This is a genomic window from Actinoplanes sp. NPDC026670 (genome assembly GCF_040638175.1).
In the GTDB taxonomy this organism is placed as follows: domain Bacteria; phylum Actinomycetota; class Actinomycetes; order Mycobacteriales; family Micromonosporaceae; genus Actinoplanes.
On sequence record NZ_JBEZXU010000051.1, the window covers coordinates 1 to 57,671 of the forward strand.

Here is a 57,671-nt window from a genome sequence, read left to right on the forward strand (position 1 = left end):
ATAACCACCCGCTCCACCCAAGACCCATCCCACGCCGCTACGCGACGCGGGATGCTACCGCGCGTCCGGTCACTGTTCGATTTTCGAGTTAGGGTCTCCCGCGCACCGCCGGGGCCACCCACGCGGCCTCTGAGGGTTCCTCCCGCACCGCCGGGGCCACCCACGCGGCCTCTGAGGGTTCCTCCCGCACCCGCCGAGGCTGCCTCCGCGGTGATTGGGGTTGCTCACGCACCGTTGGGGTGACGGACATCTGGGTTCGCTACTGCGACGCTGGTGGGTTTGCGCCTTCCGGAAGGGCTGTCCGGTGCCCGGCGGCCGGTGGGAGCCAACCGGGTGAGCGGAGCCCGATGGCGGCGCAGCGCAGGGCAGGACGAAGCAGCGCAGGGCAGGGCGAAGCAGCGCAGGGCAGGACGGCGCGGCGCAGGGCAGGACGACGCTGGGTGGGGCCGATCAGCGGCGGAGGTGGGCATCGGGCCGGCGCACGCCCGCTGGAGTGATTGGTCGCTAAGTGGTGGCTAGGGTGACCGCCGCCGAGTCGAGCACAGGGACGGCGGTGGCGACGGAGGCGTTCACGATGAAGGCGAACACCAGCTTTCGGCCGTCCGCTCCGGTCACGTAGCCGGACAGCGCGTTCACCCCGGACAGGGTGCCCGTCTTGGCGCGGACGTTTCCGGCGGCCGCCGTGCCCCGCATCCGGTTTCGGAGGGTACCGCCGACCATCGGATCCGCCGCGCCCGCGAGCGGCAGCGCCGCCCGGAACGCCGGAAACCACGTGCGGCGCTGTGCCCTCTCCAGCAGGGTCGCCACCTGGCGGGCGGTCACCCAGTTACGGCGGCTCAGGCCGGAGCCGTCGCCCATGGTCAGCAGCCGGGTGTCCACGCCGAGCCGCCCGAGCGCCCCGGTCGCGGCGGCCAGGCCGGTCGGCCAATTGCCCGGTCGCGCCGGATCGGCTGCCCGGGACATCGCCTTGACCAGCAGCTCGGCGATCCCGTTGTTGGACAGTTTCAGAAAGGGCGGCAGGATCTCGGCGAGCGGCCGGGACACCAGCGCGGCCACGGCCCGGGTGCCGCCGGGCAGCTTCCCCCGAGAGGTGCGCCCGGTCACCGTCACCCCGTGCCGTCGCAGCGCCGCCCGGAACAGCCCGGCGGTGGTGGCGGCCGGATCAGGCACCGACACGAGCGCGACCCCGGAGCGGCCGGCCGACACCGAACCGCTCACCGTGACGACCGCGCCGCCGTGCGCCCGCACCGCCCCGACACTGTCCCCGCTGCGGGTGACGGCCCGGTTGACCACCCGGACCCGGCCGGTCGGCGGCCACACCCGCACCGTGGGCCGCCGCCCCGCCACACCCCGATACCGGATCTCCACCGCCGCGTTGTCGAACCGCCCGTTGGCCGCGAACGACAGCGCCGACACCGGGGCCGTGAACCCGTAGGTCTCGTCCTGCCAGGACCAGTCGAGCCCCAACGGCACCCGGTCGAACCACGTGTCGTCGACGATCAGCCGCGTGAACCGCTTCGTGCCACGCTGGGCGACCGCTGCGGCGAGCCGGTCGATCCGCTGATACGTCAGCGTGGGGTCGCCCTGCCCCCGCAGGTAGAGATCACGCCCGAGCCGGCGGACGGTGGTCCGGAACCGGTAGCCCGCCCCCAGCACCTCCAGCGCCGCGGCCGCGGTCAGCAGTTTCTGATTGGAGGCCGGAAGCACCCGCACCCCTGGAGCACGCTGGTAGACGATCCGCCCGCCGGCCGCCTCGCGGACCTCGGCCGCCACCGTCGCCCCGGCCAGCCGTTGATCGGTGAAGATCTGATCCAGCTGCGCCACGAGCGGATCCGCCGGCCCGGGGGCTGCGACAGCCGGGACCGGCAGGACCAGCAGGACACCAGAGAGGATCACCGCTACAGCACGCATCAACCCGATGGTCACACGCCGGCGGCGGCCCGATCGGCGACCCACCGCCGCCGTCCCCCATAGGATGACCAGGACTTTCATGCCCACCATCGTGCCCGCCGGGATGGTGCGGGCACGATGGCGCCAGGGTGAGTCCTGAAGGTAGCGCCAGCGTTACCCCCCGAACGACGACGCACAACGCGCCGCGTTACCCCGAACCACGACGCACTGTCTTGGGCTCCCAGTGGTCACCGACCTTCTCGAAGGAGTGCTTGACCGCCGAGAACACGGTCTGGTGCGCACGTTTCCCCTCGCCGTACTGGTCGACGGCCGAGTCGTGGGTCTTGATGAACGTGTCCTGCGCCTTCTTCGGCGACCGTTTGAGGGTGTCGGGGAGTTCGTCACGTCCAGGCATGCCGACGGGGTTCCCGGGCCGGACCGGGCGAAACTCAGAGCGCCCCGAACCGGGCGAACCGCACGCCGGGCGCGGTCGGGCCGGTCCGCCGGGCCACGCCCAGCCCGCTCACCCCCTCGACGGTGACCTCGACAATGTCGGCGTCGGCGAACAGGGTGGTCTCCCCGCCGACGGGCATCGTGAGGATCAGGTCGCCGTGGTCGCGTACCTCTCCTCCGGCCGCGGTCAGACCGGTCGCGCCGCTGATCAGATAGGGATCGAGGTTGGGATGCGGGGTGGCGATCAGCCGGTCGTCGCGGACCGAGAGCACCCAGGGCAGGCTCAGCGTGCCCGGCGCGCCGAGGCGGGCGAGGGCGCAGCGCCGCCCGGAGGCGTCGACGAACGTGACCATCGGGCCGACGTCACCGCGGCCGAAGGTGCCCCAGGCGCGCGCGGTGAAGTGCATGCCGTCGTAGTTGCCGATGCCGTAGGTGAGCACATCGCCGGTGGTGAGCAGCAGCACCCACGAGCCGTCCAGCGGGAACAGCCGTGGGCAGCCCCAGGTGGTGCGGTCGCGGAAGACGATGACCCCGTCGTACGCCCAGTTCAGCAGGTCGGCCGAGTGGTACTGGAGAACCCCGGCGGTTCCGCCGCGGAGGGTGCCGGCCAGGAGCATCCGCCAGTTGGCGCCGGCCCACCACACGTACGGATCACTCATCTCGGTGACCCCGGACGGCGGCCCGCCGAGCAACGGACCGGAGGGATCGCTGTGCCATCCGGCAAGGCCGGGGGTCGCGGTCGCGCGGGCGACGCGGCCGCCGGCGAGGGTGTGGAAGAGGACCGGGCCGTCCGGGCCGGTGACGACGGCGCCGCAGCGGGCCGCCCCGCCCTCGGCCGGCGGGCTGGCCGCCTGCTCGGTCCAGATGATCAGGTCGTCCGAGGTGGCCCGGCCCCAGGCGGGTTCGCCGCCGGAGAGCTGCTCGTAGAAGACCTGGTAGCTGCCGCCGGACGTGAGCACGCCGAACAGGTCGCCGACGCGGCCGTCGCGCGGGGTGAAGTGCAGCCGGGGCCTCGGCACTCGTTCCATGCCTCAGCGTGGCATCGACGCCTGTCCCGCGCCAGTGGGGGAACGCGGTTAGTCTGACCGGGTGCCTTACACACCGGGGGAGACTGCGGAGCGGCTCGGCGTCAGCATCGACACCATTCGCTACTACGAGAAGATCGGGCTGTTGCACGGCATCCGGCGTACGTCGGCCGGGCGGCGGATCTTCTCCGAGGACGACCTGTCGCGGCTGGGGCTGCTGCGCTGCCTGCGTGATTCGGGCATGCCGATCGCGCGGCTGCGGCGCTTCGCCGAGCTGCTGCAACTCGGCGACGAGGGCGCCGAGCAGCGCACGGCGCTCCTCGAGGAACACGACCGGGAGATCGACGAGAAGGTGGAACGGCTGCGGTTGGAGCAGAAGCGGGTACGGGAGAAGATCGCCTGGTACCGGTCGGTGTCGGCATGACCGTCTCGTGGGTGAAGAGCCTGACCTTCGACTGCGCCGACGCCCTGGTCGTGGCCCGGTTCTGGGCCGCTGCCCTGGGTGGTGAGCTGGACGAGGACGCGACCAGCGACAAGGCGTATGTGGAGGCTCCCGGCTGGGGCGGCCCGAACCTGTGGTTCCAGCGGGTGCCCGAGCCGAGGACCGCGAAGAACCGGCTGCACTTCGACCTGCGCGCACCGAACGAGGACGTGCCCGCCGAGGTCGAGCGACTGATCAAGCTCGGCGCCACCGTGGTGACGCCGGGTGAGCTGACCGTCATGGCGGACCCGGAGGGCAACGTCTTCTGCGTCGAGCTGTGAGTTCCTGCGGGCCCCTCAGCCGCAGTGAACGCTCTCGATGATCTGGCCCGAGCCGCCACCGGACGCCTCGAAGGAGCCGTACAGGTCGATGCAGGTGTTCGGGGCGGACACGTAGACCGGCCCGGCGTACCTGGTGAAGTTCTGACCGGCCTTGTCGCCGTCCATCACCCAGGTGCCGCCGCTGCGCCGGATGCCTACCTGAAGTTCCCAGACGCTGCTCAGGACGTTGTCGTTGCCCCGCGCGATCGCGCAGTTGTAGCCGTTCGAGCTGTTGTAGTACACGTCGATGTAGCCACCGCTCTGGTTGCGCCAGAGGATCGGCCACGACTTCAGAAACGCGTACGCGCTGCCGCAGTAGTTGGTCCGCGGGATGGCGCTGGCCGGCGCGGCGGTGATCGTGGACAGCGCTGCCGTGGAGAGCACGGCGGCGCCGAGGGCCGCGAGAACACGGCGCAGATTCGACATGGGTGGTCCTTCCCTGTTCATGGTGGTGGGGCCGGTGGCGCCCCGGGGGCACCACCGGCCGGGCGGATCAACGTGGTCAGCAGACCGTGCTGGTGGAGCCGCCGGTCGAGTTGAGGTAACCGGTGACGTGCGTGCAGTGCGCTGCGGTGTCGGCCGGGGCGCCCCACAGCTCGGCACGGGTGGTGTTGTTCAGCGTGCCCATGCCGTAGTCACTGCCGCTGTCGTCGTGGTTGACGACGTGCACGTGCAGGTCCCAGTTCGAGTGGGTGTCGCGGTACTGCTCCCACACGTAGATGTAGGCGTAGTTGTAGCCACAGCCGTAGTACTGCTTGACCGAGGCGGCCTGCATGCCGCCGACGGTCAGCACCCGCGTGGTGCCGATCTGGCGAACGCTGCCGCAGCTCGCCGGGGTGCTGGCCAGGGCCGGTGTGGCGTTGATCAGAGTGCCACCCGCCGCTGCGGCGGCGAGCGCTGCCGCGCTGACGAGGATTCTGCGAGTAATGGACATGACTGACATGGGAACAGCAGGTCACGTGTGTCCGACAGGTACCGAAAAGGACACCGTTCTCTCCCCGCGTAGTATCGACGCTCGCCATCGCCCGGAGTCCGGAGGGAAAGCGTTGCGTCAACACCTGGCCGGTGTCCCGGGTTGCGAGGACATGACCGAGATCGGCCGCGGCGGGTTCGGGGTGGTCTATCGGGCGTGGCAGCCGGAATTCCTGCGTACGGTCGCGGTGAAAGTCCTGGCCGCCGACCGGGTGGACGAGGAGCGGTTCGAGCGCGAGGTGCAGGCGCTGGGCCGGCTGTCCGGACATCCGCACATCGTCACCGTGCATCAGGCGGGACGGACCGTGACCGGCGAGCCGTACATCCTGATGGCCTACGAGGAGGGCGGCTCGCTGGCCGGGCGGACCGGCACGACGGGCTGGGCGGAGGTGCTGGCCGGCGGGATCGCGGTGGCGGGCGCCCTGGAGGCGGCACACCGCGCGGGCCTGCTGCACCGCGACGTCAAGCCGGAGAACATCCTGGTCTCCCGGTATGGCGACCTCAAACTCGCCGACTTCGGGCTGGCCCGCCCGGTGCGCCGGGATCAGCCACGGGACCGGCGATCGGTGACCGCGAGCCTGCTTTACGCCGCTCCCGAGGTGCTGCGGGGCGAGCCCGCGTCGATCGTCTCCGACGTGTACTCGCTCGCTGCCACGCTGTACCGATGGTTGTGCGGGCGTGCTCCGTTCGTACCGCTGCGGGGTGAAGGCGTCGATGATCTGATCGCGCGCATCGGCGCGGAGCCACCCCCGGACCTGCGTCCCGGGGTCCCCGATCCGGTGTTCGCGGCGTTGGCGCGGGCGCTCGGGAAGGATCCGGCGGCCCGGCCGGCGTCGGCCGCGGCCTTCGCGGAGGAACTGCGCCAGGCCGAGCGGGCATGCGGTGTGGAGCCGACGCCGCTGGTCATGGCCGCCGGCGAGACGACACCGCCGGAGCCGCCGGCCGTTTCACTGTCGGCGCGGATGCGTGCGATGCAAGACCTGTCGGTCACGGTCGCGGCCGAACCGGCACGCCGCGGGCGGGCGTGGTGGAACGTGCTGCCGGCTCTGGCCGGGACGGTGCTGACGCTGGCCGCGGGTGGTTCGCAAGCGGCGGTGGCGGCACGCCTGGAGCTGCCGGCGGAGATCGATTTCGGGCAGCAGAAGATCACCGTCGAGCCCGAGCCGCGGCCCGTGACGGTGCGCAACGCCGGGCCGCACGCGACGCTGCAACTGCGGGTGACCCTCGACAGCGGTGACTTCCGGCTGGTCACCGACGAGTGCAGCGGGCGGGTGCTGGCCAAGGGCGCGACGTGCCGGCTGGAGGTGGCCTTCGTGCCGCGGGCGGCGGGCGAGCGGCGGGGCGTGCTTCGGGTGCTCGATCGCACGATCGCGGTGAGGGGCGAGGGATCGATCGCCTATGCCCGGGACGACGATCCGCCACCCGGGCGTTGTTACGCCGACGCCTACCAGGTAGCGCGATCGGCGTACGGGTATGTGGCCGGTTTCAAGGCGGTGTCGGTGAAACTCTACTGGTCGCCGGGCTGCCGGACGGTGATGGCCTACACCTGGGTGTGGAAGCAGTACCGCGACACGGCCGGCGCCGACGGCTGGTGGCGGGTGCGGGTAGCCGCCGAGCCGGGCGGCCGGGCCGCGGTCACCACCGGCCAGCCGCTCGAGCAGTGGACCGAGCCGATGCCGTTGACCGGCTGTGGCCGGGCCACCATGACCATGACCGGGACCGGCCTGACCGAGCCGCTGACCGTCTCCACCGAGGAACACTGCGCATGACCGGGCACCTGGAGGTGCACGAGGGTGGCGGCGTCCGGCTCGTGACCCTGGGCGGTGACCTGCTCTCCATCGGGCGGGCCCCGGCGAACGAGGTGACCATCGACAGTCGCCGGGTGTCCCGGCTGCACGCGGTCCTCGAGCGGTTCCCGTCCGGCTGGTCGATCCGGGACCTGGGCAGCACCAACGGCACCTCGATCAACGGTGTGCCCCTGCGCCAGAGCCGGCCGTTGCACGACGGCGACCGGATCGACATCGGCCCGGCCCGGCTGCTGTTCCGCTCGCCGGTGGAGCAGGTGGTCACCGAGACGGTCTCGGTGCAACCGCCGCCGGCGCCGCCGCTGACCCGTCGTGAACGTGATGTCCTGACCGCGCTCTGCCGGCCGTTGACCGAGGGCGGCCAGGCGTTCCCGGAGACGCCTTCGGTGCGGGCGCTGGCCGGCGAGCTGGGGCTGTCGGAGAGCGCCGTGAAGAAGCACCTGACCAATCTGTACGACAAGTTCGATCTGGTCAGCAACGACGATCGGCGGCGGCCGCGGCTGGCCGGTGAGGCGATGCGCCGGGGCGTCCAGGTCACCCCGTCCGGATGACGGGCTCAGTACCGGCAGCGCAGCAGCACGAGCGTGTGGCGGGACACGGTGAACTGCGTTCCGGCGCGTGCGGTTCGGCGTTTGGCGGCCAGCAGCGGGTCGGCGGTGTTGGCGGCCACCTCCCAGGTACGCCCGTAGTCGCGCCCCGGCAGGGTGAACGCGACGTCCTCGTCCAGTGGGTTGAACAGCACCAGGAACGAGTCGTCCTTGATCTCCTCGCCGAGCGCGTCGCGTTCCGGGATGCCGTGGCCGTTGAGGAAGACGGTCATGGTCATGCCGCTGCGGGTGTTCCAGTCGGCTTCGGTCATCACCTGGCCGTCGCGGCGTAGCCAGGCGATGTCCGGCAGCGCCGAGTCGCCGGCCGGCTGGCCGCTGAAGAACCGCCGCCGCCGGAAGATCGGGTGGTTCGCCCGGAGCGCGAGCAGCCGCCTGACGAACCCGGTGAGCACGTCCTCGTTGCGGGCCTCCGCCCAGTCCACCCAGGAGATCTCGCTGTCCTGGCAGTAGACGTTGTTGTTGCCGCGCTGGGTGCGGCCCAGCTCGTCGCCGTGCGCGATCATCGGCACGCCCTGGCTGAGCAGCAGAGTGGCCAGGAAGTTCCGTTTCTGCCGTTCACGCAGCACGATGACGTCGGCGTCGTCGGTCTCGCCCTCGACGCCGCAGTTCCACGACCGGTTGTGGCTCTCCCCGTCGCGGTTGCCCTCACCGTTGGCGTCGTTGTGTTTCTCGTTGTAGGAGACCAGGTCGTGCAGGGTGAAGCCGTCGTGGGCGGTGACGAAGTTGATCGACGCGATCGGGCGGCGGCCGTCGTCCTGGTAGAGGTCGGAGCTACCGGTGAAACGTGAGGCGAACTCGCCGAGGGAGGCCGGCTCGCCACGCCAGAAGTCGCGGACCGAGTCCCGGTACTTGCCGTTCCACTCGGTCCAGTTGGGCGGGAACCCGCCGACCTGGTAGCCGCCGTCACCGACGTCCCACGGCTCGGCGATCAACTTGACCTGCGACACCACCGGGTCCTGGTTGACCAGGTCGAAGAACGCGGCCAGCCGGTCCACCTCGTGGAACTCCCGGGCCAGGGCGGCGGCCAGGTCGAACCGGAACCCGTCGACGTGCATCTCGGTCACCCAGTAGCGCAGGCTGTCCATGATCAGCCGCAGTGATTCGTGGTGCCTGACGTTCAGGCTGTTACCGGTGCCCGTCGTGTCGTAGTAGTACTGCTTGTCCTCGTCGACGAGCCGGTAGTAGGCCGGGTTGTCGATGCCCCGGAACGACAGGGTCGGGCCCAGGTGGTTGCCCTCGGCGGTGTGGTTGTAGACGACGTCGAGGATCACCTCGATGCCGGCCTGGTGCAGGGCCTTGACCATGGCCTTGAACTCCTGCACCTGCCCGCCGCCCTCGGGGAACGACGAATAGCCGTTGTGCGGGGCGAAGAAACCGATCGTGTTGTAGCCCCAGTAATTGGTGAGGCCGCGCTCGATCAGCCCGCTGTCGTGCACGAACTGGTGCACCGGCATCAACTCGACGGCGGTCACCCCGAGCCCTTTCAGATACCTGATCATCGCCGGGTGGGCCAGGCCGGAATACGTCCCGCGAACGTCCTCCGGAATGTCCGGATGCCGGATCGTCATGCCCTTGACGTGCGCCTCGTAGATCACGGTCTGCCACATCGGGATCTTCAGCGGCCGGTCGTTGCCCCAGTCGAAATACGGGTTGATCACCACCGAACGCGGCGAGAAAGAGGCAGAATCAAAATCATTCAAAGACCCGAAATCGCCGAAATTGTACGAGAAAAGCGCCTGATCCCAGTCGTAGTTGCCGTCGATGGCCTTCGCATAGGGGTCGAGCAGCAGTTTCGACGGGTTGCAGCGCAGCCCCCGCGACAAGTCGTAGGGGCCGTGCACCCGGTAGCCGTACCGCTGCCCCGGCACGACCCGGGGCAGGTAGCCGTGCCAGACCAGCGCCTCCCGCTCCGGCAGGTCGATCCGGGTCTCCTTGCCGTCGTCGTCGAACAGGCACAACTCGACGCGGGTGGCCGCCTCGGAGAAGAGCGCGAAGTTGGTGCCCCCACCGTCATAGGTGGCGCCCAGCGGGTACGGATTGCCCGGCCAGATATGCATGGCCCCCACCTTGCCCAATAAGCGCTGCGAGGAAAACTGTGATCAGGTCAACGCCGCCATCAGCAGCCGCCCGGCGATCGCCGGTGTGTCACCGCCCATCTTCAGCGTGTTCACCGAGTAGACCATCCGCCGGCTCAGGTCACGGGTCGCGCCCATCCCGTTGTTGTAGCCCGGCCGGTCCCCCGACTTGCCCCAGATCTCCACGCCGCCGAGGACCAGCCTGCTGAGCCCGCAGCCGTACGCCGCGTCCTTGAACGGCACGGTCAGCATCGCCTGCAACTCACGCGGTGGCAGCAGCCGGCCACCCAGCAGCGCGGTCAGGAACCGGTCCAGGTCGGCGGTGGTCGAGATCATCTCGGCGGCGGCCCACTGCAACGACGGGTTGGCCCTGGTCACGTCGACATACTCGCCGTCGATCAGCTCGTAGCCGTGCGCGTGCGGCCCCGGGATCGCGGGATGCGTGCCGGGAAGGAACGTGTTGCGCAGGCCGAGCGGCCGCAGGATGCCCCGGCGGATGGCGTCCGCGTAGGGTCGCCCGGTCACCCTCTCGATCACCAGCCCGGCCACGATGTAGCTGACGTTGCCGTACACCTGCTGGTCGCCCGGCGTGAAGAGCGGCTCCTCGGTCCACAGCACCTGCGAACCCGGCACGAACGTGTCGAACCGGTGCTCCAGGAACCACTCGCGCTCCTTGTGCGGGATCTCCCGCGCCCGCAGCCCACTGGTGTAGTCGAGCAGCTGCCGCACCGTGCCCGGATAGCCCTCCGGCAGCCGGTCCGGCAGGTAGCGGCGCACCGGCGCGTCCAGCTCGACCAGCCCGGCGGCCACCAGCTGCAGCATCGCGGTCGCGGTGAACGCCTTGGTCATGCTGCCGATCCGGAACCGGGCATCCCATGGCACCAGGCTGCCGCTGCGCACGTCACCCACGCCGGCCCGGCCGCGCCAGCGCCCCGCCGACCCTTCGACGCGGACCAGGGCGCCACTCACCGCCGGATCGAGCGGGTCCAGCGCCGCGGCGAGCGCGGTCTCATTCAAGCCTTGGGCGTACGCGGGGACGCGCCCCGTGAGCGCCAGGGCGGTTCCGGCGAAAGCGGCTCCGAGCAGGGTACGACGCTGCATGTCTGACAACCTCCGAAGTGGACTGGGGTCCACTCTTCCGGGCCGGGTCGCCGAGGTCATCCGGGCTCTTCCCGGAGCCGTACCCCTAGGAGATTTCAGCAACACCCCCGGGTTCCCCGGAAAGATCACGGGTAGAACCATGAGGGTGCACCCGCGTCGGTATCTCGTCCTGGCCATCTGCTGCATGAGCCTGCTGATCATCAGCCTCGACGTCACCATCGTGAACGTCGCGCTCCCGGCCATGGCCGACGACCTGGACGCGCCGGTGTCCGGCCTTCAGTGGATCATCGACGCGTACCTCCTGGTCCTGGCCAGTCTCCTGGTGCTGGCCGGCTCCACCGCCGACCGCATCGGCCGGCGCCGGGTCTTCCAGTCCGGGCTGGCGCTGTTCACGATCGGCTCGCTGCTGTGCAGCCTGGCCCCGAGCCTGGAGTGGCTGATCGCGTTCCGGACGATCCAGGCGGTGGGCGGTTCGATGCTCAACCCGGTCGCCATGTCGATCATCACGAACACGTTCACCGAACCCCGCGAACGGGCCCGCGCGATCGGCGTGTGGGGCGCGGTGACCGGTTTCAGCATGGCTCTCGGCCCGCTGGCCGGCGGTTTCCTGGTGCACTCGTTCGGGTGGCCGTCCATCTTCTGGATCAACGTGCCGGTCGGCGTCGTCGGGTTCCTGCTGGCCTGGCGGTTCATCCCGGAGTCGCGGGCCGAGCACCCGCGCCGCCTCGACCCGGCCGGCCAGATCCTGGTGCTGACCCTGCTGGCGGCGCTGACGTTCGGCATCATCGAGGGCCCGTCCGAGGGCTGGTCGTCCCCGCTGATCATCGGCTGCTTCGCCCTGGCCGCGGCCGCACTGGCCGCCCTGCTGTGGTGGGAGCCGCGCCGCGAGGAGCCACTGATCGAGCTGCGTTTCTTCCGCAGCGCCCCGTTCGCCGGCGCCACCCTGGTCGCGGTCTGCGCGTTCGCCTCGCTCGGCGGTTTCCTGTTCCTCAACACCCTTTACCTTCAGGATGTACGCGGTCTGTCCGCCCTCGAAGCCGGCCTCTACACCCTGCCGATGGCGGTGATGACGATCGTCTCGTCACCCCTGTCCGGCCGGCTGGTCGGCACCCGCGGCACCCGCCTGCCCCTGTGGATCTCCGGCGTGTCGATGGCCCTGGGCGTCGTCCCGTTGATCTGGGCCGGCCCGTCCACCCCCGCCTGGCAGCTGTTCGCCGGTTACCTGCTCTTCGGTTTCGGCTTCGGCATGGTCAACACCCCGATCACCAACACCGCGGTCTCCGGCATGCCCCGCGCCCGGGCCGGCGTGGCCGCGGCCATCGCATCGACGAGCCGCCAGGTGGGAAGCGCCCTGGGCGTAGCCGTGATCGGCGCCGTCGTGGCGTCCGGCAGCACCCCCGCCGACCAGGCGGGCTGGTGGATCCTGTGCGCCCTGGGCCTGGCGGTCCTGCTGATCGGCCACATCACGTCGGGTGCCTGGGCCCGCTCCACGACGACCCGAGCCATCCCCACCCAGGTCCCCGCCTGACCGACCGCCCTCACCTGACCGACCGCCCTCACCTGACCGACCGCCTCACCTGACCGACCGCCCCCGCCTGAGCGGCGGTCCCGGCCTGACCGACATCCGCAACGCGGTGAACTGATCTACACCGACGGGAACGCCCGGATCCCCCGGAGCAGCCGATCTTGCGTGGGATGGGCGCGCTGCGCGCGGACCTCTCCGGTCATCTCCGCCGGTTCGGGGCGCCGCGCTCCCACCAGTCGTGCGGTGGCCGTTCCCGGATGAGCGCCGCGGTGGTCTCCGGCCGATGGAGATTGCAGAACTTCCACAGTTCCTTCGCAGCCCGCGAATACTGGAACAGGACCTCATCGGCTTCGAAGGCGTCGAGCCCACCGGCACGAAACCCGTCCAGAGCCTCGCCGACCCGGGCCACAAGGCTGCCCAGCTCAGCCTCGTGATATTCCGCGACCACCGAAAGAGCGTCTCGCCGCTCAGCCTTACCGGACACGAGGCAGAGACTACTAAACCCAGCCACCCCAGCCGAATCCCAGAAGTTGATCTACCTTGCCTACGTCACGGGGCCGGCTGCGCGAGAGACCCCAGCCACCCGGTCACGGCCAGTCCAGCCGGATCACCGCCGGGGCCGGGGGCAGGTCTGGGCCGACCGGGTCACCGCCGGACCCGGGGGCGAGGTCCGGGCCGGCCGAGCGGTGACAGGCGCACACATTGGCGTTGTGCGTGCTCCTGTCATCGCCCTGGCATGGACGAACGCCCACAATCGACCGAACGTGAGCGCCCGTATCTGTTCCAACGACGACGAAAGCCCACAGTCGGCGATCGCGTGCGCTGATCCACGTTCGCCGATGCCAGCGGCTCCGGGCGGTGATCAGAGAGCATCCGACGTCAGGTCCCGCAGGCCGAACCACAACCCAGACCGCCAGCCGTCGCTCAGCACTGGAATGCGCTCGGCTTTACCGTGCTGGACGACGGCCGAGCAGGGTGACCCCGATCCCCCGGCACGGCACCCTCGCCGATCTTGGACCGGCTGTCTCCCACCACCGTCTCGGAACACGCAAGCCAACGGTCACAACCAGCCGGACGAGGCTCACCGCTGCTGGGCGGACAGGCCCGCCGAGACCGCCAGCCGTCGCTCAGCACTGGAATGCGCACGGCTTTACCGTGCTGGACGACGGCTGGAGGCGCGACCGCCAGCGGATGCCGAGGGTGGGGACGGCGAACGCGGGGACATGGGCGGCGGGACGTGGATGGCGGGGGCAGGGGCGTAGGCGCTGCGGGCGGGGGCAGGGGCGTAGGCGCTGCGGGCGGGGACTTGGCTGACGAGGCGCTACGGGCGGCGGCTTGGGGGCGAGGCGCTACGGGCGGCGACCTGGGTGACGAGGCGCTGGGCGGCGACTTGGGAGCGGAGCGCTGTAGGCGGGACTTGGGAGCGGGGGGACTTGGGTAACGGGTGAGGGGGCTGTGGCGGGTGGGTTGCGGTACTTGTTGGCCGTTTTGGTTGGGTGGGTGACGGCAAAGGTGATGTTGGGCGACGGGAAATGGTGCTAGTCCTTAGCGACTACGTGCTTACTCGGGTGAGAGGTGACCGGCATGCTGCCCGGCGGAATGATGCCCATAACTCAGCTTGCTGCGATGATTCGCCGGACTCCTCCGCAATCGGCCATCAGCATGTTGAGTGGGCTTCCGGCGGATCGGTTTGTCGCGGTCTCGGATGCTCTCACTGGGGCTGAGCTGGCCAAACTCATGCTTTCCGGTAAGCCTGGCGGGCGGGACCGGGTGCTTGGAATGTTCGGGGACAAGGAACTGGTCCGGGCCTGTTCGGCGGTCGGGACCGGGCAGGCCGTGGGGCTGGTCGGGGAGCTTCCTCCGGAGCGGGTCCGGCGGGTGTTCCGGGAGTTGCCCGAAGCGGTTCAGGCGGCCCTGCTCGACACGTTCTCCGGGGAGCGGCGGGACGAACTGCTCGGGCAACTCGACGCGGGGCAGGCCGGTGAGGCCCGGAGCCAGATCTATGTGCGGGCGGTCACCGACGCGCTCCGGCGGTTCAATGCCGACGTCACGGTTCCGGAGCGGGCGCCGGCCGGAATCATGTACGTCTCGGCGTACCACAAAGTCGTCGCCGTCTCCGCTCTTCTCGTCGACGACGGGCGGGCCGGGGTGACCGCGGTCGAGGATGCCGCCTACTGGCTGCGGGCGCATGCGGCTCTGTCGGTCAGCGGGCTGCCGATCGATCAGGCGGTCCGGCGGTACTGTGCGGACGCTCGTGAGCAGGGGCGGCCGATCGGAGCGGTGACGTGGGTCGACGAGCGCGACGACGGGCCGCTCAAGCGGGCCCTGGCCGCCCTGTTCTCGTAACCGTCACGCAGACGACTGTTAGGGTCGGTCGATGCCAACTTCCGGACGCGAAGGGCGTGACGGACGCGACGGGCCCGAAGGACGTGACGGACGCGAAGGGCGTGCCGGGCGCGAAAGGCGTGACGGGCCCGAAGGACGCGACGGGCCCGAAGGACGTGACGGGCGCGAGCCGGGATCGAAGGCTGGGCGCTCGATTGTCACGATGCGTGACATCGCGGCGGTTTCCGGGGTTTCGCAGAGCACCGTCTCCCGGGTGCTCAACAACGCGCCGACCAGGGTGCCGATCGCGGCGGAGACGCGGGAGCGGGTCATCGAAGCGGCCCGGCATCTCGGGTACCGGCCGAATCCTCTCGCCCGGGGGCTCCGGGGCGCTTCGACGAATCTGATCGGGGCGGTCGTCCGCGATTTCAGTGACGTCTTCTACGCCGGGGTCATCGAGGCTCTCGTCGTCGAGTCGATGGCGCACGGATACAACGTGGTGCTGGGGCACGTCAACGAGGGGACGCCGCTCACCACGGTGCTGGAGACCCGGCACACCGACGCGATCGTGCTGCTCGGTGACATGCGCGCCTATCCGGAGCTGCTCGCCGACCTGCGGGGGTCGTCGGTGCCGGTGGTCGGGTTGTGGCAGGGGCCGGGGCCGATCGAGTTCCCGACGGTCAACCCGGACGACCGGGCCGGTGTGCAGACGGGGCTGGCGCATCTGGCCGGGCTCGGGCACCGGCGGATCGGGTTCCTCAGCGCGGACCTGCCCAACGAGTACCGGATCCGCGAGGACGCGTATGTCGATTTCATGCGCGAGCGGTTCGGCGGGGTGCCGGCCGGTTACCTGCGGCGCTGCCCGGGCAGCCTGGACGGGGGCGCGGCCGCGCTGACCGAGCTGATGAGCCTGCCCGAGCCGCCGACCGCGGTGGCCGCGTCGACCGACCTGGTCGGGGTGGGCGCGCTGCATGCCGCGCACCGGCTCGGCATCCCGGTGCCGGGCCGGCTGTCGGTGGTCGGGCTCGACGACATCCTGATCGCGGGGCACACGGTGCCGGCGCTGACCACGTTGCGGATGCCGATCGCGGAGATCGTCGGGTTCGGGGTCGCCCAGGCGGTGTCGCTGGCCCGCGACCAGGGCGGCGACCGCGAGCCGGAGGTGACGGTGTTCAAGATGCCGCTGATCGTCCGGGACTCCACAGCCGCTACGTGAGCCGGGGGATCCAGACCCGCATGGCCTCGGTGGACCGGTTGGCCCAGGCGAAGTAGGGAATGGCGCCGGCGGTCCGGCCGCCGGCCATCGGCACGTCGACGCCGATCATCGATGCGCCCAGGTCCGGCCGCGGCACCGGGGTCAACGGCCGCCCCGGGTCCCAGGTCAGTTCTTCGATCTCGGTGCGTTCCGGGGCGTCGGCCGACTCGAGGCAGTAGACGAGCGGGCCCCGTTCCACGGCCACGCATCCGCGCACCGCGTCGATCCGCGGGTCGGGTTCGGTGATCCGGGCGGGCAGGTCGAGGTTGAGCTCGACGACGTCGCCGGACTGCCAGCGGCGGTGCCGTTTGACGGTTCCGGCGCTGACCGCGTGGGTGCCGTCCGGGCCGGTCAGGGTGGCCGAGCGACACCAGCGGGGCACGCGCAGGGAGAGGGTCCACGGCTCCGGCGAGGTACGGGTGACGTGCGCGACGATCCGGCCGTCCCACGGGTATCCGGTGCTGATCCGCAGGCCGGCCCGTGGGGTGTCGATCTCCGCCGAGGTGTACTGGTGCAGCTGGACACCGCTGTCGTCGTACGTCGCCAGGTACTGCTTCCAGGAGCTCAGCAGGCGCATCAGGTTCGGCGGGCAGCACGCGCACGGATACCAGGGCCGGCGTGGGCCGGCGCCGCCCGAGGCCCGGTGGGTACGCCGTTGCAGCGGGTTGGTGTAGAAGAAGCGGGTTCCGTCGAGGGCGATCCCCGGCAGCACCCCGTTGTACACGGTCCGTTCGATCGTGTCGGCGTAGCAGGTGTCGCCGGTGGCCAGCAGCAGCCGCCAGGCGAGCATCACCCCGGCGATGGACGCGCAGGTCTCGGCGTAGGCACGGTCGGGTGGCAGCTCGAACGGGTCGCCGAACGCCTCGTCCCGGTGCCGGCTGCCCACTCCCCCGGTCAGGTACATCCGGGTCCGGATCATGTCGTCCCAGCGCCCGCGCACCGCCGTGAGCAGCCGGTCGTCGCCGAGTTCGACGGCCACGTCGACGGCGCCGCAGTCGAGGTAGAGCTGCCGGACCGCGTGGCCGGCCACGGCGCTCGCGTCGCGTACAGCCTCATGGTCCTGCCAGTAGCCGGCGCCGAAACGATCCGCACCCGGCAGTGTGCGGTGACCACGCAGCTCGATCATCCGGGCCGCCATCGTCAGATGGCGCCGCTCGCCGGTCAGCCGGAAGAGTTCCACGAGCGCCATCTCGATGTTGGGATGACCGTCGACGAGCGGGCCGGGCAGGTGTTCGACGGCCCGCAGCGCGACGGTGAGCAGCCGGTCGTCGCCGAGCGCGCGACGCCAGGCCACCGCGGCCTGGATCAGGTGGCCGAGGCAGTAGAGCTCGTGGCCCCAGGACAGGTCCCGGTACGGCTCGCCGCCGCCGGCCTGGACGTAGCTGTTCAGATAGCCGTCCTCCCGCTGGGCCGCACAGACCAGGGTGATCACGTCGTCGGCGGCGGCCACCAGCGCCGGGTCGGCCGACCAGCCGACCGCCTCCAGCCACTTGTAGACGTCCGAATCGAGGAACGGGAAGGTGGCTCCGGACGAGTCGGCGGCGGCCCGGTAGCCACTCGCGAGCCGCAGGTTGTCCAGGGTTCCGGTGCTGCGCAGCCAGTCGAGGCCGTGCGGGATGGTGCGGTCCCGGTTGAGCCGGATCCGGTCGGCCCAGAACCCGGCGCCGACATCGACGCTGCGGGCGTCCACCGGATGGAGCCGGGTCCGGGCGGTCACGGACGGCTGCACCACTGTCACGCTCATTTGACGGCTCCGCTCATCAGGCCGGCCATGTAGTACCGCTGAAGCAACAGGTAGACGAGGACACAGGGGATGATCGAGATGGTGACGCCGGCCTGGAGCATGCCCCAGTCGGTGCCGCCCAGGCTGGTCTCGGTGCGGGCGGTCGCCAGGATCACCGGCAGGGTGAACTTCTCGCCGGCGCTCATCATCACGAGCGCGCCGAGGAACTCGTTCCAGGACGCGATGAAGGCGAACAGGGTGACCGTGACGACGGCCGGCACGGTCGGCGGGATGAAGATCCGCAGCAGGGTCTGCAACGATCCGGCGCCGTCCATGACCGCCGCCTCCTCGATCTCGCGGGGCACGGCGGCGAAGCTGTTGCGCAGGATGTAGAGGCTGAACGGCAGCTGGATCGTGGTGTGCAGGACGGCCAGGCCGGCCAGCGAGTTGGTCAGGCCGATCTTGGCGAACATCAGGAACATCGGGGTCAGCAGCGCCTGGTACGGCACGATCAGCGACAGCAGGAGCACGATGAAGATCAGCTCCTTGCCGGGGATCGGGAACCGGGCCAGCGCGTAGCCGGCCGGCACGGTGAGCAGCAGCGTGAGGACGATGGTCAGGACCGCCGCGCCGAGGCTGTTGCCCAGGTAGGTGAGCAGGCCCTCCTGGTAGTCCCAGAGCCGGCGGTAGCTGTCCAGGCTGAACCCGTGCGGCAGGTAGGTCGGCGGGGTGGCGGCGGCCTCGGCGGCCGGTTTGATCGACGCGAGCATCGAATAGAGCAGCGGCAGCAGCATGATCGTGCTGATCGCGACGCAGGCGGCCGCGGCCAGAAGACCGGTCCGGCGGTTCACGACTCGCTCCGGCGGGTGAGCACGAGCTGCACGATCGTGAATGCCAGAATGGTCACGGCCAGGATCAGTGAAAGGGCCGCGCCGTAGCCGAGTTTCAGGTAGGGGAACGAATTCAGGTAGACGAAGAAGACCGAGGTCGCGGTCTCGTTCTGCGGCTGCCCGGCGGTCATGATGTAGAACTGGTCGAATGCCAGCAGCGAGCCGATCACACTGACCAGGGTGACCAGCAGAATCGTGCGCATGGTCAGCGGCAGGATCACCCGGCCGACCCGCTGCGCATAACCCGCGCCATCGACCAGGCTCGCCTCGGTGATCTCGGCGGGAATCGCCTGAATGGCGCCCACGAACAGGATCATCCCGAACCCGATCACCTTCCACACCACCGAGACGCTGATCGCGAAATTCGAGGTGCCGGCGTCGACGCCGAGCCAGAGCACCGGCCGGTCGACCACACCGAGATCGAGCAGAATCCGGTTGATCACCCCGAAATCGGTGCTGAAGAGCCAATACCATAAAAGGCTGGAAACCCCGAGACCGATAACCACAGGGACAAAAATTATGGTACGGGTGACCGCACGCACTTTCGAACCTGAGGCGGTCAGGAGCGCCAGAAGATACCCGCCGGCGATCAGCACCGGCGTGATGAGGGCGGTGTACTCGAGAGTGAACAGGAACGACACCCAGAACTGACGGTCGCTGAACGCCGTCCGGAAGTTCTCCGGGCCGACGAAATGCGGTTCGGCGATCAGCGACCATTCGTGCAGCGACATCCAGATCATCCGGCCCAGCGGGTACACCGTGAACACCAGCACGAACACCAGCGCCGGAGTCACGTATGCCAGGCCGGTCCATCTGCGCCGCATGCCCGTACCCCTCGTCAGGATTTCGCGGCGATGGCGGACATTTCCTTCTTCGCGTCGGCGATGACCGTGTCCAGGTCGTCGCCGGTGTAGTACGCGCGCTGGAGCATCTTGAGCCACGGCCCCTGCGGCGAGTTGATCTGCTCGAAGAACGTCAGCGTGTACGGGGTCCGGCCCACGGTCAGCGCCTTCGCCACGTCCTGCACCAGCGGTTCGGCCTGGAAGTACTTGTTGTCGACCATGTCGCTGCGCGTGGTCAGGTTGAGCGCCTTGGCGTACACCTCGACCTGCACCTCGTCGGAGAGCAGGAACTTCATGAAGTTGACCGCGTCGTTGACCCGCTTGCTGCCCTTCGGGACCACCACCAGGTCGCCGCCGATGAACGAGGCGCTGGAACCGGCCGTCATCCCGGGCAGCAGGGCGATGCCGAAGTCCATGCCCGGGTTCTGCTGGCGGGCCAGCGTGATGTTGAAGTTGCCGGTGCCCATCATGCCGACCTTGCCCGAGCCGAACTGGAGGTGGAACGTCTCGCCGTTCTCGGTCCGGTCACCGTCGTGCACGTTGCCCGCGGCGACCATGTCCCGCTCGAACTGCAACACCTGCTTGACGCCGTCCCCGACGAGCGGCTCGTCACCGGGCCCGGCCGCCTCGATCTTCGCGCCTGACGCCCACATCAGCGGGCCGACCGTGAAGATGTTGCAGCCCGCGCAGTTGCCGGGCAGGTAGTAGCCCTTGACGTCGCCACCCAGCGCGGTGATCTTGTCGGCGTAGGCGCGCAGCTCGGGCAGGCTGGCCGGCGGCTTGGCCGGGTCGAGGCCGGCCCGTTCGAAGAGATCCTTGTTGTAGAAGAGCGCCGACACGTCGGCGTAGAGCGGGACGCCGTAGAGCCGCTGCTCGTACGTGGCGACCGTCATGTGGCCCTTGCTGGCGGTGGCGAGCTCCGGCCAGGCGCTGATCCGGTCGGTCAGGTCGACGAGCTGCCCGGCCTTCTCGAACTGCGGCGCGTAGATCAGGTCCATCCCCATCAGGTCCGGAACCTGGCCGGAGGCGATGCCCTGGGCGATCTTGCCGACCATCTCGGTGTGCGGGATGTAGGTCAGTTTCACGGCGCAGCCCGGGTTCTTCGTGTTCCAGGCCGCGACGAGCATGTCCACCATGTCCTTGTTGCCGCCGGACCGCTCCCACATGGTGAGCTCGCCGTCGGCGGCGCAGCCGGTCGTGGCCGGCACGATCTGATCGTCGGAAGAATCAGGTGACTCATCCCCCTGGGAGCAGCCCGCGACCCCGATCAAGGCCGCGACCGTCAGGAGGGAGATCCACTGGCGGGTCCGCATACCACGTGCCTCCTGTCGAGTTCCCCCGACCCGAACGCCGGGTTCGCCGGACCGTACCGCCTACCGCATACGTTTGCGTACATACGTTTGCCTAGTCCGGCACGACTCGTGAGTCCCGACATATCGAAAGGCGGCCGACAGAAGGGCGCGCCCGGCGGGGGTGGCCGCCGGGCGCGCCGTGGGAACGGGCCGGGTCAGGTGAAGCGGGCGGCGATCCAGTCGGTGACCAGGGTGACCGACAGCGAGACGGCCTGGTCGTGGTTGGCGCCGGGGAGCGTGTGCAGGGTGACCGGAACCCCGTAGGCGGCGATCTGGTCACGGAGGATCTCGGAGGCGAAGTACGGCACGGCCTCGTCCTCGGTGCCGTGCACGATCAGGACCGGGGCGCTCAGCGCGGTCTGGGCGGGATTCTCGTAGGAGGCCATCTTCGCGACCACGGCGTCCGGGACGACCCCGCCCTCGACCAGGTCGGTGGCGGAGAAGTTCTGGTAGGTCGCGAGGATCTCTGGCAGGCAGCCGGACTGCAGGACACCGATCTGGGCCTCGGCCGGCGCGGCGAGCACGTTGTTCGGTTTGAAGCTCGGTTCGACGACCGAGACGCCGGTCAGCGCCATCACCAGGTAGCCCTGGCCCGGGCTGCCCGGGATGTAGTTGATGAACTCCTGCGTGTTGGAGACCGGGGCGAGCGCCGCGGTGCCCTTCAGCACCAGGTTGCCGTCGTAGGTCGGGGCGAGCTGGCTGGCGAACAGCGAACCCTGGCCACCCTGCGAGTGGCCGTCGACGACGTACTGGGTGGAGAGCGCCGAGTCGAGGTTGCGGGCGGCGCGGACGTTGTCGATCAGCGAGCGGGCGGCGCTGGCGCCGATCAGGTACGGGTGGGCCTGCGACGTGCCCAGTCCCGGGTAGTCCGGGGCGGCCACGGTCCAGCCGCGGGTGAGCATCTCGGCGATCGCGAGGCGCGCCTCGTTCCAGAAGACCGCCTGGTTGGTCGACGGGGCGCAGGTGTCGGCCAGGCCGGTGGTGCCGTGTCCCCACGCCACGGTCCGGTTCTTCTTGTTGGTCTTCGGCGTGAGGACCAGCCCGGTCGCGGTGATGATGCCACCGTTGATGTTCGTCGTCACGTACGTGATCCGCTTCCCGTTGGCGAGAGCGGACAAGGTCGGCGGCAGGCTCGCGGTCGTCGAGCTCAGCACGAATCCCGGCAATGTCGCGTACGCCGGTCCGGCGGTCGCGACGAGCATCCCGGCCGCGGCGATCAGCGCGGCGAGAAGGAGTCGGGAGATCTTTCTCATGGCACCACGTTCCCCTGCAGAATCCGAAGTGGATGATCGATGGATGCCACAGCCTAAAGCTGATCTACCCCGGAATGGATCGGTAGTCACGGGCATACGTGCGTACCTTTTCGGGTATCGGCACACGTCAACAGAATGATGTGCCACCGGCTCTCAAAAGATCCATTTAATCGGCGGTTCATTATCGTAATCAGACACCGCCGGGGTACGTCTCCGGCTCGTGGACGTTCACCCGGAGAGTGTGCCGGGGCCGCAGCGCCCGCGTCTCGGCAACCACGGAAACGCGCGAACGGTGAGCAGATCCGGTCGCGGCCCGGCACCCGGGACGACGAAGCGGGCCGCCGGCGGCAGCACGTCCGGTAAGACTGGCCGGAGGGGGTCGCGTCACCGGCCCGGCCTTGCCATGCTGGGTGGATGGGACGTCCCACGCTGTATGAAGCAGCCGGCGGAGCACCCGCCATGCTGGCCCTGGCCGCCGACTTCCACGAGCGCTGCCTGGCCCATCCGACGCTGTCGCATCCGTTCGAGCACGGCATCGACCCGGCGCACGTGTCACACCTGGCCGCGTACTGGGGTGAGGTGTTCGGCGGCCCACCCGGCTACAGCCGCAGCCGGGGCGGGCACGGGGCGATGATCCGGGTGCACGCCAACCAGTGCGACGAGGATCCGTTCTCCGAGGCGTTCGTGGAGTGTTTCGACGCGGCGGTGGCGGCCACCCTGCCCGACGATCCGGAGCTCCGGGCCGTGCTCGGCGACTACATCCGGGCGGCCACCGCCGAAGTGGTCGCCTACATGCCGCTGGCCGCGGCGGGGCCCGGGGATCCGCCGATGCCACGGTGGTCCTGGGCCGGGCGCCAAGGACTCGACGCCTCCGTCTCGACCGGGGCGCCGGTCACCCGTACGCCATAGGTCCGGTCTTGAATCTCGCCGAGGTATTCGTGCCCGGTGAGATGACACCAGGCCGGAAGGTCAAGCGGCGCGGCCGGGTCGGAGGCCTTCAGATGGACCACCGCGCCGGCCGGCAGGGTCGCGATGAGCTTCCGCAGCTCGATGAGGAGCAGCACGCAGCGGCGGTCGCCGCCGTCCAGGACCACCGGGTTCATGGCATTGATCATGCACGGGGGCGCGCGGCCAGGATGCAGGTGTCGTCGTCCGGGTTGGCACGGCGCAACCGGGCCAGCATCTCGGCCAGCGGACGCTCCGGCGCGGCCCGCACCGCGTCGTCGACCGTCGCGATCACCGAGTCCAGGCCGACATCCGGGCCGCGGTGGCGCTGCTCGACCAGGCCGTCGGTGTAGAGCAGCAGCACATCCCCCGGATCGAGGCCGATGACCGAGTCGGCGTACCGGGCGCCGTCCACCACGCCCAGCATCGGGCCCGCCGGGCGGGGCAGCGGCGCGGTCCGGCCGCCCCGGCTCAGCAACGGCGGCGGATGCCCGGCCTGCGCCCACACCAGCTCGTGCGACCTCGGATCGAACCGGGCGATCACCGCGGTCGCGGCCAGCTCCGGATCGTCCGCCTCCAGCTCCCAGATCAGCCGGTTCAGGTGCTCCAGCAGCGTCCCCGGATCGCTGGTCACCACCGACAACGCCCGCAGCGCGTGCCGCAGCTGGGCCATCGTGGTCGCGGCCTGCGTGCCGTGCCCGGCCACGTCACCGACCGCGAGCAGCACCGAACCGTCCCGCAGCGCCGCCGCGTGGAACCAGTCCCCGCCGATCATCGCGTCCTCCCCGGCCGGCAGATAACGCACCGCCACCCGCAGCCCTGGCAGGTCGATCGGCTCCGCCGGGATCGGCAGGATGATCTGCTGCAACCGGGCGGCCAGGTCGTGCTCGGCGGCCAGGGTGCGTTCCACCTCGGCCAGGCGCCCGGCGGTCCGGGTCGGGTCGGCCAGCCGCTCCCAGCTGATCAGCAGGCCCGGACCCAGCCGGCCGGCGCGGATCGTGAAATCGGACTCGCCCACCCGGATCGGGCCGAGGTCGGCGGGCTCACCGGTGTCCAGGACGCGCTGGAAGACCTGCCAGCGGTCGCCGGCGATCTCCTCGGGGTAGAGCCGGCTCATCGCCAGCCCGATCAACTGCGCGCCACGGCGGCCGTCGGGGGTCACCGCCGCCGGGGTCACGGCGGCCCAGACGAGATCGGTCATGGTCCCGCAGTCGTCGACCTCCGCCGTCAGATATCCGGACATTCCCGGCAGGGAGTCGAGTACGCCCTGGACCGTCGCCAGCCATGGGCTCTCCCCGGCCAGCAGCCCGGCGGCCCGCTCCACAGTCACCCGCCCACCGTCACCACCGCTGCCGACGGTCCAGACGCCACGCCGAACCACGCCACCCCGCTGCTCCGCCCCGGCCCACCCCCGCCCGTCATCGCGTTCACCGGCGTCGCGCACCCCTTCGGCCGGGCCCCACCTCGCCGTCCACGCGCCCACCACGAACCTCCCAGCCCACTTCGAGGTTCCTGCTTACGCCTGCACACCACGTGACGGCATCCCCCGATCATCCGGCCGGGTGCCTCCGAATCCATCCACGTCGCACGGGTCACCCCATCGAGGTCCGACGTTCGGACAACCTCATGCGGTACGGCCACACCTCCCCCGACCGGCGCCGCACCTACAGCGCGACCCCATCCCGCCCACGCCCCAAGGCGGCTCACGCACAAATCCACTCTCACCACCACCCCATCCCGCCCACGCCGGCTCACGCGCAAGCCCCCCTCTCCACCACCCCACCCGTCGCAGCCTCCCGAAGCGGCTCGCACGGGTCGCGATGGCCTGTCGATGCCGGAGCCATGGGCCGCGGCGGCGGAATGGACGAGGGGAGGGTCCAACTGCCGGAACGAGCAGAGCAAGGGGCGAGTGGCCGGAGGGAAGATCAGCGCACACAATCCGGCAACGTGGGATTCTGTTGTCGCTCCGCCAGGGATGGACGCACACGATCAGCACAACGTGGGCGCTGGTACCCGCCAGAGCGAAGCAGAAGCACACGTTGCCGAATCGTGTGAGCTGATCGACGTTCCGGCTCACTGCCGCGCGATTGAGGCTTCGGGCCGACGCGTAAGCGCTCGACGCCGTAGGTCACCACGCCGCCGAACCGGCCAACCCACGTGGACACCTACGTCTCGAAACGGACCACAAGTCACCACGCCGCCGAACCCGCCAGCCCGCCTGGACATCTGCGGCTCGAATCGACCACAAGCCACGTTGATCACTGGTTTCGGCGGGGGGGGCTCTGAACGGCTTGAGCGCGCGGCAATGCGTTGTGGCCGCAACAGTTCGCGAGTCGGCGTTGGCGCCTCGGTGAGTTGGGACTGGCGCGTGAGTCGCCTTGGGGGCGGATGGGAGGTTCCGTCGCGTTGTGGGGTGGGGCGGGGTGGCTGCGGTCGGGGTGGTGTGGCCGTACCGGATGAGGGTTGTTTCGGTGGGGTGACGGTGAGTGATGGGGTCGGGAGTTTCGGAAGGTCGCCGGGCGGGGCGGGCGCGGGCGAGATCGGCGCGGCGGTACGCTTCCTGCCATGCCGATCCGGACCGCGCCGATCTCCGGTTCTTGCTGACATGCGGCGCGGGGAGATCTGGACCATCGGCGACCGGGCTGATCTGCGCTATCGGGTTCTCGTGTTGTCCGGGGACAGCTACAACGAGCGGAAGAATGCGGCGCCGTTCTGTGCGCCGATCGTCCGGCAGCGTGGGGTGACCGAGTTGCCGCCCTTCGCGGTGGCGCTCACCGAGCAGGATCCGATCACCGGTGTCGTGGTGGTCAACCGGATGCGGCGGCTGCCGGCCTCGACCGGGGCCGAGCGGATCGGGATGGTGACCGGGGCCAGCATGGCCCGGCTGGCCGAGGCGATGCGGGAGCTGTTCGAGCTCTGACCGGCCGGGTTCGCGCCCGGCGTGACTGGCTCAGGCCGGGCGGCGTGACTGCCCGGCGGGACGGGCTCAGGCGGCCCGGCGGGTGGCCTTCTCGGTGTACATCGCCTCGTCGGCCCGGCGGATCAGCTCGTCGGCGTCGAGGGTCGTGTCGGAGAGGACCGCGCCGATGCTGGCGCCCACCCGGACGTGTTCGCCGGCCACCAGGATCGGTGGGGTCAGGGCGCGGTGCAGGTGGGCGGTGAGGCGGCGGGCCGCGGCGGCCTGGTCCGGGTCGTCGCAGAGCAGGACGAACTCGTCGCCGCCGTAACGTGCGGTGAACGCGCCGGCGGTACGCAACCGGGCCGCGACCTCGGTGAGCAGGTCGTCGCCGGCGAGGTGGCCGAGACGGTCGTTGACCTGTTTGAAGCCGTTCAGGTCGCAGAACAGCAGGACCACCGACGGGCGGCCGGCGCGCTGTTCGGCGGCGAGGGCGGCGTCCAGGTGGTGCCAGAGTTCGGCGCGGTTGGGCAGGCCGGTCAGCAGGTCGTGGGTGGCCTGGTGGCGGAGCTGCTGTTCGGCCTCCTCGCGCTGACGGCCGAGGCGGGCGACCCGGAACGCGACAAGCCCGACGATCAGCAGGTTGCCGACGGTGAGCAGGGCGGCGTCGCCCTGGATGTCGAGGATCTCGCGGATGCCGGAGACGGTGGGCACGACCGTGACCGCGGCGGTGAGCAGCATGACCCGGGCGGTGCGGAGGCGGTCCGGCGGGACCGGGCCGGGGCGGGCGATCAGCGGCGCGGCCGGGTGCAGGACGGCCAGGCCGAGCAGCACATAGCTGACCATGAAGATCATCTCGTGGTAGCCCGAGGTCTGCGCGGTGACGGTGCCGGTCACGAAGATCGCGGCGACGCTGGCGATCAGATCGGTGAGGACCGCGGCGGCGAGCAGCAGCAGGGGCACGGGCCGGGGCCGGGACGTGTGCAGCACCCGGATCAGCATGCCGAGGACGCCGGACAGCAGCAGCACCGTGGCGAGCAGGCTGGCCTGCAACAGCAGGTCGACGCCCGCCTCGTCGAGGACGGGTTGCAGCAGCAGGGTCCAGATGAGGGCGGCGGCGACGATCGCGGCCACCGCGGCGTCGATGAGGCCGCCGATGTCGTTGCGGCCGCGCCGGAGGACCAGGGCGACCGCGGCGGCGAGCATGTGCAGGTTGCCGACGGCGAGGACCAGGTCGGCGACCGAGGCGGTCACCCCGGACAGCGACGTGACGTTGCTGGCCACCATCCAGACGGCGCCGACCAGCAGCAGGCCGTACGGCAGCCGGTCGCCCCGCGGAACCCGGCGCAGCAGCCATCCGGCCCCGGCGACGTCGAGCACCGACACCAGGAGGAACAGCCAGAGCCGGTCGGACGAGGCCACCACGGGCACGGCCGCCGTGCAGGCGAGGCCGACGCCGAGGAAGGCCGCCATGCCGGAGTAGCGGGTCACGGCTGTGCGATCGGCCGCCACGGCGCAGACTTGAGCATGCTCACCACGTGGACGTGATCGAACCGCAAAGGCCCCGTTCCCGTAAGAATGACCGCGGGGCCCGTAACGGGCGGGTAACTAGGAAGGACGTAGTCGATGTCGCAAAAGGCGCAGATCGGTGTCACCGGCCTGGCGGTGATGGGCCGTAACCTGGCCCGGAACTTCGCCCGGCACGGGCACACCGTGGCGTTGCACAACCGCTCCTACGGCCGCACCAAGGAGCTGGTCGAGGAATTCGGCCACGAGGGCGCCTTCCTGCCGGCCGAGACGGCCGAGCAGTTCGTGGCGAGCCTGGAGCGCCCGCGACGCGTCGTCATCATGGTCAAGGCCGGCCCGGCCACCGACGCCGTGATCGACGAGTTCGCTCCACTGCTCGAAGAGGGCGACATGCTGATCGACGCGGGTAACGCGCACTACGCGGACACCCGGCGGCGGGAGGCGGCGCTGAAGGCGAAGGGCCTGCACTTCGTCGGCGCCGGTGTCTCCGGTGGCGAGGAGGGCGCGCTGCACGGCCCGAGCATCATGCCGGGCGGGCCGAAGGAGTCGTACGAGGCGCTGGGCCCGCTGCTGGAGGACATCGCGGCGAAGGTGGACGGTGAGGCGTGCTGCGTGCACGTCGGCCCGGACGGCGCCGGTCACTTCGTGAAGATGGTGCACAACGGCATCGAGTACGCCGACATGCAGCTCATCGCCGAGGCGTACGACCTGCTGCGCCAGGTGGGCGGGTACTCCCCGGCCGACATCGCCGGCATCTTCCAGGGCTGGAACGAGGGCCGGCTGGGCTCGTACCTGATCGAGATCACCGCCGAGGTGCTCAAGCAGGTGGACGCGGCGACCGGCAAGCCGTTCGTGGACATCGTGCTGGACCGGGCCGAGCAGAAGGGCACCGGCCGCTGGACCGTGCAGGCCGCCCTCGACCTGGGTGTGCCGGTGTCCGGTATCGCCGAGTCGGTGTTCGCCCGCGCGATCTCCGGTGGCGCGACCGAGCGCGAGGCCGCCGTGACGGCGGGCCTGCCGGGCCCGGGGTCCAGCGCCCAGCACGCCGGCGATCTGCAGGCCGACGTCGAGCAGGCGCTGTTCGCGTCGAAGATCGTGGCCTACGCGCAGGGCTTCCAGCAGATCCAGGCGGCCAGCAAGGAGTACGGCTGGGACATCGACCCGGGCGCGATGGCGAAGATCTGGCGGGCCGGCTGCATCATCCGGGCCAAGTTCCTGGACTTCATCAAGCAGGCGTACGACAAGAACCCCGCTCTGCCGACGCTGCTGGTGGACTCGTACTTCCAGGACGCGGTGGCAGGCGCCCAGGACGCGTGGCGCCGGGTCGTGGTGACCGCCGCGCAGCAGGGCATCCCGGCGCCGGGCTTCTCGTCGGCGCTGGCCTACTACGACAGCCTGCGGGCCGAGCGCCTGCCGGCCGCCCTGATCCAGGGCCAGCGTGACTTCTTCGGCGCGCACACCTACCACCGGGTGGACAAGCCGGGCTCGTTCCACACCCTGTGGGCCGCCGAGGGCCGTCCCGAGGTGGACGCCTGACCGGCTAGACGGTCGCCGGCGTCGCGGGGCGCGCCTTCACGGCGTACATCGCGGCGTCGGCCCGGGCGATGAGGCTCTCCCGGTCGCCGCCGTCGCCGGGCCAGGCGGTGGCGGCGCCGACCGACGCGCCGATCTGCACGATGCCGCCGGGCACCTCGATGGGTTCGCCGACGAGCGCGGCGATCCGGTCGGCCAGGCGCTCACCGCCGCACTGGACGACGACGAACTCGTCGCCACCGAGCCGGCCGACGGCGCTGTCCGGTCCGGCCGCCGCGGTCAGGCGCTGCGCGACGGTTTGCAGCACGAGGTCGCCGGCCTGGTGGCCGTACCTGTCGTTGACGGGCTTGAAGCCGTCCAGATCGCACAGCAGCACGGTGACCTCGGTGATCGCGCCCCGGTCCAGGGCGGCCAGCGCCTCGTCGATCCTGGTGACGATGTGCCGCCTGTTGTAGAGCCCGGTCAGGTCGTCGTGGTGCGCCTGGTGGGCGAGGGTCTGTTCGGCGGCGGCCCGCTGCACCGACAGCAGCCGGAGCCGCAGCACCACCATCGGCACCACGATCATCGTGCTGACCGGCAGGACCACGCTGGCCGGGCCGTCGGCGCGGATCGCCTGGACGGCCGCGATCAGCGGGTTGGCACACAGGGCGGCGCCGAGCCAGCCCAGCGGCGGGTGACGCACGCCGGCCGGGGCCGGCCCGGGTTCGGTGATCAGCGGGGCGGTCGGCAGGACGGCCGGAGCGGCGAGGGTCAGGTAGGCCAGCATCATGATCTGGGCGGTCCAGATCGAGCTGCCGTGCACGGTCAGCACCGCGACCACGTCGTTGGCCAGGGTGAGCGTGGCGGTGAGCACCAGGTAGCCGAGCGGTCCGCGGGCGCCGCGGGCGGTGACGCCGATCCGGATCAGGCAGCCGAGCACCGCGGCGAGCACGAGCACGTCACTGAGCAGCAGCGCCTTGCCGAGGTCGGTGGCGGCCGGCCCCAGGTGGGGGCCGATCAGCCATTCCCAGAGCGGGCCGGCGGCGCAGAGACCGAACAGGGCGGCGTCGATGAGGCCGCCGGGATCGGTACGGCCGTGCCGGCGCAGCGCGCTCGCGGCGCTGAGCAGGAAGACCAGGTGCGCCGACGCCATCACCAGGTCGGTGGTGGATCCCTCGGCGCTGCCGAAGTGATGCTCGGGGATCCAGTCCGGCCAGAGCACGGTGCCGACGGTGAGGAAGCCGAGCCCGGCGACGGCGGCCAGCCAGGGCAGCCGGTCGGTGAGGTGCCGGGCGCCGAGGGCCAGCAGGTAGGTGACGATCGGCACGGCCGTGACCAGGGCGAAGATGACCTTGCGCAGTTCCGGGTCGGCCAGGCCGTACCCGGTGGCGCTGATCGCCGCCAGCACCACCAGTCCCACATGCACGGGCCATGCCGGCGCCGTCGCACGTGGCCATCCCATGGTGTGCCCTTCCGTCCGTCCCGGTTTCTCCCGACTCAGCCAGATCGGCGGCCGGGGCCGACGCCTGAGGAAAGGACGCGCTGAGGCCGCGCGAGTGGCCGGTCGGGGCCGGAAGACCGGGCGGGATCGGGGGTCAGACTGCGGCGGGGGCCGGGGAGTCCTCGGCGACGCGGCCGCTGAGCGACCGGTAGGGGCGGCTGGCCAGGGCGAGCGCCGTGGCGATCACCCCGATGATCCCGGTGAGCACGAAGACCAGGGCCATCCCGCGGTCCGGGCCGGTGCCGAACCAGGAGCCGATGGCGTCCGCCCCGGCGCCGCCGTCGCTCATGAACGGGATGAACACGAACTGCGTGATCGGCGAGATGAGGAACGCGGTCAACGGTGACGCGGCCTGCTCGACGCTCTGCGCCAGGCCGAAGACCCGGCCCTGCCGCTCGTAGGGCACCACCCGCTGCAGGATGGTCTGCTCGGCGGCCTCGGCGTAGGGCATCAGCAGCATGTACAGGTACATGCCGACGGCCATCGGGATGATCGACGCCCAGAGCGGGAAGATCAGGATGATCATCCAGAGCACCACGTTGATCAGCAGGAGCAGCCGGACCGGGCGGGACCCGAGGCCGGTACGCGCCACGAGCAGCCCGCCGACGATGAACCCGGTGCTGAGCACCCCCCAGAGCAGCCCCCACGCCTGCACCGAGACCAGCGACAGCCCGTACGCGTCGGCCAGCGCCATGAACACGCCACCGAGGAAGTTGTTGAACGTGGAGAACAGGATCAGCGCGGGCAGCCCGGGGACCCCGCCGATGATCCGCAGAGTCCCGCGCAGGTCCACTCCCGGGGCGGCGGCCGGGTCGTCGTGGGCGACCTCCCGCTCGGGGATCGTCACGAAGGACATGTGCACGATCGAGAGCGCGAGCACCACGAGCGCCAGCACGAGGATCGAGAACATGCCGTCGAAGGCGACCAGCACGCCACTGATCACCGAGGTGACCAGGAAGGTGGTGCCGGAGACCGTGCCGACCAGGCCGTTGGCCCGGTCCCGCCGGTCCTCGTCGATGAGCAGGGTGACCAGGGTGGGCAGGGCGATGGTGCGGATGTTGCCGGCGATCACCCCGGACATCAGCAGCAGCACGAACGCCCAGAGCCGGGCGTCGGCCGGATCGTGGAACGCCTCCTCCGGGACGGCCAGGTAGACGGCGAGAGCGGCCGCGTACAGCCCGAGGGAGGCGACGGCCGACCCCTGCAGGGCGGTCTTCTTGCGGTGCCCGTCGACGAGGCTGCCGAACCAGATGCCGGTCAGCGCGGTCAGCACCAGGAAGATGCCGGAGATGACGCCGGTGGCGAAGACCGATTTCGTCTGGAGGTACGTCCAGAAGGTGACGGCGAACCAGACGCTGAAGTTGATGACCGACACCAGCCCGGTGTTGACCAGCAGCTGGTAGAAGGTGCGCACATGGCCGGTGATGACGGTCATGGACTGCACGGTAGTACGTGCACCCGGGTTGAGGTCCAGCCGATTACCCCTCAGGCGGCGCTGACCGGATCCGCCGCCATCAGCGCGCCGCAGTCGGCGGCGGGCAGCGGCTTGGCCATGAAGAAGCCCTGGCCGTACCGGTATCCCATGTCGCGCAGCCGGTCCAGCTGTTCCTGGTTCTCGATGCCCTCGGCGACCGCCTTGAGCTGGAGGTGCTCGGCGAGCTGGGCGACCGCGGCGGCCACCGCGAGCCGGCCACGGTCGGCGCCGTCGGCGATCCCGTCGACGAACGACTTGTCGAGTTTGAGCACGTCGACCGGGAACGCGCGGAGCAGGCTGAGCGACGACTGGCCGGTGCCGAAGTCGTCGAGCGCCAGCCGCACGCCCATGTCGTGCAGTCCTTGCAGGGTCTCCTGGACCTGCCAGCCGTCGACCACCGACGACTCGGTGACCTCCAGGATCACGTCGTTCGAGGTGAGACCGGTCTCGCTGAGCACGGCCGCGACCTCGTCGACGAACGTCGCCGACCGCAGCTGCCGCACGGCCACGTTGACGTTGACCGCCTCGACGGCGCCGTCACCGAACTGGGAGCGCCACTGGGCCATCTGCTCGCACGCCTCGCGCAGCACCCACGCGCCGAGCGGGACGATCAGCCCGGAGCGTTCGGCGACCGGGATGAACTCGGCCGGCGACACGAACCCGCGGACCGGGTGCTGCCAGCGGACCAGCGCCTCACAGCCGTGCAGCCGGCCGGTGACCAGGTCGAAGACGGGCTGGTAGAGCAGCCGCAGCTCGCCGCGGGCGATGCCGTTGCGCAGCTCGCCGGCGACCGTGGCGTGGTTCATCATCTCGTCGCGCATACGCGGCTCGAACCGGACGAAGGAGGCCTTTCCGCTCTCCTTGGCCGCGTACATCGCGATGTCGGCGTTGCGCAGCACCTCGTCGGCGCCCTCGCCGGTGTCGGCGATCGCGATGCCGGCGCTGGCGTGCAGCAGCAGCTGCTGCTCGCCGATGCGGAACGGGTCGGCCAGGGCGAGCAGGAGCCGGTTGGCGGCGGCTTCGGCGGCGACCGGGTCGCCGTCGGGCAGAAGCACAGCGAACTCGTCCCCGCCGAGCCGGGCCGGCATCTCCTCGGCCGTGCACCTGTCGCGCAGCCGCTGGGACACCTGGAAGAGCAGCTGGTCGCCGGCGGCCGGGCCGATCGTGTCGTTGATCATCTTGAAGTCGTCGACGTCGATCAGGACGGCGGTGACCGGCAGCCCGGCGTCCAGGCGCTCGCCGACGGCGACCAGGAACCGGGTGCGGTTGGGCAGTCCGGTCAGGTTGTCGCTGAGCGCGAGCCGTTCGAGCTCGTCCTGCTGGCGGCGGATCCCGCGCAGCGCCATGGTGTTCTCGCGCAGGCTGAGCAGCTGGCGGGCGACGACACAGCCGGTGATCAGGAGCGCTCCGATGATCACCACCCGCTGGCGGGCGGTCATGTCCTGGGCACTGACCGTGATGACCAGGCCGGCCGTGGCGACCACGGCCACGAACGGCAGCATGTTGAACACCGACCGGGCCGGGAACGACAGCTGCGACGGCTGGTTCAGAGCGCGGCGCTGGAGGTGGGCGCCGACGCACATGGCGGCGCCGGTGAGCGGGAGGGCCAGCACCGACAACGCCAGCCGGGACAGGTCGTCGCCGGCGATCAGCAGGATGGTGCCGGCGACGCAGGTGAGCGGGCCGGTGGTGAGCACGCGCAGCGCGGCCGGGTGGACGACCGTCTCCGGCGCGGCGGCGGCCTTGCCGACCACGACGAGCAGCAGCACCCCGCCGACCCCGACGACCGCGGCGACCACCTTGTTGGTCAGCGACGTGCCGGCGGGGGCCAGGTCGAGCACCACGTACCAGAAGATCAGGCCGCTGGCGATGGCGACGGTGAGGGTGTCCAGGGTGCCGCGCAGCCAGTGCAGGGCGGTCCGGCGCGGGCCGGGCAGCCCGAGGAAGGCGGTCATCAGCCAGCCGACGCCGACCAGCATCGGCAGCGCGACCCACAGCGACATGCCGGCGTTGTTGTTGGCCCGGGCCAGCGTGATGATCGAGGTGATGGTCAGCGCCAGGGCGGCGATCTCCAGGCGGCGCCAGAAGACCCGCACCGGCCGGGGCAGCTCGGCCACCCGGACCACCCGGTGACCGGCGTAGGTGGCGGCGGCCAGCGCGAACGGGCCGCCGACGTAGCCCCACCGCACGTCGTCGGCGTCGCGGATCAGCATCCACACCAGCACGCCGATGTTCGCCCAGACCGCGACCAGCACGGGTACCAGTCCACCGGCCGGTAGCCGGGACTCGGAGGCGCTCTCGGGTGCGGTCATCGGTCTCGTACGGCTCCTGCCCGGATCAGCCGGTCTGCTTACGACTGACTGTCGGCGCGGGAGCCGTCGACCTGAGACGAACCCTCACCCGGCAAGTGCGGCGGAGACCACTGCACGCGCCTCCTCCTGGATCCGGGCCAGGTGGCCGGGCCCCTGGAACGACTCGGCGTAGATCTTGTACACGTCCTCGGTGCCGGACGGGCGGGCGGCGAACCAGCCGGATCCGGTGACCACCTTGAGGCCGCCGATCGCCGCGCCGTTGCCGGGCGCGCTGGTCAGCACCGCGGTGATCGCCTCCCCGGCCAGCGAGGAGGCGGTCACCTGGGACGGCGACAGCTTGCCGAGCACGGCTTTCTCGGCCGGGGTGGCCGGGGCGTCGATCCGGGCGTAGGCGGGCGCGCCGAACCGGGCGGTCAGCTCCCGGTAGTGCTCGCTCGGCGATCGCCCGGTCACCGCGAGGATCTCCGAGGCCAGCAGGTCGAGGATGATGCCGTCCTTGTCGGTGCTCCACGGCCCGCCGTCGCGGCGCAGGAACGACGCGCCGGCGCTCTCCTCGCCGCCGAACCCGATCGAGCCGTCGAGCAGGCCCGGCACGAACCATTTGAAGCCGACCGGCACCTCGTCGAGGCGGCGGCCCAGGTCGGCGGCGACCCGGTCGATCATCGAGGAGGAGACCAGGGTCTTGCCGATGCCGGCGCCGGACGGCCAGCCGTCGCGGGAGGCGTAGAGGTACGCGATGGCGACCGCGAGGTAGTGGTTGGGGTTCATCAGGCCGCCGTCGGGGGTGACGATGCCGTGCCGGTCGGCGTCGGCGTCGTTGCCCGTCGCGATCTGGAACCGGTCCTTCTGCTCGATCAACGACGCCATCGCGTACGGCGAGGAGCAGTCCATCCGGATCTTGCCGTCCCAGTCCAGGGTCATGAACCCGAACCGCGGATCGACGAGCGGGTTGACCACGGTCAGGTCCAGGCCGTGGCGGGAGGCGATCTCACCCCAGTAGTCGACGCTGGCGCCGCCGAGCGGGTCGGCCCCGATCCGCACCCCGGCGTTGCGGATCGCCTCGACGTCGATCACGTTGGGCAGGTCGTCGACGTAGTTGCCCAGGTAGTCGTACTTCTCCGGGCTCTGTGGCCGGGCCGCTCGGCGGACCTCCTTGAGACCGGCGGCGATCAACGCGTTCGCTCGGTCCTGGATCCACCCGGTGGCGTCGGTGTCGGCCGGGCCGCCGTTCGGCGGGTTGTATTTGAAACCACCGTCATCGGGCGGATTGTGTGACGGGGTGACCACCACGCCGTCCGCCCGCGCCGCATTGCCGGAGTTCCACCGCAGGATCGCGTGCGACAGCGCGGGAGTCGGCGTGTACCGGTCGCGGCTGTCGACCAGCACCGTCACGTCGTTGGCGGCGAACACCTCGAGCGCGGTGATCAGCGCCGGCTCACTCAGTGCGTGCGTGTCCCGGCCCAGGAAGAGCGGGCCGGTGGTGCCCTGGTCGCGCCGGTACTCCACGATCGCCTGGCTGGTCGCGGCGATATGGTCCTCGTTGAAGGCGGTCCGCAGGCTGGAGCCGCGGTGCCCGGAGGTGCCGAACGCGACCCGCTGCCCCGCCTCCGCCGGGTCCGGGTGCTCGGTGTAGTAACGCGAGATGACCTGGGGAACATCGATCAGCTCGGACGGCTCGGCCGGCAGGCCTGCACGGGGGTGGACGGACATGACGGCCTCCTCGGTGGCGGGGTCAGGCGCTGTAACGGATCGTATCCACACCGCCTACTTGAACCTTTCCCGACGCCGATACGAACTACCCCATGTGACCCGGGTGCTCGCCTTTCTGTTCGTGCTGCTGACCGCCGTTCTCGTCCTGCCCGCATCGCCCGCCTCGGCGCACGCCGCGACGGTCGGCTCGAATCCCGCGCCGGGAAGTGTGATCGGCACCTCGCCGTCCGAGGTGACCGTGACCTTCAGCGAGCCGGTGACCCCGGTCGAGGGCCGGGTGCAGGTGATCGCCCCGGACGGCGAGCGGATCTCCGGGAAGGTCCAGGGCGGCGGCAACGTGCTGCGCATCCCGGTCCGCAAGGCGGGCAAGCCGCTGGGCACCTACCTGATCAGCTTCCGGGTCATCTCGGCCGACAGCCACCCGGTCGGCGGCGCGATCACCTTCTCGGTCGGCGCGCCGTCGGCCCGCCCCGAGGAGCCCGCCGCGACCACCGGGCCGCATCCGTCGGTCGCGGTCGCCGTCCCCCTTCTCAAGACCATCGGGTACGCCGGGGTCACGCTGATCGTCGGCCCGGCGCTGTTCCTGGCGTTCCTGTGGCCGCCCCGGCGCTCCCGGGCGGGTGCCCTGCGGATGATCCGGATCGGTCTGGCGCTCACCGCGGCGGCCACTCTCGGCGCCCTCGGCACCCAGGCACAGCAGGGTTCCGGCGCGCCCATCTGGACGTTGACGGCCGAGGAGTTCACCGAGGTGGTGGCCAGTCAGTACGGGCTGCTGCTACTCGGGCGCCTGCTCGTGCTGGGTGCTCTGGCCGTACTGCTGCCGCCTCTGCTGCGCCGGCCACGACGGACCGTGACGGTTGCGCAGACCGTGCCCGCCGCCGTTCTGGTCGGCGCCGGCGCCCCCGCGCCGGAACCGGCGCCCGCAGCGAAGCCGAAACCACAGGTGACGCCGCGTAAAGCGCGGGCCTGGACGGTGCTCGGGCTCGGCGCGGCCGGGCTGGCGACGTGGCCGATGACCGGACATGCCATCGCCGTTCCGCTACCACCGGTGACGATCACGGCCGGGGTGGTGCACATGGCGGCGATGGCCGCATGGCTCGGCGGCCTGGTGACGCTCAGTGTCTTCCTGCTGCGTGGCACGCACGAGCGGATGCTCGGCGTGTTGCTGCCGGTGTGGTCCCGGTGGGCCATGCTCGCGGTGATCTGGCTGGTCATGGCCGGTGCGGTGCAGGCGGTCGTGCAGCTCGGCTCGGTGCCGGCGCTGTGGCGGACCGACTACGGGCAGCTGCTGATGGTCAAGGTCGGCGTTCTGGCCGGGGTGCTGGCCGCGGCGGCGGGCGCCCGCCGGATGGTCAACCGGGCCCGCAACGGCCGCGGGCTGCGGCGCACGGTCGGCGTCGAGGTGGTCGCCAGCGTGCTGATCCTGGCGCTGAGCTCGGTGCTGGTGCAGGTCGACCCGGGCCGCAGCGCCGCCGCCAACGAGAAGGCGGTCAGTGGCAAGGGCATGTCCGAGACACTGACCAGCAACCTCTACACCGTGCAGTTCAACATCTACCCGGTCGAGCTGGGCGAGTACAACACGGTGCACGCGTTCCTCTACCGGCCGGACGGCGCGCCGATGCAGGCCGAGGAGTGGGAGTTGTCGGCGCGGCTCACCGATCCGGCGCTGGAGGCGGTGCCACAGCCGATCGCCGGGATCCTGCCGACCAACCAGGCGCTCGGGTCGCTGGCGTTCCCGCTGGCCGGCACCTACGAGCTGGTGTTCACGATCCGGGTCAGCGAGATCGACCGGGCCAGCGTGAAGACGACCGTGACCGTCGGCCGGTAGGCGGCGGCGCTAAGGTCTCGACGTGCTCATCCTGCTTCCGCCGTCCGAGGGCAAGACGCCCGCCCCGGACGGCCCGCCCGTCGACCCGTCGTCGCTGTGGCTGCCGTCGCTGGCCGCCGCCCGCACCCGGGTGCTGAAGAGACTCGTCGCCCTGTGCGGGCGCACCAGTGCGCGATCGATCGCGGACAGCCTCGCCGTGCTGGGGCTCAGCGACGGGCAGCGGGGCGAGATCACCCGGAACACCGAACTGCTCACCGCGCCCGCCGCTCCGGCCGCTCAGGTCTACACCGGCGTGCTCTACGAGGCGCTCGGCGCGGCGGAGTTGGCGGGCGCCGAGAAGGACTGGCTGGACCGTACCGCCGTGGTGTTCTCCGGGCTCTGGGGTGTGGTGCGGCTCGGCGACGCGATCCCGGCGTACCGGTGTTCGGTCGGTGTCACTCTTCCTGGCATCGGCGGGCTCACGCCGTACTGGAAGAAGGGTTTGCAGAAGGCTCTCGACGAGGCGACCGCCGAGGCGCCGGTGCTGGATCTGCGGTCCGGCGCCTACGCCGCGATGTGGGCGCCCGGCGCGAACGCGGCGGTCCTGCGGGTGCTGCACGAGCGGGTCGTCGGCGGGGTCGCGAAGCGGTCGGTGGTCAGCCACTTCAACAAGGCCACCAAGGGCCGGCTGGTTCGTGCGCTGGCGGTCGAGCAGGCCGCGCCGGACACGGTGGACGAGCTGATCACCGCCCTGCGCGACCTGAAGTTCACGATCGAGGAGCAGCCGGGCCCGGCGGGCGGGCCACGGCGGCTCGACGTGATCGTGAGCGAGTTGTAGGGCTACCGAGTTGTAGGGCTACTGCGCCGACAGGATGTCGACGACGAACCGCAGGTCGCCCTTCTCCGGGCCGTAGGCGAGGGCGGCCGGCACGTCTAGCTGGATGCGGCTGCCCACCTTCTGCCCGGGGATGCCCTTGTCCCAGCCCTGGATCAGCTGGCCGGTGCCGATCTGGAAGCTGATCGGCGACGACTTGCCGCCCTTCCACGACGAGTCCATCTCCTCACCGGAGGTGTAACCGATCAGCTTGTAGTTGACGCTGATCGTCTGCCCGGCCTTCACCACCGGGCCGGTGCCCGGGATCCGCTCCTTGATCACCAGATCGCTGAGCGTGCCGGTGCCGGTGGTGACGACCGGCTCGTCGGTGATCGTCTCGGCGGCCATCGTGGCCGGCGCGGCGGCCGGGGCCGGATCCGGGTCCTTCGGGTCCTGCCGGACCAGGATGAAGACCACCACCAGAATGGCGAAGACGACGATGCCAGTGATCACCCCGGCGATGGCCTGTCCGCGGCGCTTGCTGGTGGACGTGATCATGTCGCTCATTCGTTGATCTCCCGGTCGGCAAGTCGGAAACTCCGGACACGCTACTCGCAACGGGCGGGAACCCGGCGAAGAACCTCCTCCGAATCGCCGAGGTGGGCGATCCACCGTACGTGCCCGACCCGCCGCCCCCTCTTCACCCGGGGCGGCCGGGATGAGATCGTTTACCGCTCCTGCCCGCCCCGAGATCTGGAGGATCCTTGCCTCTGCCCGATCCCGGAGGACGGCGTCACCTACCCGAGCACCTCCAGCAGGGCGCGGTCATCCTGGCCGGCGTCCTCGTCGTCGTGGCGGTCGGCTGGGCGATCCACGCCGGCGCCGGCGGCGACGAGCCCGTCGAGGCGCCGCCGACGGTCGCCGCCGAACCGGCCGAGCAGGTCCCGATCCCGATACCCAGCATGTCGCCGAGCCCGTCGATGACCCCGGTCAACGAGATCGTCGTCGAGCAGGTGCCGATCGGTGACACCGTCGACCTGGCCGCCGAGGGCGAGATCGACTGGGTGCACTGGGGCGAGAAGGGCCGGTTCTCGCTCGAACGCGACAGCGGCGGTAAATTCACCATCCTCGAGGGCACCCCCGGCGAGCCACGGCTGCGGCACACCTCCAGCCCGCAGCGCTTCACCTGGACCGGATCCCCGGCCGGCGGCGCCACCAGCGGCGTTACGACCTGCGGAACCGGGCATGGATTCACCCTCTCGGCACCGGCCGGGACCGGGTCGCACACCCTGCGGCTGTACGTCGGCGCGATGAAGGCGCGGGGCGACCTGCGCATCGAACTCAGCACCGGCGGGGAGCCCTACACCGACTCCTTCGCAGCCCGCGGGGAGTCGATGGGGACAACTGCCTACGTCGTTTCCTACCGCGGATCGGCTACTGGCAAGATCTCGATCAAGTGGATCACCGGCGCGACGTTCGACGAGAACTGCGGCGGCGTGGCCCTCCAGGCCGCGACTCTGAGCTGAACCTTTGAAACTTCGCAAATAGGGAAGGGGAACCCTGTGTTCGCGGGCTGGGGATCGCGGGTCGCCCGCCTGAGGTGGCCGGTGCTCATCGTCGCGCTCGTCGCGGTGATCGGCTCCGGCGTCTGGGGCCTCGGCGTGTTCGGTCAGCTCACCGAGGGTGGCTACAACGACCCTCGGAGCGAGTCGGCCCGGGCCGCCGAGATGGCGGTCACCGCGACCGGCGGGCAGGGTGGCGACGTCATCGCCATCTACACGCCCGATCAGGGCGGCAGCATCGACGACGCCGCGCTCACCAAGCGGATCAAGGAACGGCTCGGCGCGCTGCCCGAGTCCGCGGTCGAGGCACAGAGCTCCTACTGGGACAAGAAGGCGCCGGCGTACGCGTCGAAGGACAAGTCGAGCGCCGTCGCCGTCATCTCGCTGACCGGCGAGGACGACGCCGCCAAGATGGACGCCTACGCCGACATCGAGGCCGCCCTCACCATCCCCGGCGCGCACGTCGAGCTGGCCGGCGGCATCCCGCTCGCGCACGCGTCGTCGCAGCGGTCCACCGACGACCTGGCCTTCGCCGAGATGGTGTCGCTGCCGATCGTGCTGATCCTGCTGCTGCTGATCTTCGGGTCGCTGGTCGCCGCGTCGCTGCCGGTGCTGGTCGGCGGGGCCGCGGTGCTCGGCTCCCTCGGCGTGCTGCACGCGATCGCGCTCACCCACGAGGTCAACTCGTTCGCCGTCAACGTGGCCAGCCTGCTCGGGCTCGGCATGGCCATCGACTACGGGCTGTTCATGGTCGGCCGGTTCCGGGAGGAGCAGGCCGTCCACTCCACGTCCGAGGCGGTCCGGCGTACCGTCGCCACCGCCGGGCGCACCGTCGTCTTCTCGGCCACCCTGCTGATGACCGCGCTCGCCGGGCTGCTGCTGTTCCCGCAGGGGTTCCTCAAGTCGCTGGCGTACGGCGGGCTCGCCGCGGTCTTCCTGGCCATGCTGCTGTCGCTGACCCTGCTGCCGGCGCTGCTGGCGGTGCTCGGGCCGCGCGTCGACCTGATCCCGATCCGGCTGCCCGGCCGGGCCACCGCCGGCACCGGGGGCTGGGAACGGCTCGCCGGATGGGTGCTGCGGCGGCCGGTGCTGGTGGCCGTACCCATCTTCGCCGCCCTCGTGGTCCTCGCCCTGCCGATCGCCGACGCCCGCTTCGGCGAGAACGACGAACGGCAGCTGCCCGCCGGGGACCCGTCGCGTGTCGCGATCGAGACGCTGAAGACCGACTACCCGCAGTTCGCCTCGGACGGCGTGCAGGTGGTCGTGCACGCCGTGAACGGCAAGAAACCGGACGTCAAGGCGTTCAGCGCGGAAGCCGCGAAGGTCGCCGGGGTCGAGAAGATCACCACCACCGGCGGCAACAACAAGGACACGGTGCTCCTCACCGCCGACCTGAAGAGCACCGACGCGTTCAGTGACGAGGCCCGCGACGCGGTCGACGGCCTCCGTGCGCTCACCCCGCCCGCCGGCTCCGAACTGCTGGTCGGCGGGGTCACCGCCCGTAACGTCGACAGCCTGCAAGCGATCGGCGCCAAGCTGCCGCTGATGATCGGGCTGCTCACCGGGGCGACGCTGGTGCTGATGTTCCTGGCGTTCGGGTCGATCCTGCTGCCGATCAAGGCCGTGGTGATGAGCGCGCTCAGCCTCACCGCCACGTTCGGGTCATTGGTGTGGATCTTCCAGGAGGGGCACGGGGCGTCGTGGCTCGACGTCACACCCACCCCCCTCGAAGCGGGCATCGTGGTGCTGATGGCCGCCGTCGTGTTCGGGCTGTCGACCGACTACGAGGTGTTCCTGCTGTCCCGGATGGTCGAGGCCCGACTGCGCGGCTCCACCACCCGGGAGGCGGTCACCATCGGGCTGTCCCGGACCGGGCGGGTCATCAGCGCGGCCGCGCTGCTGCTCATCGTCGTCACCGGGGCGTTCGCGCTGTCGTCGGTGACCACGATGCGCTTCATCGGCGTCGGCATGATCATCGCGCTCGTCCTCGACGCCACCGTGGTGCGGGTGCTGCTCGTGCCGGCCGTCCTCGCTGTTCTCGGGGACGCCTCGTGGTGGGCGCCGGGGCCGCTGCGGCGGCTCCAGGAGAAGGCCGGCCTCGCCGAATACGCCGGCGAGGAGGAGGCCACCGGGCGGCATGCCTGGCGGCCCGTCGATCCTTCGATGGAGGAGACGCGAGTCCTCGACGGGACGCTGATCGCGCGGGCGTTGCCTGCGGCGCCGGCCCAGGCGGCGCTGCCTTCCGGCAGCGAAACCTCCAACACGGTGGTCCTGGATTACGAGAAGGTCCTGGATTACCTCTCCGAGAAAAACCTCTCCTCTGGTACGGCGTCCGATAACCCGATCGGGAATGAGGTTTCGACGGGCACCGGTGACCCGGATGCCGGCGCATTCCAGGACGCTTCGGTCTCGCTCTCTCCGCCCGCCCTCTCTCTTGAGGGCGAGCCGTCCTCCGCTTCCTCGCCGGCCTCCTCTCCTGAGGATTCGTCTGCTGCCATCCCCGGTTCCGGGGAGCCGGAGGACGAGCCGGCCGGGACCGACGACCTGTGGGCCGAGGTGGAGGCGACGCTGGCCGCGGGCGCCGAGGTCCTCAAGCCGGACACCGAACCGTCCCTGATCGAGGCCTACGCCGAAGCCCAGTCACCTGACGACTTCGACCCGTCCGCGACGCAGGTCCTGCAACTGCCGGCCGACGACCCGGCGGCCACCCAGGTCATCCGCCTGCCCAGCGGCGAACCCGCCCCCGAAGAGCCGGTGATCTTCTCGGAGACCGTCTACAACGGTCTCTTCACCGAGGAGACGGTCCGCGCGGCGACACCCGTCCCGGAGCCCGAACCGGAAGAGGTCACCCCGGAGCCAGCCGACGAACTCGCCGAATCCGCCGAATCCGCCGACCCCGAAACGACGGACGAACCCTCGAGCGACGAGGCCGCCTCCGTGGACGCGGCCTCCGTCTCCGACTCCGCGGACACGGATTCCGGCGATGTGGCCTCGATGAGTGCGGCCTTCAGCATCGACTCCGACAGCCCTTCCGCCGACGACCTTTCTGGCGACGGCCCTTCCGATGGCATCGCCTCCGGTGACGTCGCAGCGACCGGTATCTCCTCCACCGAGTCCGCACCGACCGACGACTCGCCGGTCAGTTCCGGGCCGATCGCACCCGAGCCTGTCGCCTTCGCGGCGGACGACGCCGAATCCGCGCCGGCGCAACCAGCCGAATCCACGGACACCGGCCGGACGCGCGTGGAGAAATCCACCGCCGCCGAGGACGAGGAGGTCGCCTACTTCCTGGCCCCGTTCGTCGACGACGAGGAGCCCTCAGCGACTCCGGCCGAAGCCTCGGAACCGCTCTTCGAGCCGGCGACAGCTTCCGCCGAATTCGCGCCGCACCCCTACGAGCCTGCTCCGGACCCCGTCTCACCTGCTTACCAGCCTGCTCCGGACCCCGTCTCACCTGCTTACGAGCCGGCCGCGTGGTCCGCCGATCACACGCCGAGGAACCTCGCCGAAGACCCTGCGCCGGCTCTTCCGGTCGACGAGCCGAAGCCCGAGCCCGAGCCGGTCACCGACCCGTTCTCCTGGCGTGCCGACCCACGGCTGGCGAGCCTGACCGCCCCGGAACCGGATTCGTTCCCCTGGCTGGACCGCTACGCCGCGCTCCCAAGCACGTCGGAGCCCGCCCCGGCACTGCCCGAGGCAACCCTGCCGCACCCGCTGGCCGACCGCCCCGGTTCCGCCCGCCCGCAGACCCTCGACGACTGGCTGGCCAGCCGAAGCAATTCCGCCCGCCCGGAGACCCTCGGCGACATCCCGGCCACGCCGGCCGTCGACCGGTCCCGCCCGGCAAGCCTGGCCGACCTGCCCGCCCCGGCGAAGCCCGAGCGCGTCGCCCCGGCACCCGCCTCCGCCGACGTCGTCACCCCCGAGCCGGAACCGGCCGACGAGTCCCCGTGGCCGACGGCGACAACCGATTCCGAGCCAGCACCGATCACACCCGAGCCCGAAACGGTGGACGAGACCGACGAGTCCCCGTGGCCCACGGCGACAACCGATTCCGAGCCAGCACCGATCACACCCGAGCCAACGCCGGCCGAACCCGAACCTGAGCCGACCGAACCCGAGCCGATCGAACCCGAGCTGGCCGACCTCGAAACGACCGGACCCGAGCCGGCCGACCTCGAAACGACCGGACCCGAGCCGATCGAGCTCGAGCCGACTGCGCCCGTACCATCCGAAATCGTCTTTGAACCGGCAGCCGAGGTCCCGGCGACGGACTCGGATCTGGAGCCCGCCGAGCCCACGGAGATCGACGCCTGGCGCGACCCGGCCGTCCTCGCGCAGTCGGCCGTCGATTCCAGCCGCCCGGACGCAACCGGCAGCATCGAAGCCGATGCTCCGCGTATCGAAGATTCCGAGATCCCGTCCGACCCGGTAGCTTCCACAGAACCGGCGAGCACCGAGATCATCCCGACCGAGCCGGCACCGGTTCCGGAGGCGCCCGACGCCGACGAACCGGCACCCCCCATGTCACTTCCGGACGTGATCGAGGATTCGGTGGACGAGACTTTCGAGCAGCCGGCGACCCCGGCCGACGATGTGCAACCAGCGGCACCGGGCGACGCCGACCAGCCACGCCGCCCGCAGACGCTGGACGAGTGGCTGAGCACCCCCGCCCCCCAGCCGCAGAGCCTGGCTGACGCGGCCACCAACACGGGCGCCTGGACCGCTTCCGACCAGCAGCCCGCCGAGGCCGAGCGGAACGAGCCCGACTACCTGCGGGGCCGCCGCCCGGAGACACTGGACGACCGGATCCGGGGCACCGTCCGCCCGGCGACGCTCGCCGATCACCTGCCCGACCAGGGTCGGCCGAGCAGGCGCCCGGCGAACGGCGGCCCGTCCTGGACGGGTGGGTCGGGCGAGCATCCGTACGATCGCCAGACCCGCCGCCCGGCCTCGCTGGCCGACCACCCGGGCCCGGCCCGGCCGGGCCCGGAGCCGACCGCGGACGAACCCGGACCGGACCCGGCGCCCTGACTGCCGGCGAAGCGGCCGTCCGAAGATCCCACCGGATCATCGGGCGGCCGCTTCGTTGTTCAGGTGAGCCGGATCGCGCCGATAGGACGGCCGGTGGGGCGCGGGCCCGGCCGGAAAGTACAGTGCGTGCGGGTAGGGAACAGAGGGGGACGTACGAAATGACCGGCATCGACCCGGACGCCGTAAGTGTGGATCCGGACCGCCTGGCGGTCTGCCTGGCGGTCCTGGCCGAGGTGGAACAGCTGCCGACCGAGCACCCGGACGCGGTGCGGGTGCGGCGGGCGACCGCGGGCCTGTTCAAGACGGTGAAGGTGCAGCGCCGTAAGGAGCGCCGCCAGGCTGTCGTGGCGAGCGACCGCGCGGTGACCGAGGCGACCGCGACCGGCGCGCCGGGGCGGATCGACGACGAGACGGCCGGGATTCCGCTGCGCAGCACGGTCCGTGGCGCGACCGCGGGGGTGCTGAAGCAGGCGCGCGGCTGTTATGTGTGCAAGCAGCGGTTCACCGTGGTGGACGCGTTCTACCACCAGCTCTGCCCGTCGTGCGCGGAGCTGAACCATTCGCGGCGGGACGCGCGGACCGACCTGACCGGCCGGACGGCGCTGCTCACCGGCGGGCGCGCCAAGATCGGCATGTACATCGCGTTGCGGCTGCTGCGCGACGGCGCGGACCTGACGATCACGACGCGGTTCCCGCACGACGCGGTCCGCCGCTTCGCGGCGATGCCCGACAGCGCCGACTGGCTGCACCGGCTGCGGGTGGTCGGCATCGATCTGCGGGACCCGGCGCAGGTCGTCGGCCTGGCCGAGTCGGTCGCGGCCCGCGGTCCGCTGGACATTCTGATCAACAACGCAGCCCAGACGGTACGGCGTACGCCAGGCGCCTATTCCGAGCTGGTGGCCGCCGAGTCGGCCCCGTTGCCCGACGGACCGCTGCCTGAGCTGGAGTTCTTCGGTGGCGCCGCGTCGATCGGGTCCTCGCCGGCGGCGGCGCTGACGGCGGCGCACCCGCCCACGCTGTCACCGAAGGAGGTCACCGAGATGGCGCTGACCGCCCGTTCGGTGGCGATCGACGCGGGCGGCCTGGTCCCGGACACCACGTCGACGAACAGCTGGAGCGACCGGGTCCACGAGGTCGCGCCGCTGGAGCTGCTGGAAGTGCAGCTCTGCAACGTGACGGCCCCGTTCATCCTGGTCAGCCGCCTGCGCCCGGCGATGACGGCGTCGAAGTTCCCGCGCCGCTATGTGGTGAACGTGTCGGCCATGGAAGGCATCTTCGCCCGCGGTTACAAGGGCGCCGGCCACCCGCACACGAACATGGCGAAGGCGGCGCTGAACATGCTGACCCGCACGAGCGCGGAGGACATGTTCGCCGACGGCATCCTGATGACCAGCGTCGACACCGGCTGGATCACCGACGAACGGCCGCACCCGACGAAGATGCGCCTGCACGAGGAGGGCTTCCACGCTCCGCTCGACCTGGTGGACGGCGCGGCCCGGGTGTATGACCCGATCGTCCGTGGCGAGCAGGGTGAGGACCTGTACGGCTGTTTCCTGAAGGACTACGCCCCCGTCGCCTGGTAGCCGTGACGCAATCGAAGCGGGCCGCACCTCTCGGTGCGGCCCGCTTCGTCATGTTGGGACATCCACTGCCTGGGCAACGCTAGGCGACGCCGCCGCGGCCGCCACCATGGCCGCCGCCGTGACCGCCGCCGAACCCGCCACCGTGACCGCCACCGAAGCCACCACCGTGGCCGCCGCCGAAGCCACCGCCATGGCCGCCGCCGAAGCCGCCGCCGTGGCCGCCGCCCCAACCGCCACCCCAGCCGCCGCCCCAGCCGCCGCCGTGGCCGTGTCCGTGGCCGTGACCCCAGGGTCCGAACCGCACGCCCGGCCACTGCCAGAACGGGTGCCGGTACCCGACGCCGATGTCGTAGGCGTTGAGCACGTAGGTGGGCCGGTACAGCCAGTTGTCGGGCCATCCACCGCCCCAGGCGCTCCAGCGCCAGTTGTTCTCCGGCACCGAGAGGACGTAGACGTCACCGCGGCCGGGAATGGACGCGAGGCGGTAGTCGAAGTCGTCCCATGCGCCCTGCGCGATGCCGTAGGCACCGGCCTTCTGGCACAGGGAGAGGCTGCTGTACATGCCGACCACGTAGTCGTCATCGTCCCAGCCATCGGTCGCCAGCAGCGACGACGAGGGCGCGGCCTTTTCCGCAGCCTGCGGTGCAGGCTCGGCCGCGGGTGCGGGAGATGCTATGCCCAGCGCTCCGGCAACTACCAGGCTCATGCCGGCAACCGCGAGCATTCGCTTCGGGTTTTTCATTGTCACACCTTTTCAGGACAAATCGCCATGACTTGCCAACCTCATCACGGCCCTCAAAGGGGAACCCGGGGTTTGCCGGAATGCTGACCGTTCGGACGACCCGGCTTGTGTCCGTAAAGCCAGGATTGCCGGTTCTGGGTTTACTCACCAAAGGCACCTGACCAGGGATTTCATCAACCCGACCGGTCAGGCTCCGGCTACCCGGCACGTCCCGCGATACGCCTCTTCACAATATGCAAAAAGGTACTTTGAATACTAGAACCGGCATTCACTCTGGACCGTTTCCCAACAACTGCCCGCTCCGGTCACATCGCTTACCCCGGCGCTCGGTTCTCCCGCAGCCACCACCGCCACCACGCCGAACGCGACGACCGACAGCCCCGCCGGCCCCACCCGCACGAACCGGACAGACCCGAGGCGGGACAGACCCTCAATCGGTTTCCGAGGAGTCCGGCAGCGCCTGATACGCCACCCGCAGCACCTCGGTGACCGGCCGCCCGCCATGCGTCAGCCCGGGAGCATCAAGCTGATCAAGCAACGCATCCGGCCGGAGCATGCGCCCACGCCCCTCCCCCGTCGCGTAAAACCCCGGACTCCCGGCCCCCTCCGACTCGCCGAAGGCCCCCGGGACCTCCGCCCCTCCTGCCGCCGGCTCTCCGGCCGCCCGTGCGAAAGCGCCGGCACCGGACGTTTCCGACCACCCGGCGTCTCCCCAGAACGTGGCCGGATCAGCCGCCGGCACGGGGCGACCCGCAGCCGCCCGATCGCCTTCCGAGCCGTCGTCTCTCCTGGTCTCGCCCACCCCTCCGCTCCGAGAGGTGGCGCCGCCGGAACCCGCGCCCACCGACGAGTCGACGGCGGACGCCTCCCGCAGGCGACGAAGCCGCATCAGCAGTTCGTCACGTGGTCGCCCCCGCCAGGTGAAAACCTCGAACGGATCACTCTCGAACGCCCGGGCCAGCGCATAACAGGTGGCGGCCAGATGGGCGCACGGCATCGGCCATCGCTCGCAGGTGCAGTCCATCGCGACCTCGTCGAGCGACAACGGCAACAGCCCGAGCCCGGCTTCCGCGAAGACCGCATCGATGCCGGGCGGCATCCGCCCGTCAAGCAGGTCAGCGACATACCTCGCCTCGCTGACCAGCGTCTTCTCCACCCGAGCCCACTCGGACGCGCCGAACGCCCGCACCGCGATCCGAGCCCGGAAAGCATTCGGATCATCGGGCCCACGAACCAGGGCGACGACGAGACTGCCGGAGACGGTGAGGCTGCGGACGTGCCCGGCCCGTTCGTCGCGGCGCCCACGAGCGAAGGTCGGCCCCATCCGCAGGGACTCGAACATGCCCAGGAACGCCGGGGAGAAGTCAGTCAACGATGGCCTCCGGCGCGAGAGCGAACAGGTCGCGGATCTCCCCCGCGGACAGGGCGCTGAGCCAGCCCTCGCCGGACCCGACCACCCGTTCGGCGAGAACGCCCTTGTCGCTGAGCACCCGGTCGATGCGCTCCTCCAGGGTGCCGAGGCAGACCAGGGTGTGGATGTGCACGTCCCGGCGCTGCCCGATACGGAACGCACGATCGGACGCCTGACTCTCGGTGGCCGGATTCCACCACCTGTCGATGTGCACCACGTGGTTGGCGGCGGTCAGGTTGAGCCCGGTGCCACCGGCTTTCAGCGACAGCACGAACACCCCCGGCCGCTCGGCCCGCTGGAAGTCGGCGACCATGCTGTCCCGGGCCCCGCGCGGAGTCCCGCCGTGCAGGAACCGCACCGGCACCCCGAACCGGGCGGTCAGATGCGGCGTGAGCATCGTCCCGAACCGGGCGAACTGCGTGAAGCACAGCACGCTCTCCCCCGCCCCGAGCGCATGGTCGACGATCTCCTCCAGCCGGTCGATCTTGCCGGACCGGCCGGGCAGCGGCGAAGCGTCCTTCAGCAGCAGCGCCGGATGCACGCAGGCCTGTTTCAGTTTGGTCATCGCGGCCAGCACCAGGCCCTTGCGCCATTTCTCGCCCGGTTCGGCGAGGCGTTCCAGCAGCTCGTCGAGGACCGCACGATACAGACTGACCTGCTCCAGCGTCATCCCGCACAGGTGCCGGACGTGCCGTTTGGCCGGCAGCTCACCGGCGATGCCATGATCGGCCTTGGTCCGCCGGAGCAGGAACGGCCGGGTCGCCTGCCGCAGCCGGGCCGCCGCGTCCTCCTCCGCATATCGCTCGATCGGCACCGCGAACCGCGCCCGGAACGTGTGCGCCGACGCCAGGATCCCCGGATTGACGAAGTCGAGGATCGACCACAGCTCGGCCAGCCTGTTCTCCACCGGGGTGCCGGTCAGCGCGATCCGGTTACGTGCCGGGAACCGCCGCACCGCCCGCGCGGCGGCCCCACCACTGTTCTTGATGTGCTGCGCCTCGTCGAGCACCACCCGATCCCACGAGATCGCGGCCAGCGCGTCGGCGTCACGCACCGCGGTCGCGTAGGTGGTGAGCACCACGTCGGCCTCCCCGGCGAGAACCGCCGGCTCCTCCCGGTCGGCGCCGTGCAGCACCCGCACCCGCAGCGACGGCGCGAACCGCCCGGCCTCCCGCTGCCAGTTGCCGAGCACCGACAGGGGGCAGACCAGCAGCGCCGGCCCCTCCCGGTGGTGCAGCAGCAGCGCAAGGAGCTGCACGGTCTTGCCCAGGCCCATGTCGTCGGCGAGACACGCGCCGAGCCCCAGCGAGTCGAGAAAGGCCAACCACGAGAAGCCCCTGATCTGGTACGGCCGGAGCGCCCCCACGAATCCCCTGGGTGGTGGCAGCAGCTCCAGCCGCTGGTCGAGGCGCCCGCTGAGCAGGTCGGCCAGCCAGCCCTCACCCCGGGCATCGGTGACCGGAAGTGGCAGCTCCTCGGGTGGCAGCAACCGCACCAGGCGCAGCGCGTCGCCGGCGGTCATCCGCCCACCGCCACGCCGCAGGAACGCCAGCCCGGCGGCGAGCCGCTCCGGATCGAGGAACACCCACCGCCCGCGCAGCCGCACCAGTGGCACCTTGGCCCGGGCCAGGTCGGTCAGGTCGTCCTCGGTGAGGGTGTGCCCGCCGAGCGCCAGCCCCCACTGGTAGCCGACGAGCTCGCGCAGCCCGACCGCCCGATCGCGGAGCACCTGCGACACCGGGTCGCGCCCACGCACCTCGAGCGTCAACCCAAGGCTGGGCCGCCGTCGCCACCAGGCCGGCAGCAGCACCCCGTAGCCGCCCTCCTCCAGCAGCGCGGCGTGACTGAGGAACCGGTGCGCACCCTCGGTGTCGAGCAGCATCTGCCCCGGGTGGGCGCCGTGCAGCGCGTCGGCCAGGTCGGGATAGAGCCGCGCGGCCCGCCCCAGCCCGGCGAGCAGCCGCTCCTGTGGATGTGAGGTCCACCGGCGCAGCGGCGCGGACCTGTCGCGCCAGACGTCGGCCGCCGGAACCAGCACGCTCGGCTCGTCGACGGCCTGCAACAGGAACTCCAGCCGCCACGTGTCCTCGGGCAGCGGCACCTCGGCGGGCATCACCGGCTCGTGCTCGCGCGGGTCGCTCAGCCGGAAACACACCCGCACCTCGGCGCCGCTGGCCGCCTGCTCGAACCAGGCCCCGAGCCGCCCGGCCAGGGTGTCGGCGAGCGCGGGCGCGGCGTCGAACTCGGGATCGCCGGTCAGCGCGGCCAGCCACCCGTAGTCGGCGAGCGTCACCCGGGCCTCGGCCAGCCGGGTCCGCACCAGGCCGTCGACGAGCCGCCCGAGAGCGGCCGCCACCACCTCGTCGGCGCCCGGCTCCGCCCCGGCGACGGTCTGCTCGGCCCGGCAGGCCGCCGGCATGCGATCACGCAGCGCCGCGAGCCGCACCGCGTCGCTCCCGGTCACCACCGGCCGCCACAGCGCCACCGGGCGTGGACCGTCGATCAGCACGCCGGGAAGCACCCGCCCGCGCCGGACCAGCCCGGCCGCGAACCCGCACAACTCGACCAGCCACCCGGCCGACGGCGCGGCCCGCCCCTCGAACTCGGCGACCACGTCCACATCGACGAACGGCACGCTCACCGCCGGAACCCGCCAGGCCCGGGCCCGTGGCGTGCCCCGCCGCTCCGGAAGCCCCAGCAGCGGCGACGGCAGCGGCCCGGCCCCGGTCGACGGGAGCACCAGCGTCGCCTCGCCCCGGGGCTCCCCTGCGGGCAGCCCGCCGGCGCCCACCGCGAACGGATGCGGAGGCGCGGCGCCCCGCCCGGCGGCGGCTCCGGCGGCCACCCCCTCCTCGGCCCAGAGGCTCAGCCCGCCATCACGCCCGACCAGCCCGTGCAGCACCCGCACACCTGCCGCACCGGCCCGGACGATCGCGGTCATGCCGACCCCGGAAGGCGCTGCGCGACACGGTTGCTGAACATGCCGCCGACTCTAGGCCGCCCCTCCGACACTTTCGGCCCGCCGCGACCCCGCCCACCCGGGAAACGTAACCACCGTCACCCCGCGCTCCAGACGATCTCGGGCGGCTTGACCCGGGCACACCGTGGGCCACCGTCCGGACCGGTCAGCCCCAGCCGCCCGACCAGCACACATTCACCGGCGGCACCGGCCCGGAGCAGCTCTCCCGGAATGTCCCCGAACATCAGCTTGGCCCGCCGGAACATCGCGAACCCACCGGTGTCGGTGGCGCCCCAGCACAGATAAAGGAACCGCGCGCCGGGCCGCCCGTGCACCCAGGGCCCACCCACGTCGACGAACCCGTCCACGGCACGGCTGTCCACATCGAACTCCCAGACGGCGAGCTCCTCGAAGACCGCGACCCGCTCGACGACCTCCTTACGGCGCTGCACCCCCACCTGCACCCCACCGAGCCGCAACGCCGCAGCCTGCGGCGCCCCGGCCCGCCCCGGCAGCTCCCGCCCTTCGATCCGGATCCGCATCCCCCGACTCTAGTGAGCCACAAAACCCACCATTCCGCTGCTAAAGCAGCAAAACAACCTCCAGCGCCGATTTCCCCTTCCCCATCCGGTACGACGTCCCAGCCCTCTCAAACAACGACATCCACCCAAGCCAGGAGAGGCACAAGAGCTGCGCCACCCCACGAGCCGTGGCACCCGCCCCAGAACCCAGTCACCGCCCGACGAACCGAGACCGCCCGCAACACAGACCGCCAGCCGTCGCCCAGCACGGTTATCCGACACGCAAAAGCCACCTGAGCGACGGCTGACGACCACCCCCAACCACCAGCCGTCACCCACACCGGTAATCGGCCACCCAAAAGCCGTCTGAGCGACGGCTCGCGGCCGCAACGAGCCTGTCCAGCCCGCAGTGGATCAAGCCCAGCTGGCTCTCACCGCCGCCTCAGGGCCACCGAGACAGCGGTGAGAGCCAGCTGGGCAAGATCGGCAGGGGCCGGGGACCGGGCAGTTCCGCTGCGACGGGGCATGAGAGCGCCCGCCCGGCGCGTCGGGGACTCAGCGGAACGGAACCGGACGGGTGCGGGCGGGTGCAGGCGGGTGCGGGCGGTGATGGCGCACAGCAGGCGCGACGGCTCGGGCGGCGCTAGTGTGCGTTCATGGAGGGTGCCGGCGGGGCGTGGTGCGACGGTGCCGTGCTCCGATTCCGGTATGCCGATCCGGGGCGCCGACTGGCCGCGGTCCGCTTGTGGTCCTCCGCGATCAAGGCTGACCTGGTCTTTCGTGACGAGCTCGGGGCCTGGGAGTGGTCCTGCGCGCGGCCACCGCTGTGGCGGCTCGACTACCACCTGGAGCTGGTCGGCCCGCACGGCGAGCGGCGCAGCACGGCGCCGGCGGAGCTTCGCTGCCCGGACTACACCGAGCCGGACTGGCTGGCGGCGCCGGCTGCGGCGGGAACCTGGCGGCGGATGCCGTTGCCGGGCCTGACGGCCCGGATCTGGTCACCGCGCGTCGATACCGGCCGGATTCTGGTGGCCCACGACGGCCCCGAGTACGACAGTTCCGGCCGACTGGGCGATTACGTAGCGACAGCCATCGAGTCGGGCCGCGTCCGTCCTTTCCATCTGGTGCTCCTGCCGCCGGCCAGACAAGACCAGCCGGCACTCCGGCCGCCGGCCAGACAAGACCGGCCAGCACTCCTGCCGCCGGCCAGGCAAAACCGGCAGGTACTGCCGCCGGCCGGACAAAACCGGCCGGCACTCCTGCCGTCGGCCGGGCAGAGCCGGAAACCGCCGCCGCGGAAAGGTGGCGAGCGCGAGCGGATCTACGCCGCCGACCCGGGATACGCCCGATTCCTGGCGCGGGAGTTGCTGCCGCGAATCAGGGCTCGGCTGGGCGGTGGACCGGTGGTGGGCGCCGGTGTGAGCCTCGGCGCGCTGGCGATGCTGCACGCGCAATGGCGGTTCCCGGAGTCGTTCGCCGGCCTGTTCCTGCAATCGGGGAGCTATTTCCAGCCGCGGCACGACGGGCAGGAGGCCGGTTTCCGGTTGTTCCGGCGGATCGCCCGATTCACCGGCCTGATGCGGCACGCAGGAAGCGGCCCGATGCGGCACGCAGGAAGCGATCCGATGCAGCAGGCGGGTAGCAGCCCGATGCGGCACGCGGGAAGCGGCCCGATCGGGCACGCGGGGAGCGGTCCGATTCGGCACTCGGGGAGCGGGCCGGCGATTCCGGTGTCGCTGACGTGCGGCGCCGCCGAGGAGAACCTGGCGAACAACCGGGACATGGCGGATTCGCTGCGACAGCAGGGGTATGCCGTGGAATTCGCGGAGAACCCGGACGCGCACACGTGGACCGGATGGCGGGATGCGCTGCATCCGCACCTGACCGGCCTGTTGCGACGGGTGTGGATCTAGGGGAGGCGATGTGGCCGACGTCGAGCACACCATCGGCATGCTGCTGGGCACCGAGGACGACTGGCCGCGCGCCTACGAGGCGTTGCTGCGGCGGCTCGGGGTGGTCTCCGGGGCGGACGGGCGGAGTCACCGGGCCCGGCCGGTACGGGTGACGATCGAGCCGTTCAACCTGCGTGACACCCCGAGACACGACCTGGTCATCGACCGCCTGGCGTACTGGTACTACCACCCGCGCGAGTGGCTGAAGAAGGTCGCGCTGATGGACGGCGTCTACCTGTTGAACAGCCCGTTCACGTTCCAGTCGATGGAGAAGCACGCGGCCTATTGCGCGATGATGCGGCTCGGCCTGAAGGTGCCGGAGACGGTTCTGGTGCCGTTCAAGAATCCGCTGGAGAATTCCCGCTGGGCGTATACCGCGGAACGCTACAACCGCCCGTTCGATCTGGAGGCGACGGCCGCCGCGATCGGTTATCCGCTGTGGATGAAACCGTATGACGGCGGCGCCTGGGTGGGGGTCTCGAAGATCCGGAATCCGGCTGAGCTGCACGCCGCCTATGACGCGTCGGGGGAGCGGCTGATGCATCTTCAGGCGTCGGTCGAGGGCTACGACGTGTTCGCCCGCAGTCTGAGCATCGGGCCGGAGACGATGGTGATGAAGTTCCGCCCGGAGCAGCCGATGCACGCCCGCTACGAGGTGGACCACAATTTCCTGTCGGCCGGCGCGGGCGACGAGGTGGTGACGATCTCCCGGTTGGTGAACGCGTTCTTCAGGTGGGAGTTCAATTCCTGTGAATCACTCGTGCGCGCCGACGACGTACACCCGATCGATTATGCGAACGCCTGCCCGGACGTGTCGCTGACGTCGTTGCACTACTATTTTCCGTGGGCGATGACGGCGCTTCTGCGGTGGACGGTGTTCTGCGTGGTGACCGATCGGCGGCCCCGGTTGGACATGGACACGGCGGCGTATTTCGCGGTGGCCGATTCCGATCGCACGTATGCCGAGAAGCTGGCGGAGTACCGAAAGCTGGCGGACGACTACTTCGAGATCGAGAGGTATCGGGAGTTCTGCGAGAAAAGCCTGGGCAATGTGGACGAAATCGTCTACGACTGGGTCTCCTCGGAGGAGTTCCGGTCATTGCTCCGCGAAACGGTCCGCGCCCACTACCCGGTGCACGAGCACGAGAAGTTCCTGGCGCACTTCGGCGGCCTGATCGACGCGTGGATCCGCGATCAGGGGCGTTGACGCCGCAACACGTACGCAATCAATATGTTTCCATGGATCTCTGGGAGCGCTCCCGCAACATTGCCGCAATCACCTTGCTGCTGATCGCCGGCGCCGCGGCGCCGGCCCAGGCCGAAGAAGTCGAACAGGTCGTGAACGGCGGTTTCGACAACGGCACGGACCCCTTCTGGACCAACGCGGGCATGACGATCGGCCTGACCGACGGCCGCGCGTGCGTCGACGTGCCCGGTGGCACGGTGAACCGCTGGGACGCCGCGGTCGGCCAGAACGACATCGACCTGGTCGCCGGCGAGACGTACCGGTTCAGTTTCGACGCGAGCGGCGACGCCGGACATGTGGTCCGCGCGATCACCGGCCTCTCGGTCAGCCCCTACGACACCTACTTCGAGCAGTCGCCGGTCCTCGGCGACTGGCAGCACTACGAGTGGACCTTCACCGCCAACGCGAGCACCGCCCAGGGCCAGGTCGCCTTCCAGGTCGGCGGCAGCCCGGACCCGTGGCGCTTCTGTGTCGACAACGTCTCGCTGGTCGGCGGCGTGCCGCCGGAGGTCTACGAGCCCGACACCGGCCCGCGCGTGCGGGTCAACCAGGTTGCCTACCTGCCGGACGGCCCGAAGGTCGCCACCCTGGTCACCGACTCGACGACGGCCTTGCCGTGGGAGCTTCGCAGCAGCACCGGCCGCGTCCTGGCCCACGGCCGGTCGGCCCCGCGCGGCATCGACGCGTCCTCCGGCCAGAACGTCCACACCATCGACTTCGGAAAATTCAACAGGAGGGCGACCGGCCTCACCCTGGCTGCCGACGGCGAGGTCTCCCGGCCGTTCGACATCGATTCGCATGGGTACGACCAACTGCGCGCCGACGCTCTGCGGATGTACTACACGCAGCGCAGCGGTATCGAGATCAGCAACGACCTACGGCCCGGGTACGCCCGCCCCGCCGGTCACGTCGACGTGGCCCCCAACCAGGGCGACGGCGCTGTCCCCTGCCAGCCGGGCGTCTGCGACTACACCCTGGACGTGCGCGGCGGCTGGTACGACGCCGGCGACCACGGCAAATACGTGGTCAACGGCGGCATCTCGGTGTGGGAGCTGCTCGCCGAGTACGAGCACAACCGTGGCTCCCGCAAACTCGACCTGGACATCCCGGAGAGCGGCAACCGTGTCCCGGACATCCTCGACGAGGCCCGCTGGGAGCTGGAGTTCCTGCTGAGCATGCAGGTCCCGGCCGGTGAGACGAACGCCGGACTGGTCCACCACAAGATCCACGACCAGGCGTGGACCGGCCTGCCGCTGCTGCCGCACCTCGACCCGCAGCCCCGTGAACTGCACCCGGTCTCCACCGCCGCGACCCTGAACCTGGCGGCCACGGCGGCCCAGGCGGCCCGGCTCTACGCCAGGTACGACCGGGCGTTCGCGGCCCGTGCCCTGAGCGCGGCCCGGACCGCGTACACCGCGGCCAAGGCCCACCCGGACCTGCTCGCCCCGGAGTCCGACGGGATCGGCGGCGGCGCGTACAACGACGCCAAGGTCAGCGACGACTTCTACTGGGCGGCCGCCGAGCTCTATCTGACCACCGGCGAGAAGAAGTACGCGGCCGACATCCTGGCCAGCCCGGAGCACACCGCCGACGTGTTCGGCCAGGTGGCGTTCGACTGGGCGGCCACCGCGGCCGCCGCGAAGATCGATCTGGCGCTGGTCCCGAACGGGCTGCCCGGCCTGTCCAAGGTGAAGTGGCAGGTCATCAAGGGCGCCGACAAGTACCTGACGATCCAGCACCAGCACCCGTACGGAGTCGCCTACGCCCCGGCGAACAACGTCTGGGACTGGGGCTCCAGCAGCGTCATCGCCAACAACCTGGTGGTGATCGCGGCCGCGCACCGCCTCACCGGAAAGGACCGCTACCGCGACGGCTTGCTCACCGGCCTGGACTACCTGTTCGGCCGCAACGCGCTGAACATCTCCTACGTCACCGGGTACGGCGAGGTCGCCTCGCAGAACCAGCACAGCCGCTGGTACGCCGCGCAACTCGACCCGTCGCTGCCGCACCCGCCGGCCGGCACCCTGGCCGGTGGCCCGAACTCGTCGATCCAGGACCCGGTCGCGCAGAGCAAGCTGAAGGGCTGCACCGGCCAGTTCTGCTACATCGACGACATCGGCTCGTGGGCCACCAACGAGCTGACCATCAACTGGAACGCCGCTCTCGCCCACGTGATCGGCTACGCGGTCGAACTCGACTGACATCTGTCACACCGTGACGGGTCCCTCCGGCCCTAGGCTCGATGCGAGGGCAAACCAGACAGGGCAA

The 57,671-nt window shown here is 70.7% G+C and carries 41 protein-coding genes and 2 pseudogenes; 18 read left to right on the forward strand and 25 right to left on the reverse strand.

Annotation, left to right across the window (positions count from 1 at the left end; translation table 11 throughout):
• Positions 1 to 504: 504 nt before the first annotated feature.
• The 3 genes and pseudogenes from dacB to AB0E94_RS36815 form a co-directional block, all read right to left on the reverse strand.
• Positions 505 to 1,911 (reverse strand): D-alanyl-D-alanine carboxypeptidase/D-alanyl-D-alanine-endopeptidase, encoded by a 1,407-nt coding sequence (gene dacB / locus AB0E94_RS36805; RefSeq protein WP_360336096.1) that lies wholly within the window; start codon positions 1,909 to 1,911, stop codon positions 505 to 507.
• Between the two features lie 196 nt (positions 1,912 to 2,107).
• Positions 2,108 to 2,305, reverse strand: a pseudogene (locus AB0E94_RS36810) (ChaB family protein); the annotation flags it as partial.
• A gap of 34 nt (positions 2,306 to 2,339) precedes the next feature.
• On the reverse strand, positions 2,340 to 3,371 hold the full coding sequence (locus tag AB0E94_RS36815; protein ID WP_360336098.1) for a glycoside hydrolase family 32 protein: 1,032 nt from the start codon (positions 3,369 to 3,371) through the stop codon (positions 2,340 to 2,342).
• A gap of 61 nt (positions 3,372 to 3,432) precedes the next feature.
• Here AB0E94_RS36815 and AB0E94_RS36820 point away from each other — a divergent pair, with 61 nt between their 5' ends.
• Together AB0E94_RS36820 and AB0E94_RS36825 are read left to right on the forward strand one after the other, a co-directional pair.
• Complete coding sequence (locus AB0E94_RS36820; protein WP_360336100.1) at positions 3,433 to 3,792, forward strand: MerR family transcriptional regulator; 360 nt, start codon at positions 3,433 to 3,435, stop codon at positions 3,790 to 3,792.
• Positions 3,789 to 4,130: a VOC family protein gene (locus AB0E94_RS36825; protein ID WP_360336102.1), complete on the forward strand. Its 342-nt coding sequence runs from the start codon at positions 3,789 to 3,791 to the stop codon at positions 4,128 to 4,130. The genes AB0E94_RS36820 and AB0E94_RS36825 overlap by 4 nt, the downstream gene beginning before the upstream one ends.
• A gap of 15 nt (positions 4,131 to 4,145) precedes the next feature.
• On the opposite strand, the gene AB0E94_RS36830 is transcribed toward AB0E94_RS36825, so the two are convergent.
• Together AB0E94_RS36830 and AB0E94_RS36835 are read right to left on the reverse strand one after the other, a co-directional pair.
• Complete coding sequence (locus tag AB0E94_RS36830) at positions 4,146 to 4,595, reverse strand: hypothetical protein (protein WP_360336104.1); 450 nt, start codon at positions 4,593 to 4,595, stop codon at positions 4,146 to 4,148.
• Positions 4,596 to 4,671: 76 nt separating this feature from the next.
• Entirely contained in the window at positions 4,672 to 5,103 is a 432-nt protein-coding gene (locus AB0E94_RS36835; protein ID WP_360336106.1) for a hypothetical protein, read from the reverse strand.
• Positions 5,104 to 5,254: 151 nt separating this feature from the next.
• On the opposite strand from AB0E94_RS36835, the gene AB0E94_RS36840 reads away from it, so the two are divergent.
• Positions 5,255 to 6,910, forward strand: coding sequence for a protein kinase (locus AB0E94_RS36840; RefSeq protein WP_360336108.1), 1,656 nt, complete (start codon positions 5,255 to 5,257; stop codon positions 6,908 to 6,910).
• On the forward strand, positions 6,907 to 7,497 hold the full coding sequence (locus AB0E94_RS36845; protein WP_360336110.1) for an FHA domain-containing protein: 591 nt from the start codon (positions 6,907 to 6,909) through the stop codon (positions 7,495 to 7,497). The genes AB0E94_RS36840 and AB0E94_RS36845 overlap by 4 nt, the downstream gene beginning before the upstream one ends.
• A 5-nt stretch (positions 7,498 to 7,502) precedes the next feature.
• On the opposite strand, the gene glgX is transcribed toward AB0E94_RS36845, so the two are convergent.
• Both glgX and AB0E94_RS36855 read right to left on the reverse strand, forming a co-directional pair.
• Positions 7,503 to 9,611: a glycogen debranching protein GlgX gene (gene glgX / locus AB0E94_RS36850; RefSeq protein WP_360336112.1), complete on the reverse strand. Its 2,109-nt coding sequence runs from the start codon at positions 9,609 to 9,611 to the stop codon at positions 7,503 to 7,505.
• Between the two features lie 42 nt (positions 9,612 to 9,653).
• Positions 9,654 to 10,730 carry a serine hydrolase domain-containing protein gene (locus AB0E94_RS36855; RefSeq protein WP_360336114.1) on the reverse strand — a complete coding sequence of 359 codons (1,077 nt, stop codon included), beginning with the start codon at positions 10,728 to 10,730 and terminating at the stop codon, positions 9,654 to 9,656.
• A 184-nt stretch (positions 10,731 to 10,914) separates the two neighbouring features.
• On the opposite strand from AB0E94_RS36855, the gene AB0E94_RS36860 reads away from it, so the two are divergent.
• Positions 10,915 to 12,258, forward strand: a complete 1,344-nt coding sequence (locus AB0E94_RS36860) for an MFS transporter (protein ID WP_360336116.1) — start codon at positions 10,915 to 10,917, stop codon at positions 12,256 to 12,258.
• 196 nt (positions 12,259 to 12,454) lie between these two features.
• Here the strand turns inward: AB0E94_RS36860 and AB0E94_RS36865 are convergent, their stop codons facing one another.
• Positions 12,455 to 12,739, reverse strand: a complete 285-nt coding sequence (locus tag AB0E94_RS36865) for a hypothetical protein (RefSeq protein WP_360336118.1) — start codon at positions 12,737 to 12,739, stop codon at positions 12,455 to 12,457.
• Between the two features lie 1,295 nt (positions 12,740 to 14,034).
• Between AB0E94_RS36865 and AB0E94_RS36870 the strand changes: the two genes are divergently transcribed.
• Both AB0E94_RS36870 and AB0E94_RS36875 read left to right on the forward strand, forming a co-directional pair.
• Complete coding sequence (locus tag AB0E94_RS36870) at positions 14,035 to 14,601, forward strand: hypothetical protein (RefSeq protein WP_360336120.1); 567 nt, start codon at positions 14,035 to 14,037, stop codon at positions 14,599 to 14,601.
• 202 nt (positions 14,602 to 14,803) lie between these two features.
• Positions 14,804 to 15,796: a LacI family DNA-binding transcriptional regulator gene (locus AB0E94_RS36875; RefSeq protein WP_360336122.1), complete on the forward strand. Its 993-nt coding sequence runs from the start codon at positions 14,804 to 14,806 to the stop codon at positions 15,794 to 15,796.
• Here the strand turns inward: AB0E94_RS36875 and AB0E94_RS36880 are convergent.
• The 5 genes from AB0E94_RS36880 to AB0E94_RS36900 form a co-directional block, all read right to left on the reverse strand.
• Positions 15,789 to 17,579 carry a beta-L-arabinofuranosidase domain-containing protein gene (locus AB0E94_RS36880; RefSeq protein WP_360336124.1) on the reverse strand — a complete coding sequence of 597 codons (1,791 nt, stop codon included), beginning with the start codon at positions 17,577 to 17,579 and terminating at the stop codon, positions 15,789 to 15,791. The genes AB0E94_RS36875 and AB0E94_RS36880 overlap by 8 nt on opposite strands.
• Positions 17,576 to 18,409: a carbohydrate ABC transporter permease gene (locus AB0E94_RS36885; RefSeq protein WP_360336126.1), complete on the reverse strand. Its 834-nt coding sequence runs from the start codon at positions 18,407 to 18,409 to the stop codon at positions 17,576 to 17,578. The genes AB0E94_RS36880 and AB0E94_RS36885 overlap by 4 nt, the downstream gene beginning before the upstream one ends.
• The gene (locus AB0E94_RS36890; RefSeq protein ID WP_360336128.1) at positions 18,406 to 19,272 is read right to left on the reverse strand and encodes a sugar ABC transporter permease; all 867 of its coding nucleotides are present in this window, start codon (positions 19,270 to 19,272) and stop codon (positions 18,406 to 18,408) included. The genes AB0E94_RS36885 and AB0E94_RS36890 overlap by 4 nt, the downstream gene beginning before the upstream one ends.
• A gap of 14 nt (positions 19,273 to 19,286) precedes the next feature.
• Positions 19,287 to 20,498 (reverse strand): sugar ABC transporter substrate-binding protein, encoded by a 1,212-nt coding sequence (locus AB0E94_RS36895; protein ID WP_360336130.1) that lies wholly within the window; start codon positions 20,496 to 20,498, stop codon positions 19,287 to 19,289.
• Positions 20,499 to 20,797: 299 nt separating this feature from the next.
• Positions 20,798 to 21,895: an alpha/beta fold hydrolase gene (locus AB0E94_RS36900; RefSeq protein WP_360336132.1), complete on the reverse strand. Its 1,098-nt coding sequence runs from the start codon at positions 21,893 to 21,895 to the stop codon at positions 20,798 to 20,800.
• Between the two features lie 414 nt (positions 21,896 to 22,309).
• Here AB0E94_RS36900 and AB0E94_RS36905 point away from each other — a divergent pair, with 414 nt between their 5' ends.
• Positions 22,310 to 22,804 carry a group II truncated hemoglobin gene (locus AB0E94_RS36905; RefSeq protein ID WP_360336134.1) on the forward strand — a complete coding sequence of 165 codons (495 nt, stop codon included), beginning with the start codon at positions 22,310 to 22,312 and terminating at the stop codon, positions 22,802 to 22,804.
• 44 nt (positions 22,805 to 22,848) lie between these two features.
• On the opposite strand, the pseudogene AB0E94_RS36910 reads toward AB0E94_RS36905, so the two are convergent.
• Positions 22,849 to 23,010 (reverse strand): annotated as a pseudogene (locus AB0E94_RS36910) (sulfurtransferase TusA family protein); the annotation flags it as partial.
• A complete protein-coding gene (locus AB0E94_RS36915; protein WP_360336136.1) occupies positions 23,007 to 24,170 on the reverse strand; it encodes a PP2C family protein-serine/threonine phosphatase in 1,164 nt (387 codons plus the stop codon). The pseudogene AB0E94_RS36910 and the gene AB0E94_RS36915, both read right to left, overlap by 4 nt.
• A 1,275-nt stretch (positions 24,171 to 25,445) precedes the next feature.
• On the opposite strand from AB0E94_RS36915, the gene AB0E94_RS36920 reads away from it, so the two are divergent.
• Positions 25,446 to 25,760, forward strand: a complete 315-nt coding sequence (locus AB0E94_RS36920) for a type II toxin-antitoxin system PemK/MazF family toxin (RefSeq protein WP_360336138.1) — start codon at positions 25,446 to 25,448, stop codon at positions 25,758 to 25,760.
• A 66-nt stretch (positions 25,761 to 25,826) separates the two neighbouring features.
• Here AB0E94_RS36920 and AB0E94_RS36925 read toward each other — a convergent pair whose 3' ends face one another.
• The gene (locus AB0E94_RS36925; RefSeq protein ID WP_360336140.1) at positions 25,827 to 27,248 is read right to left on the reverse strand and encodes a GGDEF domain-containing protein; all 1,422 of its coding nucleotides are present in this window, start codon (positions 27,246 to 27,248) and stop codon (positions 25,827 to 25,829) included.
• A 114-nt stretch (positions 27,249 to 27,362) separates the two neighbouring features.
• Between AB0E94_RS36925 and gndA the strand changes: the two genes are divergently transcribed.
• Complete coding sequence (gndA, locus tag AB0E94_RS36930; protein WP_360336142.1) at positions 27,363 to 28,799, forward strand: NADP-dependent phosphogluconate dehydrogenase; 1,437 nt, start codon at positions 27,363 to 27,365, stop codon at positions 28,797 to 28,799.
• Positions 28,800 to 28,803: 4 nt separating this feature from the next.
• On the opposite strand, the gene AB0E94_RS36935 is transcribed toward gndA, so the two are convergent.
• From AB0E94_RS36935 to pgm, 4 genes are all read right to left on the reverse strand, one after another.
• Positions 28,804 to 30,201 (reverse strand): GGDEF domain-containing protein, encoded by a 1,398-nt coding sequence (locus AB0E94_RS36935; protein ID WP_360336144.1) that lies wholly within the window; start codon positions 30,199 to 30,201, stop codon positions 28,804 to 28,806.
• A 169-nt stretch (positions 30,202 to 30,370) separates the two neighbouring features.
• Positions 30,371 to 31,711: an MFS transporter gene (locus AB0E94_RS36940; protein ID WP_360336146.1), complete on the reverse strand. Its 1,341-nt coding sequence runs from the start codon at positions 31,709 to 31,711 to the stop codon at positions 30,371 to 30,373.
• Positions 31,712 to 31,761: 50 nt separating this feature from the next.
• A complete protein-coding gene (locus AB0E94_RS36945) occupies positions 31,762 to 34,062 on the reverse strand; it encodes an EAL domain-containing protein (protein WP_360336148.1) in 2,301 nt (766 codons plus the stop codon).
• A gap of 84 nt (positions 34,063 to 34,146) precedes the next feature.
• Positions 34,147 to 35,772, reverse strand: a complete 1,626-nt coding sequence (gene pgm / locus AB0E94_RS36950) for a phosphoglucomutase (alpha-D-glucose-1,6-bisphosphate-dependent) (RefSeq protein ID WP_360336150.1) — start codon at positions 35,770 to 35,772, stop codon at positions 34,147 to 34,149.
• A gap of 103 nt (positions 35,773 to 35,875) precedes the next feature.
• Between pgm and AB0E94_RS36955 the strand changes: the two genes are divergently transcribed.
• Both AB0E94_RS36955 and yaaA read left to right on the forward strand, forming a co-directional pair.
• The gene (locus AB0E94_RS36955; protein WP_360336152.1) at positions 35,876 to 37,600 is read left to right on the forward strand and encodes a copper resistance protein CopC; all 1,725 of its coding nucleotides are present in this window, start codon (positions 35,876 to 35,878) and stop codon (positions 37,598 to 37,600) included.
• A gap of 22 nt (positions 37,601 to 37,622) precedes the next feature.
• Positions 37,623 to 38,417: a peroxide stress protein YaaA gene (yaaA, locus tag AB0E94_RS36960; RefSeq protein WP_360336154.1), complete on the forward strand. Its 795-nt coding sequence runs from the start codon at positions 37,623 to 37,625 to the stop codon at positions 38,415 to 38,417.
• An 18-nt stretch (positions 38,418 to 38,435) separates the two neighbouring features.
• On the opposite strand, the gene AB0E94_RS36965 is transcribed toward yaaA, so the two are convergent.
• A complete protein-coding gene (locus tag AB0E94_RS36965) occupies positions 38,436 to 38,960 on the reverse strand; it encodes an FKBP-type peptidyl-prolyl cis-trans isomerase (protein WP_360336156.1) in 525 nt (174 codons plus the stop codon).
• A 197-nt stretch (positions 38,961 to 39,157) separates the two neighbouring features.
• Here AB0E94_RS36965 and AB0E94_RS36970 point away from each other — a divergent pair, with 197 nt between their 5' ends.
• The 3 genes from AB0E94_RS36970 (at position 39,158) to AB0E94_RS36980 (ending at position 46,572) form a co-directional block, all read left to right on the forward strand.
• Positions 39,158 to 39,919 carry a hypothetical protein gene (locus AB0E94_RS36970; protein ID WP_360336158.1) on the forward strand — a complete coding sequence of 254 codons (762 nt, stop codon included), beginning with the start codon at positions 39,158 to 39,160 and terminating at the stop codon, positions 39,917 to 39,919.
• An 81-nt stretch (positions 39,920 to 40,000) separates the two neighbouring features.
• Entirely contained in the window at positions 40,001 to 44,989 is a 4,989-nt protein-coding gene (locus AB0E94_RS36975) for an MMPL family transporter (protein WP_360336160.1), read from the forward strand.
• A 158-nt stretch (positions 44,990 to 45,147) separates the two neighbouring features.
• Positions 45,148 to 46,572 carry an SDR family NAD(P)-dependent oxidoreductase gene (locus AB0E94_RS36980; RefSeq protein ID WP_360336162.1) on the forward strand — a complete coding sequence of 475 codons (1,425 nt, stop codon included), beginning with the start codon at positions 45,148 to 45,150 and terminating at the stop codon, positions 46,570 to 46,572.
• A 79-nt stretch (positions 46,573 to 46,651) separates the two neighbouring features.
• On the opposite strand, the gene AB0E94_RS36985 is transcribed toward AB0E94_RS36980, so the two are convergent.
• The 4 genes from AB0E94_RS36985 to AB0E94_RS37000 form a co-directional block, all read right to left on the reverse strand.
• Positions 46,652 to 47,278 carry a hypothetical protein gene (locus AB0E94_RS36985; protein WP_360336164.1) on the reverse strand — a complete coding sequence of 209 codons (627 nt, stop codon included), beginning with the start codon at positions 47,276 to 47,278 and terminating at the stop codon, positions 46,652 to 46,654.
• Between the two features lie 466 nt (positions 47,279 to 47,744).
• Positions 47,745 to 48,686, reverse strand: a complete 942-nt coding sequence (locus AB0E94_RS36990; RefSeq protein ID WP_360336166.1) for a hypothetical protein — start codon at positions 48,684 to 48,686, stop codon at positions 47,745 to 47,747.
• Positions 48,679 to 51,666, reverse strand: a complete 2,988-nt coding sequence (locus AB0E94_RS36995) for a DEAD/DEAH box helicase (RefSeq protein WP_360336168.1) — start codon at positions 51,664 to 51,666, stop codon at positions 48,679 to 48,681. Before AB0E94_RS36995 ends, AB0E94_RS36990 begins: the two co-directional genes overlap by 8 nt.
• Before the next feature lie 116 nt (positions 51,667 to 51,782).
• Complete coding sequence (locus tag AB0E94_RS37000) at positions 51,783 to 52,226, reverse strand: DUF5990 family protein (protein ID WP_360336170.1); 444 nt, start codon at positions 52,224 to 52,226, stop codon at positions 51,783 to 51,785.
• Positions 52,227 to 52,861: 635 nt separating this feature from the next.
• On the opposite strand from AB0E94_RS37000, the gene AB0E94_RS37005 reads away from it, so the two are divergent.
• From AB0E94_RS37005 to AB0E94_RS37015, 3 genes are read left to right on the forward strand one after another with little or no spacing between them, the layout of a single operon-like run.
• Entirely contained in the window at positions 52,862 to 54,118 is a 1,257-nt protein-coding gene (locus AB0E94_RS37005; RefSeq protein WP_360336172.1) for an esterase, read from the forward strand.
• Positions 54,119 to 54,128: 10 nt separating this feature from the next.
• Positions 54,129 to 55,364: a hypothetical protein gene (locus AB0E94_RS37010; protein ID WP_360336174.1), complete on the forward strand. Its 1,236-nt coding sequence runs from the start codon at positions 54,129 to 54,131 to the stop codon at positions 55,362 to 55,364.
• A gap of 32 nt (positions 55,365 to 55,396) precedes the next feature.
• Positions 55,397 to 57,604 carry a glycoside hydrolase family 9 protein gene (locus AB0E94_RS37015; RefSeq protein ID WP_360336176.1) on the forward strand — a complete coding sequence of 736 codons (2,208 nt, stop codon included), beginning with the start codon at positions 55,397 to 55,399 and terminating at the stop codon, positions 57,602 to 57,604.
• The last annotated feature ends 67 nt before the right edge of the window (positions 57,605 to 57,671 follow it).

Excerpts from the sequence above, each read along its gene's own strand:
- gndA (WP_360336142.1), top strand. The coding sequence starts at position 27,363 with ATGTCGCAAAAGGCGCAGATCGGTGTCACCGGCCTGGCGGTGATGGGC.
- AB0E94_RS36940 (WP_360336146.1), bottom strand. The coding sequence starts at position 31,711 with ATGACCGTCATCACCGGCCATGTGCGCACCTTCTACCAGCTGCTGGTC.
- AB0E94_RS36900 (WP_360336132.1), bottom strand. The coding sequence starts at position 21,895 with ATGAGAAAGATCTCCCGACTCCTTCTCGCCGCGCTGATCGCCGCGGCC.
- AB0E94_RS36825 (WP_360336102.1), top strand. The coding sequence starts at position 3,789 with ATGACCGTCTCGTGGGTGAAGAGCCTGACCTTCGACTGCGCCGACGCC.
- AB0E94_RS36870 (WP_360336120.1), top strand. The coding sequence starts at position 14,035 with ATGTTCGGGGACAAGGAACTGGTCCGGGCCTGTTCGGCGGTCGGGACC.
- AB0E94_RS37005 (WP_360336172.1), top strand. The coding sequence starts at position 52,862 with ATGGAGGGTGCCGGCGGGGCGTGGTGCGACGGTGCCGTGCTCCGATTC.
- AB0E94_RS36980 (WP_360336162.1), top strand. The coding sequence starts at position 45,148 with ATGACCGGCATCGACCCGGACGCCGTAAGTGTGGATCCGGACCGCCTG.
- AB0E94_RS36875 (WP_360336122.1), top strand. The coding sequence starts at position 14,804 with ATGCGTGACATCGCGGCGGTTTCCGGGGTTTCGCAGAGCACCGTCTCC.
- AB0E94_RS36890 (WP_360336128.1), bottom strand. The coding sequence starts at position 19,272 with ATGCGGCGCAGATGGACCGGCCTGGCATACGTGACTCCGGCGCTGGTG.
- AB0E94_RS36945 (WP_360336148.1), bottom strand. The coding sequence starts at position 34,062 with ATGACCGCACCCGAGAGCGCCTCCGAGTCCCGGCTACCGGCCGGTGGA.
- AB0E94_RS36965 (WP_360336156.1), bottom strand. The coding sequence starts at position 38,960 with ATGAGCGACATGATCACGTCCACCAGCAAGCGCCGCGGACAGGCCATC.
- AB0E94_RS36985 (WP_360336164.1), bottom strand. The coding sequence starts at position 47,278 with ATGAGCCTGGTAGTTGCCGGAGCGCTGGGCATAGCATCTCCCGCACCC.
- AB0E94_RS36835 (WP_360336106.1), bottom strand. The coding sequence starts at position 5,103 with ATGTCCATTACTCGCAGAATCCTCGTCAGCGCGGCAGCGCTCGCCGCC.
- pgm (WP_360336150.1), bottom strand. The coding sequence starts at position 35,772 with ATGTCCGTCCACCCCCGTGCAGGCCTGCCGGCCGAGCCGTCCGAGCTG.
- AB0E94_RS36905 (WP_360336134.1), top strand. The coding sequence starts at position 22,310 with ATGGGACGTCCCACGCTGTATGAAGCAGCCGGCGGAGCACCCGCCATG.
- AB0E94_RS36995 (WP_360336168.1), bottom strand. The coding sequence starts at position 51,666 with ATGACCGCGATCGTCCGGGCCGGTGCGGCAGGTGTGCGGGTGCTGCAC.
- AB0E94_RS36830 (WP_360336104.1), bottom strand. The coding sequence starts at position 4,595 with ATGTCGAATCTGCGCCGTGTTCTCGCGGCCCTCGGCGCCGCCGTGCTC.
- AB0E94_RS36920 (WP_360336138.1), top strand. The coding sequence starts at position 25,446 with ATGCGGCGCGGGGAGATCTGGACCATCGGCGACCGGGCTGATCTGCGC.
- dacB (WP_360336096.1), bottom strand. The coding sequence starts at position 1,911 with ATGCGTGCTGTAGCGGTGATCCTCTCTGGTGTCCTGCTGGTCCTGCCG.
- AB0E94_RS37015 (WP_360336176.1), top strand. The coding sequence starts at position 55,397 with ATGGATCTCTGGGAGCGCTCCCGCAACATTGCCGCAATCACCTTGCTG.
- AB0E94_RS36860 (WP_360336116.1), top strand. The coding sequence starts at position 10,915 with ATGAGCCTGCTGATCATCAGCCTCGACGTCACCATCGTGAACGTCGCG.
- AB0E94_RS36855 (WP_360336114.1), bottom strand. The coding sequence starts at position 10,730 with ATGCAGCGTCGTACCCTGCTCGGAGCCGCTTTCGCCGGAACCGCCCTG.
- AB0E94_RS36845 (WP_360336110.1), top strand. The coding sequence starts at position 6,907 with ATGACCGGGCACCTGGAGGTGCACGAGGGTGGCGGCGTCCGGCTCGTG.
- glgX (WP_360336112.1), bottom strand. The coding sequence starts at position 9,611 with ATGCATATCTGGCCGGGCAATCCGTACCCGCTGGGCGCCACCTATGAC.
- AB0E94_RS37000 (WP_360336170.1), bottom strand. The coding sequence starts at position 52,226 with ATGCGGATCCGGATCGAAGGGCGGGAGCTGCCGGGGCGGGCCGGGGCG.
- AB0E94_RS36815 (WP_360336098.1), bottom strand. The coding sequence starts at position 3,371 with ATGGAACGAGTGCCGAGGCCCCGGCTGCACTTCACCCCGCGCGACGGC.
- AB0E94_RS36880 (WP_360336124.1), bottom strand. The coding sequence starts at position 17,579 with ATGAGCGTGACAGTGGTGCAGCCGTCCGTGACCGCCCGGACCCGGCTC.
- AB0E94_RS36840 (WP_360336108.1), top strand. The coding sequence starts at position 5,255 with ATGACCGAGATCGGCCGCGGCGGGTTCGGGGTGGTCTATCGGGCGTGG.